Origin of the sequence: Bacillus sp. V5-8f, from assembly GCF_002863565.1 — a bacterium.
Classification (GTDB): Bacteria; Bacillota; Bacilli; order Bacillales; family DSM-1321; genus Peribacillus.
In genome coordinates this window covers 115,343-159,750 of sequence record NZ_PGUW01000017.1, presented here as the reverse complement: position 1 = coordinate 159,750, position 44,408 = coordinate 115,343, and the positions used below count along the sequence as shown (strand labels likewise).

At 41.5% G+C, this 44,408-nt stretch carries 45 protein-coding genes and 1 riboswitch; of the genes, 15 read left to right on the top strand and 30 right to left on the bottom strand.

Translation table 11 applies throughout. From position 1 onward, the window contains the following. Positions 1 to 331 precede the first annotated feature (331 nt). Positions 332 to 1,204 carry a nucleotidyltransferase-like protein gene (locus CUU64_RS16490; RefSeq protein ID WP_101634722.1) on the bottom strand — a complete coding sequence of 291 codons (873 nt, stop codon included), beginning with the start codon at positions 1,202 to 1,204 and terminating at the stop codon, positions 332 to 334. Positions 1,205 to 1,356: 152 nt separating this feature from the next. On the opposite strand from CUU64_RS16490, the gene CUU64_RS16485 reads away from it, so the two are divergent. Next, on the top strand, positions 1,357 to 1,704 hold the full coding sequence (locus CUU64_RS16485; protein WP_101634721.1) for a YgzB family protein: 348 nt from the start codon (positions 1,357 to 1,359) through the stop codon (positions 1,702 to 1,704). A gap of 62 nt (positions 1,705 to 1,766) precedes the next feature. On the opposite strand, the gene perR is transcribed toward CUU64_RS16485, so the two are convergent. The 5 genes from perR to CUU64_RS16460 all read right to left on the bottom strand — a co-directional run bounded on the left by perR (position 1,767) and on the right by CUU64_RS16460 (position 5,191). After that, the gene (gene perR, locus CUU64_RS16480; protein ID WP_101634720.1) at positions 1,767 to 2,210 is read right to left on the bottom strand and encodes a peroxide-responsive transcriptional repressor PerR; all 444 of its coding nucleotides are present in this window, start codon (positions 2,208 to 2,210) and stop codon (positions 1,767 to 1,769) included. A gap of 129 nt (positions 2,211 to 2,339) precedes the next feature. After that, a complete protein-coding gene (locus CUU64_RS16475) occupies positions 2,340 to 2,888 on the bottom strand; it encodes a cob(I)yrinic acid a,c-diamide adenosyltransferase (RefSeq protein WP_101634719.1) in 549 nt (182 codons plus the stop codon). A gap of 2 nt (positions 2,889 to 2,890) precedes the next feature. Then, positions 2,891 to 3,841: a D-2-hydroxyacid dehydrogenase gene (locus CUU64_RS16470; protein WP_101634718.1), complete on the bottom strand. Its 951-nt coding sequence runs from the start codon at positions 3,839 to 3,841 to the stop codon at positions 2,891 to 2,893. Positions 3,842 to 4,243: 402 nt separating this feature from the next. Continuing rightward, positions 4,244 to 4,708 carry a thioredoxin-dependent thiol peroxidase gene (gene bcp / locus CUU64_RS16465; protein ID WP_101634717.1) on the bottom strand — a complete coding sequence of 155 codons (465 nt, stop codon included), beginning with the start codon at positions 4,706 to 4,708 and terminating at the stop codon, positions 4,244 to 4,246. Positions 4,709 to 4,771: 63 nt separating this feature from the next. Beyond that, a complete protein-coding gene (locus CUU64_RS16460) occupies positions 4,772 to 5,191 on the bottom strand; it encodes a potassium channel family protein (protein ID WP_101634716.1) in 420 nt (139 codons plus the stop codon). Between the two features lie 108 nt (positions 5,192 to 5,299). On the opposite strand from CUU64_RS16460, the gene CUU64_RS16455 reads away from it, so the two are divergent. After that, positions 5,300 to 5,521: a twin-arginine translocase TatA/TatE family subunit gene (locus CUU64_RS16455; protein WP_101634715.1), complete on the top strand. Its 222-nt coding sequence runs from the start codon at positions 5,300 to 5,302 to the stop codon at positions 5,519 to 5,521. Positions 5,522 to 5,591: 70 nt separating this feature from the next. Here CUU64_RS16455 and CUU64_RS16450 read toward each other — a convergent pair whose 3' ends face one another. The 5 genes from CUU64_RS16450 to CUU64_RS16430 form a co-directional block, all read right to left on the bottom strand. After that, the gene (locus CUU64_RS16450) at positions 5,592 to 5,906 is read right to left on the bottom strand and encodes a DMT family transporter (RefSeq protein WP_101634714.1); all 315 of its coding nucleotides are present in this window, start codon (positions 5,904 to 5,906) and stop codon (positions 5,592 to 5,594) included. After that, positions 5,906 to 6,250, bottom strand: a complete 345-nt coding sequence (locus CUU64_RS16445) for a DMT family transporter (protein WP_101634713.1) — start codon at positions 6,248 to 6,250, stop codon at positions 5,906 to 5,908. Before CUU64_RS16445 ends, CUU64_RS16450 begins: the two co-directional genes overlap by 1 nt. Before the next feature lie 254 nt (positions 6,251 to 6,504). Beyond that, positions 6,505 to 7,290 (bottom strand): ABC transporter permease, encoded by a 786-nt coding sequence (locus tag CUU64_RS16440; RefSeq protein WP_101634712.1) that lies wholly within the window; start codon positions 7,288 to 7,290, stop codon positions 6,505 to 6,507. Between the two features lie 4 nt (positions 7,291 to 7,294). Next, entirely contained in the window at positions 7,295 to 8,086 is a 792-nt protein-coding gene (locus CUU64_RS16435) for an ABC transporter permease (RefSeq protein WP_101634711.1), read from the bottom strand. Positions 8,087 to 8,193: 107 nt separating this feature from the next. Then, entirely contained in the window at positions 8,194 to 9,219 is a 1,026-nt protein-coding gene (locus tag CUU64_RS16430; RefSeq protein ID WP_101634710.1) for an ABC transporter ATP-binding protein, read from the bottom strand. 170 nt (positions 9,220 to 9,389) lie between these two features. On the opposite strand from CUU64_RS16430, the gene CUU64_RS16425 reads away from it, so the two are divergent. The 7 genes from CUU64_RS16425 (at position 9,390) to CUU64_RS16395 (ending at position 20,514) form a co-directional block, all read left to right on the top strand. Beyond that, on the top strand, positions 9,390 to 10,697 hold the full coding sequence (locus CUU64_RS16425; protein ID WP_101634728.1) for a glutamate-1-semialdehyde 2,1-aminomutase: 1,308 nt from the start codon (positions 9,390 to 9,392) through the stop codon (positions 10,695 to 10,697). Positions 10,698 to 11,031: 334 nt separating this feature from the next. Further along, a complete protein-coding gene (locus tag CUU64_RS16420) occupies positions 11,032 to 15,504 on the top strand; it encodes a glutamate synthase-related protein (protein ID WP_101634709.1) in 4,473 nt (1,490 codons plus the stop codon). 251 nt (positions 15,505 to 15,755) lie between these two features. Beyond that, complete coding sequence (locus CUU64_RS16415) at positions 15,756 to 16,829, top strand: FUSC family protein (protein ID WP_101634708.1); 1,074 nt, start codon at positions 15,756 to 15,758, stop codon at positions 16,827 to 16,829. Between the two features lie 374 nt (positions 16,830 to 17,203). Next, positions 17,204 to 17,842 carry an HlyD family efflux transporter periplasmic adaptor subunit gene (locus CUU64_RS16410; protein ID WP_101634707.1) on the top strand — a complete coding sequence of 213 codons (639 nt, stop codon included), beginning with the start codon at positions 17,204 to 17,206 and terminating at the stop codon, positions 17,840 to 17,842. 39 nt (positions 17,843 to 17,881) lie between these two features. Next, entirely contained in the window at positions 17,882 to 19,495 is a 1,614-nt protein-coding gene (locus tag CUU64_RS16405) for a DHA2 family efflux MFS transporter permease subunit (RefSeq protein ID WP_101634706.1), read from the top strand. 38 nt (positions 19,496 to 19,533) lie between these two features. Continuing rightward, positions 19,534 to 20,070, top strand: a complete 537-nt coding sequence (locus tag CUU64_RS16400) for an NAD(P)H-dependent oxidoreductase (RefSeq protein WP_101634705.1) — start codon at positions 19,534 to 19,536, stop codon at positions 20,068 to 20,070. Between the two features lie 9 nt (positions 20,071 to 20,079). Continuing rightward, positions 20,080 to 20,514: a hypothetical protein gene (locus CUU64_RS16395; protein WP_101634704.1), complete on the top strand. Its 435-nt coding sequence runs from the start codon at positions 20,080 to 20,082 to the stop codon at positions 20,512 to 20,514. A gap of 110 nt (positions 20,515 to 20,624) precedes the next feature. Here the strand turns inward: CUU64_RS16395 and CUU64_RS16390 are convergent, their stop codons facing one another. The 5 genes from CUU64_RS16390 to fabL all read right to left on the bottom strand — a co-directional run bounded on the left by CUU64_RS16390 (position 20,625) and on the right by fabL (position 25,292). Further along, positions 20,625 to 22,379, bottom strand: coding sequence for an ABC transporter ATP-binding protein (locus tag CUU64_RS16390; protein ID WP_101634702.1), 1,755 nt, complete (start codon positions 22,377 to 22,379; stop codon positions 20,625 to 20,627). Positions 22,380 to 22,554: 175 nt separating this feature from the next. Beyond that, complete coding sequence (gene ntdP, locus CUU64_RS16385; RefSeq protein ID WP_101634700.1) at positions 22,555 to 23,082, bottom strand: nucleoside tri-diphosphate phosphatase; 528 nt, start codon at positions 23,080 to 23,082, stop codon at positions 22,555 to 22,557. 254 nt (positions 23,083 to 23,336) lie between these two features. Beyond that, entirely contained in the window at positions 23,337 to 23,591 is a 255-nt protein-coding gene (locus tag CUU64_RS16380) for a YgaB family protein (RefSeq protein WP_101634698.1), read from the bottom strand. A gap of 325 nt (positions 23,592 to 23,916) precedes the next feature. Next, complete coding sequence (locus CUU64_RS16375; protein ID WP_101634697.1) at positions 23,917 to 24,477, bottom strand: gamma-type small acid-soluble spore protein; 561 nt, start codon at positions 24,475 to 24,477, stop codon at positions 23,917 to 23,919. A gap of 65 nt (positions 24,478 to 24,542) precedes the next feature. Next, positions 24,543 to 25,292, bottom strand: a complete 750-nt coding sequence (gene fabL / locus CUU64_RS16370; RefSeq protein WP_101634696.1) for an enoyl-[acyl-carrier-protein] reductase FabL — start codon at positions 25,290 to 25,292, stop codon at positions 24,543 to 24,545. An 83-nt stretch (positions 25,293 to 25,375) separates the two neighbouring features. Here fabL and CUU64_RS16365 point away from each other — a divergent pair, with 83 nt between their 5' ends. Beyond that, a complete protein-coding gene (locus CUU64_RS16365) occupies positions 25,376 to 25,600 on the top strand; it encodes a hypothetical protein (protein WP_101634695.1) in 225 nt (74 codons plus the stop codon). 51 nt (positions 25,601 to 25,651) lie between these two features. Here the strand turns inward: CUU64_RS16365 and mutY are convergent, their stop codons facing one another. Then, positions 25,652 to 26,767: an A/G-specific adenine glycosylase gene (gene mutY / locus CUU64_RS16360; protein ID WP_101634694.1), complete on the bottom strand. Its 1,116-nt coding sequence runs from the start codon at positions 26,765 to 26,767 to the stop codon at positions 25,652 to 25,654. 256 nt (positions 26,768 to 27,023) lie between these two features. Between mutY and CUU64_RS16355 the strand changes: the two genes are divergently transcribed. Continuing rightward, entirely contained in the window at positions 27,024 to 28,004 is a 981-nt protein-coding gene (locus CUU64_RS16355) for a metal-dependent hydrolase (RefSeq protein ID WP_101634693.1), read from the top strand. Positions 28,005 to 28,091: 87 nt separating this feature from the next. Here the strand turns inward: CUU64_RS16355 and CUU64_RS16350 are convergent, their stop codons facing one another. Continuing rightward, the gene (locus tag CUU64_RS16350; RefSeq protein WP_101634692.1) at positions 28,092 to 28,358 is read right to left on the bottom strand and encodes a YfhJ family protein; all 267 of its coding nucleotides are present in this window, start codon (positions 28,356 to 28,358) and stop codon (positions 28,092 to 28,094) included. Positions 28,359 to 28,476: 118 nt separating this feature from the next. Here CUU64_RS16350 and CUU64_RS16345 point away from each other — a divergent pair, with 118 nt between their 5' ends. Beyond that, positions 28,477 to 28,641: a small, acid-soluble spore protein K gene (locus CUU64_RS16345; RefSeq protein WP_101634691.1), complete on the top strand. Its 165-nt coding sequence runs from the start codon at positions 28,477 to 28,479 to the stop codon at positions 28,639 to 28,641. 185 nt (positions 28,642 to 28,826) lie between these two features. On the opposite strand, the gene CUU64_RS16340 is transcribed toward CUU64_RS16345, so the two are convergent. Together CUU64_RS16340 and recX are read right to left on the bottom strand one after the other, a co-directional pair. Beyond that, positions 28,827 to 29,147, bottom strand: coding sequence for a YfhH family protein (locus CUU64_RS16340; RefSeq protein WP_101634690.1), 321 nt, complete (start codon positions 29,145 to 29,147; stop codon positions 28,827 to 28,829). Between the two features lie 309 nt (positions 29,148 to 29,456). Next, complete coding sequence (gene recX / locus CUU64_RS16335; RefSeq protein WP_101634689.1) at positions 29,457 to 30,269, bottom strand: recombination regulator RecX; 813 nt, start codon at positions 30,267 to 30,269, stop codon at positions 29,457 to 29,459. Between the two features lie 90 nt (positions 30,270 to 30,359). On the opposite strand from recX, the gene CUU64_RS16330 reads away from it, so the two are divergent. The 3 genes from CUU64_RS16330 (at position 30,360) to CUU64_RS16320 (ending at position 31,793) form a co-directional block, all read left to right on the top strand. Next, on the top strand, positions 30,360 to 31,265 hold the full coding sequence (locus CUU64_RS16330) for a TIGR01777 family oxidoreductase (protein WP_101634688.1): 906 nt from the start codon (positions 30,360 to 30,362) through the stop codon (positions 31,263 to 31,265). 104 nt (positions 31,266 to 31,369) lie between these two features. Further along, the gene (locus tag CUU64_RS16325) at positions 31,370 to 31,504 is read left to right on the top strand and encodes a YfhE family protein (protein ID WP_101634687.1); all 135 of its coding nucleotides are present in this window, start codon (positions 31,370 to 31,372) and stop codon (positions 31,502 to 31,504) included. A 97-nt stretch (positions 31,505 to 31,601) separates the two neighbouring features. Further along, complete coding sequence (locus tag CUU64_RS16320; RefSeq protein WP_101634686.1) at positions 31,602 to 31,793, top strand: YfhD family protein; 192 nt, start codon at positions 31,602 to 31,604, stop codon at positions 31,791 to 31,793. Positions 31,794 to 32,313: 520 nt separating this feature from the next. On the opposite strand, the gene CUU64_RS16315 is transcribed toward CUU64_RS16320, so the two are convergent. The 10 genes from CUU64_RS16315 to CUU64_RS16265 form a co-directional block, all read right to left on the bottom strand. Then, positions 32,314 to 32,511, bottom strand: a complete 198-nt coding sequence (locus CUU64_RS16315) for a hypothetical protein (protein ID WP_101634685.1) — start codon at positions 32,509 to 32,511, stop codon at positions 32,314 to 32,316. 138 nt (positions 32,512 to 32,649) lie between these two features. After that, a complete protein-coding gene (locus tag CUU64_RS16310; protein WP_101634684.1) occupies positions 32,650 to 34,209 on the bottom strand; it encodes a fatty acid--CoA ligase in 1,560 nt (519 codons plus the stop codon). Between the two features lie 99 nt (positions 34,210 to 34,308). Next, positions 34,309 to 35,454 carry an acyl-CoA dehydrogenase family protein gene (locus CUU64_RS16305; protein ID WP_101634683.1) on the bottom strand — a complete coding sequence of 382 codons (1,146 nt, stop codon included), beginning with the start codon at positions 35,452 to 35,454 and terminating at the stop codon, positions 34,309 to 34,311. Between the two features lie 747 nt (positions 35,455 to 36,201). Then, on the bottom strand, positions 36,202 to 36,648 hold the full coding sequence (locus CUU64_RS16300; protein WP_101634682.1) for a DUF6376 family protein: 447 nt from the start codon (positions 36,646 to 36,648) through the stop codon (positions 36,202 to 36,204). Positions 36,649 to 36,678: 30 nt separating this feature from the next. Further along, positions 36,679 to 37,308, bottom strand: coding sequence for a serine/threonine protein kinase (locus CUU64_RS16295; protein ID WP_101634681.1), 630 nt, complete (start codon positions 37,306 to 37,308; stop codon positions 36,679 to 36,681). Positions 37,309 to 38,306: 998 nt separating this feature from the next. After that, complete coding sequence (locus CUU64_RS16285; protein WP_101634679.1) at positions 38,307 to 38,750, bottom strand: hypothetical protein; 444 nt, start codon at positions 38,748 to 38,750, stop codon at positions 38,307 to 38,309. A gap of 495 nt (positions 38,751 to 39,245) precedes the next feature. Continuing rightward, entirely contained in the window at positions 39,246 to 40,595 is a 1,350-nt protein-coding gene (locus tag CUU64_RS16280; protein WP_101634678.1) for an amino acid permease, read from the bottom strand. A gap of 171 nt (positions 40,596 to 40,766) precedes the next feature. Next, a riboswitch (glycine riboswitch) is annotated at positions 40,767 to 40,846 on the bottom strand. A gap of 413 nt (positions 40,847 to 41,259) precedes the next feature. Next, positions 41,260 to 42,447: an ABC transporter permease gene (locus CUU64_RS16275; protein ID WP_257985555.1), complete on the bottom strand. Its 1,188-nt coding sequence runs from the start codon at positions 42,445 to 42,447 to the stop codon at positions 41,260 to 41,262. Further along, on the bottom strand, positions 42,428 to 43,873 hold the full coding sequence (locus CUU64_RS16270) for an HlyD family secretion protein (RefSeq protein WP_101634677.1): 1,446 nt from the start codon (positions 43,871 to 43,873) through the stop codon (positions 42,428 to 42,430). Before CUU64_RS16270 ends, CUU64_RS16275 begins: the two co-directional genes overlap by 20 nt. 112 nt (positions 43,874 to 43,985) lie before the next feature. Next, entirely contained in the window at positions 43,986 to 44,354 is a 369-nt protein-coding gene (locus tag CUU64_RS16265; protein WP_180954641.1) for a MarR family winged helix-turn-helix transcriptional regulator, read from the bottom strand. Between the last annotated feature and the right edge of the window lie 54 nt (positions 44,355 to 44,408).

Below are 44,408 nucleotides of genomic sequence, written 5' to 3'. Positions count from 1 at the left end.
CTGAGCCAGGATCAAACTCTCCGAAGAAATGTTTGGATAGCTCATTTGCACATGGATGTGCTGGCATCAATGTTGTCACAGGACGTGACGAACTTAGTCGATGATTCCTTATTTTAAAGTGTTTGCTCACTATTAAAAACGTTGGCGCTTTGTTTTGTTCAGTTTTCAAAGAGCAATTTCTTTGCCACCTGTCTCACAAGCGACTTTTTAAACTTATCATATTACCAACTCAGTTGTCAATAAGTTTTTTAATGTTTTTACTGCGAAAACTAATGTCCCGCAGCGACGTTTATTAATATATCACCTTACTATTGAACAGTCAATGAGTTTTTTAATAATTTTTAACCTGATAAAAACGATGGTATATTTCACGACCTTTAGTTTCAACTTTCACCACGTCAATCACCTGTTTATCAATAAGGTATTCTAGTAAAACACCAAGATCAATGGAATAGTGGATGAGCTCAGGATGTTCCATAAGTTCAGCAATACTCCACTTATCACCTTTTGTATCCATTACCTCCAGCAGGTGCTGAGAGCCAAGGTTTGTCCTTGAGTAGATTAGGAATTCACTTGCTAGGAACAATAATTCAAGCCGTTGTTCCAATGATTCTTCACTGCAGACCAACTCTTCATACAGCTTATAGATCTCAGGTTCCATATGCCTTACTTGATTCCAGACCGTAACTTCCGGATGGAATCCCTGCTCAATAATTTCAAGGCGGGCAAGGTGATGCAAAGAATGGACTACATGATTATAGGCATCCAGATAGTGCCCGTTCTCGAAAAATGCCTTCCCATCCATGTATCTCCTAATTAATTTTGCAAATTCAATCCCCATTTTAATCTTTCTGCCGTAAAACGGAAATTCCCTAATTTCTGTTTTTAAGTTTGAAAGAAACTCGTTGCGGTCAAATAGAATCTTTCCACTTTGAATCCAATCGACAACCTTCCGATTAGTTCCCAAAAGAAGCCAGTCCTTCAACTGTTGTTCATGAACAACGTGCAACGCGGCTTTTTGATCTCGATATGTATAATGTTTCACAAATACAGCCTCATTAGCTTCATTCACAATTACAAAGAGAACATAATCAAAGGTATCCGTTATTGGGCTGTCATTTTGTCGTTTTTCTATTAATAAGATACCGAGCGTCGATTGCATGCTTGCCCGTTCTTGATAAATCGGACGAAGGATGTCCTCCATATTTAACTCCTCCAAACCCTCTATATGATTTTTATAGTTCGACAATCGCCACATCTTTCCCTGCTGAATCGGCTAAATAATCCGAATTTACTATATTAATGTTCATGCCGGAACTTATTTTATGATATAGTTATATTCCAGGAGGGACAACTATGGCGAAATATTCAAGCAAAATAAATAAGATCCGAACTTTCGCATTAAGCTTGATTTTTATTGGATTCATCGTCATGTATGGAGGAATATTTTTTAGAAACTCGCCGATTGTTATGACAATTTTTATGGTCCTGGGGCTTCTCTTCATCGTGGCTAGTACAGTGGTTTATTTTTGGATCGGCATGCTTTCTACAAAGACGATTCAAGTGAAATGCCCGAATTGCGGCAACCCGACAAAGATTCTTGGCCGGGTTGATATGTGCATGCATTGCAGCGAACCATTGACTTTGGATAAGAACCTAGAGGGGTTAGAATTTGACGAAAAGTATAATCGAAAACGGATATAACTTGGCCCTCTTCTAAATGTTGAACAAAGAAAAAAGTTCCTACCAGTATCGGCGGAACTTTTTTAATGTGCTTCTTTAGCAGAACATTCAGGACAATCACCGTAAATTTCCATACGATGATGGCTGATTTTAAAACCTGTAACATGGGAAGCTAAATGCTCCACTTCGTCCAATCCAGGGTAATGAAAATCAACGATCTTTCCACAATTTTGACAAATCACATGATAATGGTTTGTGGTAACAAAATCAAACCTGCTGGAAGAATCTCCGTAAGTCAACTCTTTTACCAATCCAACCTCGCGAAATACTCTCAGGTTATTATAAACCGTTGCCACACTCATGTTAGGGAATTTCCCTTCCAGCGCCTTATAAATATCATCGGCTGTAGGATGTGACATTGAGTTTATTAAATATTCCAGTATCGCATGACGTTGGGGAGTAATCCTGACTCCGGTATCCTTCAATGCATCCAATGCTTCTTTAAGCTGTGTTTCAGACACCGTCATCCACCTCTTTTTCTTAAATAAAAAAATTCTTACTTTATAATGTTTATAATTAGTGTACATTCCCGTTCTTCTGTTTGTCAATATATCTACTACGATTAAAGAATAAAAACACTGGTAATTTAATCCGTTTCACTGGTGCAGTGTCGGTTCTGTAGCCCCTAATTTCGAATTGACAAGTCTGGCAGCTACAAATAACAGATCTGATAAACGATTTAAATAAGCCAGCACGAGAGGGGAAACACTATCTCCTATTGATACGGCACAACGTTCTGATCTGCGTACGATTGTCCTGGCCATATGGAATGACGCACCTGCCGGATGCCCTCCTGGTAACACAAAATTCGATAACGCGGGAAGGGAAGCATCCCATCGGTCAATCGCTGCCTCGAGTGCAGCGATATCCTCATCCTTAAGCTTCCACTTGATTTCCTTTCCTACAGGAGTAGCAAGCTCGGCCCCAACATGGAATAAAGCTGTCTGGACTTTATGGAACACTTCTATTATATTCTCTTTACCTGCAAAACTTTCGTTATTTAGATAACTTAATGCAAGGCCAATCATGGAATTTGCCTCATCACAAGTACCATATGCCTCTACTCGGTTATCGTTTTTTGAAACACGGCTTCCATATATAAGCGAAGTCGTGCCTTTGTCTCCAGTTTTTGTATATATTTTCATGATTAATATCCCCTTTTCGGATCGATTACATTAATATACTTATTACCGCCATTCAAATATTCCTTAAAATTGTGCTCGAAAATTTCAAACGACCTTGGAAGATATTGTTTTGTTTTGCTTGAAAGATGCGGAGTCACTGTGACATTTTTCATGGACCAAAAAGGGTGTCCTGCTGGCAGAGGTTCGTGGCAAAATACATCCAGCACGGCATGGGCAATTGTTTGGGTGCGCAAGGCCGTTAACAAGGTGTCCTCATCATAAAGATCTCCACGTCCTATATTTACAAAAACAGCTTGTTTCTTCATTCTCGAGAAGTGTTCATCCTTTAACAATCCTTGTGTCTCTTTCGTGCTGGGGAGGACAGAAACGACATAGTCCGCTTGTGGAAGGATAGCAAGCAGCTCGGGTAAACTATGGATGAAATCAATATATTCTACCTGCTTCCCGCTCTTGTTGACACCAATTGTGTTCATATTAAAAGCTTTGGCAAGCCGGGCTATCTCGCTCCCTATTGCACCCGGACCGAGAATTAGCATTGTCTTTTCATGCAACTCCCCAACCCCTATTCTTCGGTCCCATTTTTCCAGGGCTTCATTTTCCGCAAGAAGTTTTTGTTGTTTTTCATATTGAAGAAGTACGCCGATTGTATATTCCGCCATTGGGGTCTTGTGAATTCCTCGCGCGTTGGTAACGAGGACATTTTTCTCCGCAATTATATGAAATGGCATCTTCTCAAGGCCTGCAGACATGACCATAATCCATTTAAGGTTTTGCGCCTTTTTTATATGGGCTTCCGTTAAATCTTCCCCATACGTAATCAGAATCTCAGCATTAATCAATCCTTCATCTTCTAGTGGCAATCCTTTTTGAAAATAGAATTGGTGAGAAGGAAATTTCTCCTGCATGTCCGCCTGAAGAAAATCCGGTGGAATTAGCGTTGATAGTACTTTCATAACATTTTCCCTCCAATGAGTTATGTAATTTCCTTAATGATATTTTACCATTTAACACGGCTGCAGGAATAAAGAAAACGCGCCGGTTAACGAGCCTTGGAAAGGCAGAGGTTGGATCGAGGTGCGGTCACACATACGTGACCAAGCACTAGCTGTAATTTACCAGTATTCTGCGTTGCTCCTAAATTGTCCGTTACGTCGCCTGATTATTGTAATTACTGATCCAAAATAAAAAAAGCGCAAGCATATAGCCTACGCGAAAGAATAACTTTGAGGAGGTATTCCCTTACTTAAAGCATATTCCTTTATATAAAAATTGCATGAGACAAATGCCTCTACCTGGAAAAAAAGGGCAAAAAAACTTGCCAGTCGTTTGATACACTAAATATCTAACTGGCGGGTTCAATGACCTTTCAGATACTCTAGTGCTTCCTCGACATGTCCTTTAACTTTTACATTCCGCCACTCTTTTACAAGAACGCCCTCTTTATCAATTAAAAATGTTGAGCGCTCTATACCCATGTATTCCTTGCCAAAGTTTTTCTTTAACTTCCAAACCCCATACTTCTCTGCGGCTTGATGTTCCACATCTGCCAGAAGAGTGAACGGCAATCCATGCTTTTCGATGAACTTAACATGTCTTTCAGCAGGATCCGGACTGATTCCGACAATCACCGCATCCAACTCCTCAAATTTTTCATGCTGATCCCGAAAATCACATGCTTCCGTTGTACAGCCAGGTGTCATATCCTTAGGATAAAAATAAAGCACAACATACTTCCCTCTAAAGTCCTGAAGTGAAACCTGTTCACCATCTGCTGATGGAAGTGTAAAGTTTGGTGCTATTTCTCCGGTTTTTGCTGACAATTAGCCCACCCCATTTCTATTCTTCAAGGTAAGCCTACCCAATAATGCCGGTAAAAACAACTTTCAAACATCCTTCCGCTCATGTTGTTCAAACTCTATCACAGTCCGAATTAAAAAGGCAGCGGGTAAGGTGTACCCAACAAATGCTTCTACCGCAGCAATAATCCTGCCGATCCCTATTGGGCTTACATCACCATATCCCACCGAAAACATCGTCATAGCACTGAAATAAAAGGAAGTTTCCAGCTGTTTGAAAAAATCTTCTTGGACTCTCATGCCGCTATCAAGAATTACTGCATAATGGTTCAACTCAAACAATAAATAAATCATTGCGAACCCAATTAAAATAGTTCCATATAAATTAGCAATCCATATAAGATTTTCTAACGAAAATTTCTTCTCACTCTTTTCTTCTACAAAGATAGTCCGAATGCTCATGACCATACAATAGACGATCAGGGACATTAATAGATAAAATGCCATTCTTCACCTTCTCCCAAAAGGCCTGTTTACCCCTATTTCTACTCCCCATCAAAAGCTAATATGCCAATATTAATTTAAAGGGGCTATAATACACTTATAATCCCAACAATGATAGGAGTTGAAAATGCGCTTCCAAATATTGGATTTCCTGGTTTAATCCTCATACTAATTGCAGCCTTGATCGTGATTGGACCCAGTAAATTGCCAGAAATAGGCCGGGCAGCAGGAAATTCTCTCCGTGAGTTTAAAAAGGCAGCTTCTGGTATTTCAAATGATATTTCGGATGAAATAGCAAAGGATATTGAAAAGGCGAAAAAGGAGAGTAAATAGGGTGTACGGCTGGCGCCTTACACTTTTCCACTCAAAAATTCTTAGAACTAGTCACCAATTTTTTAGGGCTTTAGGACACGATTTTTAAACCGACCGCAGCAGCTAGAATTACAACAATAAATAATATCCTTAGCCAATCTCTAGACTCACCATACAGGACCATGCCCAGAATGGCCGCACCCGAAGCTCCTATTCCAGTCCAAACGGCATACGCTGTTCCCATTGGCAAAGATTCCATCGCAAGTGAAAGAAACAAAAAACTAGCCCCGAACCCTGCGGATAAGAGCACTAGTGATTGCCAATTTTTCTCTTGATGGTACTTGCTTATCATGACAACTCCCAACATCTCGCATAAACCTGCCAAAATCAAAACAGCCCATTCCATCACCGACCAGCCCCTTCTTCTTTTTTGTCCTCTGTTGTTATAATTTTTAACCCAATCACTCCCGATAAAAGCAGCAATATCAACAGGACTTTGGAAAGTTTAAATGGCTCACCAAAGATGATCATTTCAGAGATAACGGTGCCTGCCGTCCCCAAACCGACAAATACTGCATAAACCGTCCCGGCGGGAAGTCGTTTTCCAGCCATGATCATTCCACCAAAACTTATAAGGATTGCAACTACAGTGCCAGTCCAGGACCAAAATCCATCGGCGTGCTTTAAACCACTTACCCAAATCACCTCAAATATAGCTGCCATAACAACCTTCAGCCATTCCGAATTCATGCTGATAACTCTCCTTCCCATTGTTACAAATAAAAATAGCCCGGGAGAATACTATTCTTCAGTACCTCTCCCAGGCTTTTATCCTTCCGTGTAACAGCTCTTAGCTACCGTTTTCTCTGAGACCAGTCCATGGAATAAACGCAGCGGATTCTAGAAAACTGTTTTTATTTTATTTACTCGCATTTCTGGCTAGTATGCACTTTTACTGAGCACTATGAATTTATAGATTTCCTATATCAAAATACATCGAGCTGTTAATTTCCTGCTCCCCTGTACCTTTTCACTCCTTGGTTCCATATTGCGACTGAAAACATGAAGAAAATTACGCCTATTATTGGAGTAGCAAATGAATACATATACCATTCTTCTTTTCCTAAAAAGTAGGCGGAGGGATATACACCCACAAAGGCAAACGGTAAAACCCAGGTCAGCACGAACCGGATTACCTTATTATAGATATCGACCGGATAGCGTCCATAGTTGCCAATATTGTACATCATCGGCATGATGGAATTTTTGGAATCCGACCAAAAACCAATGCTCGCAATCGCAATAAAGATGGCACCGTATGCTAAAGCACCGCCAATAGCAAATACAATAAACAAGAAGGGATCATACCATGCGATATCAAGCCCAAGCGCAGAGCCCGCATAAAAAATCACAACAAGGCCTGTAACCGCCCCAAATAAGGATTCCAACTCGATCCGTTCCAGTATGATTTGGAACAAGCTGTGAATCGGCCGCGTCAGAATCCGGTCCATTTCTCCCTTAACTATATAACGATCGTTAAAATCCCAAATGTTAAAAAACGAGGAAAAGATCGCATAAGGCACTAAGAAAAATCCATAAATAAAAATAATTTCATCTCTGCTCCATCCAGCAAGGAGCTGTGTATGTCCAAAAACCACCAGTATAAACACCAGATTGACAGCCTGGTTTAACAAATCGGACAATATTTCCAAAACAAGGTCGGCCCGATATTGGAGCCTGGTTTTCATATACTGGCCCATATATTGAAAAAACATCGATACATAAAACATGGCGTCAGCCTCCTTGAATAATGAGCTGCTTTTTAGCCACTATCCAAAGAAATTGGATCGGGATAAATAACACAAACACCCAGATGGCTTGCAGCAACAAGGCTTGTAAGATGTCTGCACGCTCGAATCCACCTGTAAAAATCATACTTGGAATATAGCTAATGCCTTGAAAGGGCAGATACTTCATAATCTCCTGTGCCCAAAAAGGGTAGAAGCTGATAGGTAAAAGCAAGCCAGAAAACAAGTCGATGACAACCCGCTTAGCTCTTATCAAGCCGGCATTATTATAGAAGAAAAATGTAGTGATGCCTGTCAGCAGGTTGATTTGTGTATTGATAATGAAGCTCAAAAGCAATGAAATACCAAAATAGCCCCATAAAGCCGGTTTACTCGGGATATCAACAGGAAAGATCAACGACACCAACAACATCCCTGGGATTGAGAAGAAGAAGAATCGGAAAATGCCCTCCCCAAGCCCTTGCATCGTTTTCATTCCTAGGTAGTTATAGGGCCTAATTAATTCGACAGCAACCTTGCCTTCCTTGATTTCAACCGCGATTTCCCGGTCAAGATTATTGAAGTAAAACGCCCGGGCCATCCACGCAATCGCAACATACGTCGTCATTTGCAAGATCGATAAACCTTCAAGCGAGCCCTTATCGCCATAAATGGCTTTCCACAGGAAATAGTAGGCCCCTATATTAATGCTATAGATTAAAATTCCTGTGTAGTAATCCGTCCGATACGCCAGCATCATTAGAAACCGGATGCGGATCATTTCAAGATATTTTCCCAAGGTCTTCTCTCCTTACCTACATATATAACAAAATCTTTTAGCAGAAAATTGTTGTTTAAGTGAAAAATTGAGCAATGAAATGAGACCTAACCCTCAGGTTCGGCTGTTTATACTCCACGCCCTGTAGAGGACATTCCCTGTTCATAAATATTCCGAACGATTTCTTCAATTGACGTTTCAAGTATGTTAACATCTTTAATTTTAAAATGAGACACAACCGCCGAAATCAACTGCGAAATATTATCTCTTTCTTCTTTTACATAGGCGATATAGGTTTGATTTTTCTCATCGTAATCCCAAATGGTTTCAAACTGGAGCGGTAATGACTTCAATTCCGATAACCCTACTTCTTCCAGGAATTGAAAATGGATCTCTTTTTCTTCGGCCCAATTGTTTTTCAGGCTCTGTAATCCGCCGTCGTAAATAATGTTTCCTTCGTCTAACATAACAACCCTGTCGCACACTGCCTCGATATCCGCAAGGTCATGTGTAGTCAACAGAATGGTTGTGTTATATTTTTGATTAATTTCCTTCAGAAACTGGCGGATTTTCACTTTAACCAGTACGTCAAGTCCTATTGTCGGTTCATCAAGAAACAAAAGAGGCGGATTGTGAATTAATGCTGCAGCAAGCTCACACCTCATCCTCTGACCGAGGGACAATTTACGGACAGGCTTATCAAGCAGCGGGCCGATAGCAAGGGTCTCGATAATATGGCCCATATGTTCCTCATATTGTTCATCCGGCACCTTATAAACCTTTTTCAATAAACGAAAAGACTCCTGGACGGCGATGTCCCACCACAGCTGTGAACGCTGACCAAACACCACACCGATCGTCCTGGCGAATTTCTCCCGTTCTCTGTGCGGATCCATTCCGTTAACCCTGACACTGCCGGAAGTAGGAGTGAGGATGCCTGTCAGCATTTTGATTGTAGTAGATTTCCCTGCCCCGTTTTCACCTATATAGGCAACCATTTCCCCCTGTTTAACGGTAAAATTTATATCGTTAACTGCCGGGACGATTTTATAGTTTCGTGTAAACAGATCACGAAACGCCCCCTTTAATCCGGCTCTGCTTGAAAATACTTTAAATTCTTTTCGCAGCTGCTTCACTTCGATCGCATTGCTCATTATTAGATTCCTCCATACGGTCAACTAACCCTAGGAAAATAGTTTATCCAATCATGGGCATGAAAACAATCCATTTGCATAGGTACCAATCACCCTTTACGGATTTTTTATTAAAAAGATGATAGAATGGAAGTTGGTGATTTTGCAGGAAAGATAGGAGGCAATCCATGATGAAATTTACGAATTCTGACAATTTACATAAGGAAGCTTTAGAACATATCGTTGGAGGAGTGAACAGCCCTTCCCGTTCTTACAAGGCAGTAGGCGGCGGTTCACCAGTAGTAATGGAACGCGCTGAAGGTGCCTACTTCTGGGATGTTGATGGAAATAAATATATTGATTTTTTGGCAGCTTACGGCCCAATTATTACTGGCCATGCACACCCCCATATTACAGAAGCAATCACGCGCGCGGCTCAAACCGGGGTGCTTTATGGTACCCCTACCCCGCACGAAGTAGAGTTTGCCAAGATGTTAAAAGGGGCCATGCCTTTCCTCGAAAAAGTCCGTTTTGTCAATTCGGGAACAGAGGCAGTCATGACAACAATCCGAGTTGCCAGGGCTTACACCGGACGGGACAAAGTGATCAAATTTGCCGGCTGCTACCACGGCCATTCTGATCTGGTTCTAGTTGCAGCAGGGTCAGGGCCTTCTACATTAGGCACACCGGATTCAGCAGGAGTACCGAAAAGCATTGCACAAGAAGTGATTACGGTTCCTTTTAATGATATCGAGCCGTTTAAGGACGCCCTCGCTAAATGGGGAGACCAAATTGCAGCTGTCCTGGTCGAACCTATAGTAGGGAACTTCGGAATTGTCGAGCCGAAACCAGGATTCCTTGAATCGGTTGTTGAACTAACTCACGAAGCTGGCGCACTGGTAATCTTCGACGAGGTCATCACCGCGTTTCGTTTTATGTATGGGGGAGCCCAGGATTTGCTCGGAATTCAGCCTGACTTAACAGCCCTCGGAAAAATTATTGGCGGTGGTCTTCCTATCGGGGCATACGGCGGTAAAAAGGAAATCATGGAAACTGTCGCTCCGCTTGGCCCCGCGTACCAGGCGGGAACGATGGCTGGAAATCCTGCTTCAATCCTCTCTGGCATTGCTTGTCTAGAGGTATTAAAGCAGGATGGTGTATATGAGGAAATGGACAGACTAGGCACTATCCTTGAAAAGGGGATCTTACAGGCAGCAGAACAATACGGTGTGTCTATCACCGTCAATCGCTTAAAAGGTGCCCTGACAATCTACTTCACTAATGAGAAAGTGGAAAACTACGAACAGGCGGAAAATACAGATGGTGAAATGTTTGCTAAATTCTTTAAACTCATGCTTCACCAAGGAATCAATCTCGCCCCTTCTAAATATGAAGCTTGGTTCCTCACCACCGCCCATACGGACGAGGATATTCTTAATACTCTAAACGCGGTTGAACATGCATTTAAAGAGTTAGGAAGCTCCTCCACGATCGCATAAAAATTCAGTGGATATACAAACCCGGGAGGTCTACTTTTTCCCGGGTATTTTTAAAATTATATTGAAAGCGTTTCCAATAAATATTTCAACAACTGTAAAACCACGTAATAACTTGTCTCTTCCTATCCAACTTTCTGTATAAATAATTGATTTAAGTATTCTAAAATGGTAATATATTGTTACTATTCAGAAAATTCTTTGTCTTTATTTATCTTAATAGAAGTCGCCCCGGAATCATCTAATCCATGTTCTTCATCATGTTCCCGGAAACTGCAACAACTTATAGGAGGTGGAGGCAGCAATAAGGGACCCCCTTATTAACCGCCGGATAAAAATGACACAACAATGGAGCCCAAGCTTATTTAAACAATTCCATAAACAGGAGCATGACGCATGCGGCATTGTGGCATGTATTGAAAAAAAGAAGATCCCTACAAGGGAAAATATTTTTGCCTGCATCGACGCCCTTGTCAGAATGAACCACCGTGCCGGTTTCATTAACGGTGAGGGTGATGGTGTGGGAATCCACATCGATATCCCTAGGGAACTTTGGAAAAAGAAGTTATCAGCTGAAGGTATTGACCCTGAAGAAGCCGAAAAGGAAACATTTATTGTAGGCCATTTATTCTTAAGCAGGAAAACGGATACAGAAACAATGATGAAAGAAGTAAGGGAAAAATTACTTCAGCAAGGGCTTTCCCTGCTTTTTGAAAGTGATAAAGCATACAATCCGTCAGCACTTGGACCGATTGCCCTCCAGGAAAATCCCATTTTCTGGCAATTTGCTTGTACAACTGAAATTGCTAACCAAAAGGAACTTTCGAAAGTCCTGTTTGAATTAACGCCTGCCATCGAAGAAAACGATAACATTCATGTAGCGTCTTTAAGCCAATATCATGTTGTTTATAAAGTAATGGGTGCCGGTGACATTCTTCCTAACTATTATCCTGACCTAGCGGATTCGCTCGCCGCATCTACCATGACTCTCGGGCATAACCGCTATTCAACCAACACCCTTTCAAGCTTTTTCCGTGTACAGCCATTCAGTGTCCTAGGGCATAATGGTGAAATCAACACGATCAGCAAACTCCGTGACGAGGCTAAAATGATAGGAGTGCCGCTTGTAAAAGACGGCAGTGATTCGCAGGATTTAAGCCGTACCATTGAAACGTTCATTGCAAGACATGGTTATTCCTTGTTTGAAGCAGTTGATCTATTATTCCCGCCTATTATTAACGAAATCAAAGTTTACCCAAAGCACCTGAAGAACCTATATACCTATTTGCGTGAAGCGTGGGGGCATTTTGCGCAGGGTCCGGCCGGAATTATTTCTCGTTACGGCAATGAAGCAGTATTTTCAGTAGATTCATTGGGTCTTCGCCCTTTATGGAACATAGAAACGGAAACCTCCTATTTATTTTCATCCGAACCAGGTATTATCCCATCTTCCGAATATACAGGCGATCCAAAACCGATTGGCCCCGGGGAAAAAATAGGACTAAAATGGGAAGGCAACTCTATCAAGGTATTTAATTATAAAAACTATCAAGACGAAGTGTATCAAAGATACAGCCAGCGCTTCATGCTATCAAACGACCGCGAGCGCCTGAATCCTCCAGTTTTTGAAAAGCCTGCGATCACAGAACAGCAGGCAGGGATCCATAATGGCCAGTATAAAGCATTCGGCTGGGAAAGAGACCATGTCCAGCTTGTAGAGCAAATGGCAGAAAAGGGAGTTGAACCGATCCGTTCCCTGGGTCATGATGCACCTCTTGCAGCCTTGAATCCGCAAAGAAAAAATATTGCTGACTATATTAAGGAAAGCGTTGCAGTTGTAACCAATCCGGCAATCGACCGCGACCGGGAAATGGAACACTTTTCTACACGGACTATCATCGGCAAGCGCCCTTCTTTATTCGCCAAAGAACAAGCGGGCAAGGTTTGCGAGCTTTTGACGCCAATACTGATCGAAGGTTCAATTGGTAGTGAATGTGCAAACGCTTTAACTCAGCCAAGCTATGAGCAACTTGTCTCATATTTCAGCGACCAGCGGCTGTCACATATCATATCAGCCACATTTACCGAAACGGAAAGTATGAAGGAAGCGTTGGATAGACTGGCAAAAGAAGCGATTTCTGCAGTGGATGACGGCAAAACGCTGATTATTCTTGACGATGCCAAAGCCCATCAAAATGGAAACCTATGGCTGGACCCGCATTTAGTAGTTTCCGCTATCGATCAGGCCCTTGTCCTGACTGGAAAGCGGCGGAACTGTTCTTTGCTATTGCGGTCCGCCGCCATCCGTTCTCTGCATGATATCGTAGTAGCTTATGGCCTAGGGGCAAATCTGATTAGCCCCTACTATATGTTCCTATCTCTCACCAATGAAACAGCAGCGCCGGCTACAAATTTATATAATGCATTAACGAAAGGCCTGGAAAAAGTCATTTCCACGATCGGGATCCATGAGTTAAGGGGTTACGGGCGCCTATTTTCAAGCATTGGGCTGAACGAGGAAATCGGAACGTACTTAAATGTGGTAAACTTCTTTGGTTCCAACGAATTAATGCATAATTTCAATCTGTTGAAAGAAGACGCAAAGCAGCGCGCCATCGACTATAACAACGATAAAGACCGGATCGGGAAGACATTCAATCTGTTCCCAAGAATCTGGAAAGCAATTGGCGATGTTGCTTCAAGCGGGGATTATACTGCCTATGGCGAGAAGATCACTGAACAAGAAGAAGCAAATCCTACTACCATCCGGCATTTAACAAGCCTAAAGAAAACGGACGCTCCCGCTCCTTTACATGAGGTAGATATTTCGGTCGGGGAACAAAATCTGCCGTTTGTTATTGCTTCCATGTCTTTTGGTTCCCAAAATGAAACAGCTTTCCGCGCATATGCCGAAGCTGCGGACCGCTTAAACATGGTCAGCATGAACGGTGAAGGCGGAGAAATTAAGGATATGCTGGGTAAATACCCGAGAACCCGCGGCCAGCAAATAGCTTCAGGACGCTTCGGTGTTAATGCAGAACTGCTGAACTCGTCCAACCTTTTAGAAATAAAGATTGGTCAGGGAGCAAAACCTGGAGAAGGAGGACATCTCCCAGGTTCGAAGGTTACAGCCAAAATTGCGGAAGCACGTAATGCGACAATCGGTTCTGATTTGATTTCACCATCCAATAACCATGATATTTACTCAATTGAAGATTTGGCACAGATGATCCACGAGCTAAAAACGGCTAACGACAAAGCGAAAGTAGCCGTTAAAGTTCCTGTAGTACCTAACATTGGCACAATTGCTGTCGGAATCGCCAAGGCCGGGGCTGATATCATCACTCTTTCTGGGTTTGATGGCGGTACAGGAGCTGCCCGTATACATGCTCTCCAGCACGTTGGGCTGCCAGTCGAAATTGGGGTAAAAGCAGCACACAACGCCCTTTTGGAAGCGGGTATCCGCCAAAACGTAGAAATTTGGGCAGATGGGGGTCTAAAGAGTGCTTTGGACGTAATAAAAGTGATGCTGCTTGGCGCCAACCGGGTCGGCTTCGGTACGCTTTCCATGATTGCCGTCGGCTGCACCACTTGTCGGGGCTGCCACCTCGATACATGCCATGTAGGCATTGCAACACAGATCGAAACCGAGGCACAGGCTAAGGAACACGGTTTACGCCGATTCGTTCCACGTCAATTAGACCTGGCTGTACAAGGCTTAATGAATATGTTCACCGCGTTTGGCAACGAATTGAAGGCTTTGACAGCTTCTCTTGGCTTCAAAAACTTGCAGGACATTGTTGGCCGTTCGGATTTGCTTATCCAAGATAAAGGGAAAGAATTGCTTGATTTGACCTACCTATTGAAAATGCTCGACATTGGCCAGTTTACTTACAAAGAAACAGCTGATTCCCTTTCTGAAGGAGCTCTTCAAGTGGCTGTAGGAGCAGAATATCTGGATTCTCGGGTCGATGATCTTCATGAGTCCCGCTCATATAGTTCCGTAACATCTGATCAGCGTGTTCTTGGAAGCAGGGTTTCCTGCCATCGTGTACGCGGAAGATTAGATGGGTCCTATAAGAAGCTCCCTCCGGTCCATCTTCAGTATAGGGATGGCTCCATTCCAGGAAATGGCCTGGGTGCATATAATACCGAAGGCATAGATATCAGTGTAAATGGAGGCGCACAAGACGGCGCTGGTAAAACCTCTATAGGAGGTAATATCTTGATCTTTAAGTCTCCTGGAAAAGACGGAAAGTTTTACAATGGATCAGTTGGGAAAGGATTCGGGTATGGAGCTCAGCATGGACTGTTAGTTGCGCAGGGAGATGCCGACGCCCGCGCCGGAATCCGGCTTTCCGGGGCTGATATGATTATTGGTGGCCAGCTGAAACATCCTCTGCCAGCACAAGAAGCAGGAAATTTAGCAATCCATTCAAACATCAAAGGTTTTGCATTTGAATACATGACTAATGGGAGAGGATTGGTTCTAGGGGATCCAGGGCCATGGATTTGTGCGGGGATGACAGGCGGTGTAGTTTATCTGCGGCATCAACCGGAAGCGGGATTGACTAAGGAGTCCATCCAAAGAAGAATTGCTAAAGGGGCAAAAGTTTCCATTGAGCCGCTTTCAGCCACTGGTTTAAAGGATGTTGGCGAGCTTCTTGGCAAATATGTTTCCTTATTAAAAGAACAGGGACAAAAAGAAGAAGCTCTGTCTTTGGAACAGCTCCTTTCCAATCCGGAACAGCATTTTCTACAAATCGTTCCTGTTAAAGAACAGGCGGATCCATCTGTTTCGACTGAATGATTAGACTATGTGAAAAGCTGGTACACGTTGGTGCCAGCTTTTTTATTCCCCGCAGAACATTTTTTTAGTTTAAAAATTCTTGAACTATCTATTTTCCACTTGAATCTGCCTTTCAAACCCTGTATATTACATTATTGTTTACTTTCGATTTTTTTAGTGTAAAGTACTCATAAACAGCATGCCAATACTGCATAAAACTTGTTGATTGTCAGCGTATAGATAACCTTGAGGAAGAAAGGATATTTTTTTATATGAAGTTAGGTGCCCGCATACTTAAAACGGGAATCGCAATTGTTCTTGCATTATACTTATCTGAACTGTTACAACTCCCCTCCCCTGTTTTTGCGGGGATTGCGGCTATTTTTGCTATACAGCCGACGATTTACCGCTCCTATTTATCCGTCATGGAACAAATACAAGGAAACCTGATAGGAGCTTTTGTTGCTGTATTATTTGTGCTATTGTTTGGCAATCATTATTTTATCATCGGATTAGCCACAATCATTGTCATTTCCATTAACTTAAAGCTTAATATGGAGAGAAGCCTAATCCTCTCTATAGTTACGGTAATCGCCATAATGGAAAGCCAGCAAGGGGATTTTTTGCAATTCGCGATGGTCCGCTTTTCGTCGATTTTGCTAGGAATCCTGTGTTCCTTTATCGTCAATCTGGTTTTTATACCGCCAAAGTATGAAACAAAGCTGTATAACCGAATTTCCGGTGTCACCGAGGATATTTTTAAATGGATCCGAATCAGCACCCGACATGCTTCTGAACATACTCTATTGAAAAAGGATATAAGCGTGATTAAAGATGAGCTTTTAAAACTGGAGCAAATCTATTCGATGTATAAAGAAGAACGTCCTTATTTTAAGAAGGAAACCCTGGGAAGATCAAGAAAACTGGTTGTTAACCGGCAAATGATCGTGACAACAAAGAAAGCTTATGAAACCTTGAAACGGATCCATAAGTTCGAAAATGAGATCTCATTGATGCCTGAGGATTTCCAGGCCCAAATCCAGCATCAGCTCGATTCTTTAATCCATCGCCATGAACAACTTCTATTAAAGTATATTGGAAAAATCAAGGCTGGAGGTTGTATAGAGGAATATGGCAGTCATTCTTTAAGCAGGCAGGATTTCCTTTCATTTTTCTTTACCAAGTTAAAAGACATGAAAAACGATGAAGAGGAAGAAGTTCCTACCCGGCTTGTCCCCTTGATTTCTGCCATTATTGAATATGAAGAACAACTGGAACATCTCGAAACACTCATCATCAGTTTCCAATCCTACCACAAAAATGAAAATGAGGTCTCTGTCCAGTAAGATGACTAATGCTGGACAGAAGATAGCAAAGGCAGTTCCGGCATCGGAACTGCCTTTATTTTTTGGGCGCGCATTTATTTTGCAGTCTGTAGAACATGGTCCCTTCCTCTCTCTCTAAACAGGGATGGAATTCTTGGCAATTTAATTACTTGAACTTTATTAATATTACTAGAAAAGTCGCATGTTTCATTGCAATAAATTTATGTTTAACTCAATTCACATAAGATATGATTGCACCCCCACCACCTCTCCACTCTTATTAAGAGTAATAATTTACACTTAAACATCAAACACTCTATAGAAGCAGCACCAATCATCAACAAAAGACATCATAAATAGTTATGGAACACATGACAAATGGAAAGGAGATCAATATGGGTAGAGGACGTTTAATTCTTGTGAATATTATCGGGATTATCATTATTTTTGGGTTGATCGCAGGAGGGGGCTACTATTATTACCAGAACACGAATTACGTAAATACTGATGATGCTCGGGTTGCAGGAGACATGGCTACAATTGTAGCACCTACAGCAGGTCATCTAACCGGCTGGAATATCCAGGAGGGAGATCAGGTTAGTAGAAATGCAACAATTGGAAGAATTTCCGGCGGAGATGGAGCCAGAAATATTTCTGCTGTTTCGGAAGGTACTGTTGTTCGTGAACAGGTAAACGAAAACCAATTAGTACAGGCTGGACAAGTGCTGGCCCAAACCATCGATATGAACAACATATACATTACAGCCAATATTGATGAAAACAATATTGAAGACATTGAAGAAGGAGACAGTGTCGACATTACGATTCAAGGGGATCCAAATACGGTATATGAAGGCACCCTTGAGAAAATTGGTTATGCAACAAATTCTGTCTTTTCATTAATGCCGCAGCAAAACGCTAGCGGAAACTATACGGAAGTAACACAAACCATTCCTGTCAGAATTTCCATCAATAGTCCATCCGATACTGTCCTTCCTGGAATGAACGCTGATGTGCGGATTTCCATTAAGTAATGGACATGTTATACGCAGTTCAGGAAAGGAGTTTGTCTAATGGCTTCCCCAACTGTTGATCAACAAGACCCTGGAATAAGGCAGCATATTCCGCTCCTTAGTATATTGATGCTTGGTCTATTTATTGTCTTTATGAACCAGACTGTTTTAAGTGTGGCAATGCCTAGAATGATGACAGATTTTAACGTAGGCGCCACTACGATTCAGTGGCTTTCAACCGGATTTATGCTCGTTAATGGCGCGCTGATCCCTTTATCTGCATTTCTAATTCAACGATATGGAACTCGCAAACTGTTCCTATTGGCAATGACACTTTTTACAATCGGTACATTTATCTGCGGAATCGCACCGAATTTTTCTGTCATTTTGATTGGCCGCTTAATCCAAGCTGCAGGAGGCGGGATTTTACAGCCGCTGGTCATGACAATCATTATGTTTATCTTTCCTCCCGAAATAAGGGGTAGGGGAATGGGGATTTTTGGTCTAGCTATGATGTTTGCCCCTGCGATAGGCCCGACGCTCGCAGGATGGGTAATAGAACATTATAGCTGGCGAGTTATGTTCTACGGTATGGTTCCTTTAAGTGTAATTGTCGTAATTCTGGCATTTTTCACATTAAAAAATGTATTGGAGCCTAAACCGGTAAAACTGGATTATTTAGGTGCCTCTTTATCCCTGTTGGGGGTTGCAGCACTATTGTATGGTGTCAGTGAAGCAGGAACTGAAGGCTGGACTGACCTTATCGTCCTTTCCACAATTTTGATCGGCGTTATTGCTCTTGTTGTTTTTGTGGTACAACAGCTACGTTCAGAAAGTCCGTTGCTGGATTTTAAAGTATTTAAATATGATATGTTCAGCTTATCCAATATGATTTCGGCCATTATTACAGTGTCCATGTTCACCGGGCTCTTCCTGCTTCCGATTTACCTGCAGAGCCTTCGCGGGTTTACGCCGCTTGAGTCAGGCATCTTGATGCTTCCCGGTGCCTTGATCATGGCAGTCATGTCCCCTGTTTCTGGTGTGTTATTTGACAAGCTGGGCCCTCGTCCGCTTGCAATAGTTGGCATGATTATAACGATCATGACAACGTATGAATTCACTACCTTAACTCCTGAAACAGGGTATTCAACGCTATTAGTCATTTATATGATCCGTTCGTTTGGCATGTCCCTGTTAATGATGCCCATTATGACAGCAGGGATGAATCAGCTTCCTGAGAACCTGAATGCCCATGGGACTGCCATGACAAATACGATACGCCAGGTTTCTGGTGCTATTGGTACAAGCTTGGTAACGACGATCTATTCTAATAGAACGTCGTTCCATGTATCTACTTTAGGAAATCAAATGAGTGCCACTGATCCGGTCTTTGTGCAAACATTCCAATCCTTTGTACAGTCCATTATCCAGTCTGCTCATCAAAATGCAGAACAAGCACAACAGACCGCTATGGCGATGCTATCCGGACAAATCCGGTTGCAGGCAAATGTGCTAGGCATAAATGATGCCTTTTTCTGGGCTACCGGATTCACCATTATAGGCCTTGTACTAAGCGTGTTTTTGCGTGATGTACGTAAAGATAAAAAAAGGGAAGAAGAAAAAAGAAATAAGGATATACGGCTGCTGCCTTCCCCTATTAACGAAACGAAATAAATCGACAATCACCATCAACCGACTGGGGGTATGTATAAATGAATATTTACGTGGTATATGACAGTGAGGGTGAACATACCAAGCTGTTGGCAGAATCGATTGCTGAAGGGGCTCGCAGGGTAGAAGGCGCGGAGGTTCTTATCGACCATGTTAGCACGGCAGATATTTATAAACTATCTGATATGGATGCCATTCTTTGGGGATGCCCTGGACACTTTGGAACGATCAGCGCGGGATTAAAGTCATGGATCGACAGGCTTGGGCATTTATGGGCCAAAGGAAAGCTAATCAATAAAATAGGAGCGGTTTTCTGTACAACCGCAACAGTCCACGGCGGAATTGAAGCAACAATGTTAAATTTGATAACGCCTATGCTTCACCAGGGAATGATATTGGTGGGCCTTCCTGGAAGTATACCGGAAAATGCTTTGTATGGTTCTTACTATGGAGTTGGCATCACCTGCCCTCCAGACAGCCCGGAAATCATCTCGGAAAACGGGCTTGAGTTGGGCCGGGCACTGGGTGAACGCGTAGCCAATGTGACTAATTCATTCATTAACGGCCGTCAGGGGTGATGATAAATTATGGCCATTCTTATATTTCTTATTATTGCTCTCCTCGTTGCTGCGGGGCTGATAGCACTGAATGTAAGGGCATCCACTCCCCGCAATCGGGATTCTGGCACTCTGGACCGTACTGAGCTTCCAGAATCGATAGTCATTGCTCGGGATGATGGCACAGAAGCTGGTGATGAACCCTCCAGACCCGCCGTCCAACTTGAAAGTGGGGAACCGGAAGTCCATGCTGAATCACAAGATGCCGATTCACCCAGAACTGTTACCCGGCTTCGTGATGATAATAAGATGAATGATTTCGATTATCGCCAGGCTTTGCAAAACATGAAAAGCCAGGTAGCCCAGGATGCAGAGCCTATTCGGAATATAAAATCAGAAGAAGTAATGAACGATAATGCTTTCCGTGATTCGCTGAAAGCTTTCAGCCAGAAAGAAAAAAAATGATTGTGGTAGCTGTCAAGCAACCGGGGCCGACCGTAAACTTCCACATTTTGATCTGAACGTTCGTTAAGATCAAAATGCAGAACATTGGTCAGCCCCATTTTTAAGTGACATCATGTTAAGGAATCAAGCTGCTGGACCATGAACAAATCATAATAATGGCCTTGCTTTTTCATTAATTCTTCATGTGTTCCCATTTCGGCGATTGCCCCATGCTCAATCAAAACGATCCGATCCGCATGGGTTATGGTTGATAACCGATGGGCAACTATAAAGGTCGTTCGGTCCCTAGCCAATGTATCAAGCGCTTCCTGAATCAGGTGTTCACTCTCAAGGTCAAGCGCTGAAGTCGCTTCATCCATTACAAGGATTGGAGGGTTTTTCAGGAACACACGAGCAATGGCCACGCGCTGTTTTTGCCCGCCTGAAAGCTTCACACCTCTTTCCCCGACTTTTGTATCATAGCCTTCTGGAAGATTCATAATAAAATCATGGGCGTTCGCTGCTTTCGCAGCCTTGATTACTTCTTCCTTCGAGGCTTCCGGATTCCCCATTAAAATATTTGACAATACCGATTCGCTAAACAAAATGTTGTCCTGAAGGACCATGCCGATTTTATCCCGCAGGCTCCGTACTTTGTAATCACGGATATCGGTGCCATCTAGCATGATGCGACCTTCATTCACATCATAAAAACGCGGCAAAAGGCTTATCAGTGAAGACTTTCCACCTCCGCTCATCCCTACAAGAGCAATGGTCTCGCCCTTTATGACGTCCAGGTAGATATTTTTCAATACCGCTTTTTCCTTTTCGTCATACGCGAACGTAACATTTTCAAACCGGATGTTACCTTCCACATCCATAAGTTCCTTAGCACCCGGTTTATCATCTATATCATATTTCTCATCAATAAACTCGAATACCCGGTCCATCGAAGCCAAGGTCTGGGTCATTGTGGTCGACGAGTTGACCAGCCTGCGCAACGGATTATATAACCGATCGATAAACCCAATAAAAGCTACCATCGTCCCTAATGTAAGATTTTCATGAATGACCTGGTACCCCGCATAGCCAATTACAATCAACGGAGAGATGTCCGTAATAGTGTTTACTACTGCAAAGGATTTTGCATTCCAGCTTGTATGCTGGAGCGCCTTATCAAGAAAATTTTTATTTTGCTTATCAAACTTCTCCTGTTCATAATCTTCATTCGCGAAACTCTTAATCACAGGCATCCCCTGCACACGCTCGTGCAGGTGGCTCTGAAGATCAGCCAGTGCTTGGGAACGGACCCTTGTGATTCCCCTCAATTTCCCAAAGAAGTGCTTTACTGATAACGCATAAAATGGAAGCAAAATCAGTGATACTATTGTTAGGGTAATATCCATTGTAAACATAATGGCAATTGCAATGATGATTGTGGCAATATCAAGCCAGAGGTTCATCAAACCGGTAATCACAAAGTTTTTTGTTTGTTCTACATCATTGATCACCCTGGAAATGACCTCTCCAGCCCGAGTATTTGAGTAATATTTAAAGCTTAGCTTTTGAATATGGGTAAACAGCTGGTTTCGAATATCATATAATATTCTTGTTCCTGTCCATTGGGCAAAATATTGCCGGTAATATTCAATCGGCGGACGGAGTATTACAAAAATCGCGAGCATAATCCCCATAATCCAAAATAGCTTATCTGTTTTCATTGAGTTTGAAAGGCTGTTATTCCCTACGATATCATCTACCACATACTTTATTAAAATAGGAATTAAAAGAGGGATGGCAAATTTAATCAATCCAATAATAATTGTTCCAATGATTTGCCATTTATACGGTTTTACAAATTGCAGGTATCTCTTTACGCTGTCCACATAATTCCCCCGATTTAACAATTTTATGCTGCTCTACACTTATCAGGCCTGAGATGGGCACGCCTTTTCCAAAGGCGAATGGCAGATCAGCCAAGGATTTTTCAATTATACAAACTAAAGCCAGCTGCTAAATAAAAACCTGTTGCGAGTCTCAACAGGCCTGTTCTTTTCCATATTATCGATAGGTTAAAAAACGCTCATACCAAGAATCAATGAATTCTGCAGAAAAAGGTCCCTTCCGCTGGCGGATCAAATAAATTAAATGGTCCACGTTCCGTTTCAAAATCTGGTCAATCACATCCGGGTAGTTCATTTCCCTGCGATGCCGTTCATATTCATCCTCATCCAATAAATGAAAAGTCATATCCGGAAACACCTTAATATCCAGGTCATAATCAATATACTTTAGCGCCTCATTATCATAGATGAATGGTGAACTGAGATTGCAATAATAATAAACGCCATCCTCCCTCAACATTCCAATGACGTTGAACCAATATTTGGAATGGAAATAGCAGATAGCGGGCTCTCTGGTTATCCACGTCCTTCCATCCGATTCCGTTACCATTGTCCGATCATTTGCCGCTATAACAAGATTCTGTGTCCCTTTTAATACGGTGGTTTCTTCCCAGACTCGGTGGATATGCCCGTCATGCTTATAGCTGTGGATTTGGATTTTTCCTCCTTCATTGGGAATCCCCATGTCTTTTTTCCCCTACTTTCTCTGTACAACTGCATAGATAGATGAGCCATTCACAACTTGTCCAATGTTAATTTTTACTTATATTCCTTTATTATAGCGATTTACAGGAAAATTTAAAACAAAAGAGAGCTAACCTGCCAGTGAAAATTACTTCCGTCCCGGAAATTCGCAGATATCCCCCTCGAAAAGAAGGATGCCTACATATCAGGCTGGTAAGCTACACTGTCTGGTTAGCTCTTTATTATCAATATTTACTAAGTAAGTGCCGTATGGCTCTCCTGGTAAAAGCGGATTACTTCTTCCGTTTGCTGCTCAAACATATCCTGGATGCCGGAAAGCTCTTGCTTCATCCTTATTATTTCATCATTTATTGAATCCAATTCCGTTTGCTCCTGCAAATCCCTCAACTGCTGTTCAATCTCCTGGCATCTCTCTATTTCAGACTGTAAAAACAAAAGCTTCTCCATTGTTTTCAACTGTTCATTAATTAAACGATCGAACTCCTTCATATTCTGCACCTCACGATTCTGTTATTTCATCATCTCTTGAGTTATGTATTCTTTTTAAGGGCAATTTATCCTTTGACTTTTATTGTTGATGAGGTGGAGGTTTTGTCGAATGTGTTGAAGGGGAAATAAATTCACCTAACAAGTTTTAAAATAATTTTGTTTTTCTTAAAAGATAAAGAATTATTTGTATATACTGTTCATATAAGTCGTGTGTAAATTTAAACAATTCCTTGCTTATCATCTATAATTCATTCAAATGCTTGATAAATATAAAAATACCTGCTGTATTAAATAAATAAGGCACCCAATCGGGTGCCCGTCATAATCATCGATTATTTTGTTGATTTTGTTGTCGTACCTGAGAAGCAGAATTTTCTCTGCCAAATTCTGTGCCAAATCGACCCTGACCAGCTTGCTGGTTGCTACCTGCGGATGCTAGCTGGTTTTGGTTTCTTACTTCCTGAGCATTCGTCTGGCTAGCAAACTCCGTGCCAAATTGGTTTTGGTTGATTTGACTCATACCCCCACCTTGTTGGTTTTGCTGTCTTAGCTGTGCAGCGATATTCTGGCTTCCGAACTCTGTGCCGAATTCACTCTGCCCAGCCCGGCTTCTGCCGGCCGATGCTTGTTGATTCTGCTGCCTTAGTTGTGCAGCTGGATTCTGGCTTGCGAACTCTGTGCTAAATTCACCTGGGCCAGCTTGGTTCCTGCCGGCGGACACTTGTTGATTCTGCTGCCTTAGCTCTGCAGCTGGACTCTGACTTCCAAACTCTGTGCCGAATTCACCCTGGCCCGCTTGGATCGTTCCTGTGGTTGCTTGTTGGTTTTGCTGGCTTACACGCTGGATATTAGTACCTGCTAGTGTTTGGTTATTGTTATTTTCCATTGTAAGACACCCCCAGACTATTAAGGTAACCTAATGGTGCGGAGGGTATTTAAGTTAATAAAAGGTTATAGAGTAAGGGAACGTCCGCCATCGACAATGATTGTCTGGCCCCGGATCATGCTTGATTGTTCAGAGATTAAAAACATGATTGCATTCACCATATCTTCCATTTCCACAATCCGGCCGGCTGGTGTTTCTTTTGCCGCATCTGCTAATATCTCTTCACGGTTTGGAAAATGAGTCAGCGCCTCCGTGTCAATGGCTCCACCGGATACGGCATTGACACAGATATTCTTAGGCGATAATTCAACCGCTAGATATCTGGTCAACGCCTCTAACGCTGCCTTGGAAACTCCGACAGAGGTGTAATTTTCAAGCACACGGATCGAACCAAGGGAACTGATGCTAACCATTTTCCCTCCTCCGTTCTTTTCCATCAATTTTGCGGCTTCTTGGGCGCAAAAAAGAAATGCCTTACTGTTAATGTCCATTGTCCAGTTCCAATGAGTTTCCTGTAGTTCCATAGCTGGACGCAGCACTCCGGATGCTGCATTATTAATAAATACATCCAGCCTCCCATAGAATTCTTCAATTTGTTCAAACATCGACTTAATCTTCGTTACATCCCCTACATTTGCCTTTACAACAAGTACCTTTCTTCCGATGGCTTCAATTTCTTCAGCAACCTCCATCGCTTTTGACTTGCTACGGGCATAATTAATGACGAGGTCATAGCCTTCTTTTGCAAGACGCATAGCTGTCTGTTTTCCAATGCCACGACTTGAACCTGTTACTAACGCTACTTTCTGGGTCACGTTTACTCATCCTTTCATAGTGGGAATACATGCATAAAGAACAACATTTCTAGAAAAATAAATAAAAAAGGAGTGTGCTAATTATGTATGTGGGCCGGGATATGACCGAATTATCAATGCTTCCAATGTCAGAATGGAAAGAAAGCGAGCTAGCTTTTTTCCATCACTCCCTGCAACAAATGGTACCTTATTTAAACCAGGAAGGACAGACAAAGCACCGCGAAATCATACAGGAAATAGAAAAGCGCGGGGGGCTTGGCAGGCACGAAGCCGATTACACGCATGGAACCGAGATAACTTATGATTAATTGCCGGGTTCATGGGGAGAGAGCACTCTCTTCCCCTAGAAGCCTGACATATTATTTCCCGTCCCCAGACCGATACGCGGCAAACATTTTTTGGTGAGAGACTGGAAAAGCATAATCCTCGATTTCCTTCTTGCTTACCCATCTTAAATTATGTTTTTCCATTAATAGCTGGTCAATTGGTTCCTCAAGTGTCCCTGCAAAAGTATCAACATTCCAGACAAGGTGAGAAAAAACATGGTCAATCTTCGTAATCATGTCTCCAATCTCTGGCTTAACGCCATATTGGTCAAAAAATTGCTGCTGAAAAATCTCACGCTTTGGCGAAAGCTGATTGTGAATTTCAAAGTTAGGGAATTCCCAAAGATTTGCGAGCAGCCCATTTTCGGGACGTTTATGGATCAAGAACTGTCCCTTACTATTCGTTAAAATAACAGCCGCCAGCTGAACATCCCGGCTTTTTTTCGTTTTCGTTTTCACAGGCAATGCTACCTGCATCCCTTCCCTAAAAGCAACACAGTGTTCCCGCACGGGACATAGTAAACAAGCAGGTACTCCAGGGGTGCAAATTAAAGCACCCAGCTCCATGAGTGCTTGGTTGAAAAAAGACGGGTTACTGTGATCAATTAGTTCTCTCACAGCTTCTTCAAAAATCTTTCGGGTTTTGGGCTTAGCAATATCTTCTTGGATTAGAAGTATTCGGGACAGGACTCGCATCACGTTTCCATCCACCGCTGGTTCCGGCTTTCCATAGGCAATGCTCAAAATGGCTCCAGCTGTATAAGGACCTACTCCCTTCAGTTTAGAAATCTCCTCCGAGGTTTCAGGTACGATTCCATTATAATTTTCCCGCACTTCTTTTATTGCACTATGCAAATTCCTCACCCTGGAATAGTACCCCAATCCTTCCCATGCCTTCAGGATCTTCTCCTCATCTGCCTCTGCAAATTCCTCCATGGTAGGGAACCATTCAATAAACCTGTTGAAATATGGGATTACCGTTTCCACCCTGGTTTGCTGTAGCATAATTTCGGACACCCAGACTTTATACGGGTCCTTGTTCTTCCTCCATGGCAAGTCCCTCTGCTCCCTCTCAAACCAAGATATTAAATCATTTGTGAATTCGGCTTTATTTATTTTTGATAAGCTTTTGATTTCATATTTTTTCACATTTGTGGCCTCCGCGATGTTAAAATCGTTGCCGAGAAGGGAATATACTAATAACCTATTGTTCCATTAATAAAAAGCTGCTGACACGATAAGGATAATATCGAACACCTTACGTTTTTCCTTCTCATAATATACTCTGTCAGACAACATTCAAAAAATTAAATTGGACAGCTTTTAACTTGAATAATACGATATGATTACACAAATGATCTATGGTTTTGCACCTGGCAATATGGTGCAGAGGAGGTAAGGCTCTTTGGATACTGGTACTCACTTTGTCATGGGAATCGCACTCGGCGGACTTGCCACTTTAGATCCCGTTATAGCAGGCAGTCCTATTACGGCGTCAGCTGTAATGGTGGGTACAATTCTTGGTTCCCAGGCTCCCGATGTAGATACAGTTTTAAAATTAAGAAACAATGCCGTTTATATCCGTAATCACCGCGGACTTACCCATTCGATACCCGCAGTTTTAGTTTGGCCGATATTGGTTGCCGGTGTGATTTTCCTTTTCTTTCCGGAATGCAATTTTCTTCATCTTTGGCTTTGGACCTTTTTAGCCGTATTCCTGCATGTATTCGTGGACATTTTCAATGCTTACGGTACTCAGGCAATCCGCCCGATTTCGTCTAAATGGGTAGCCCTGGGGATCATCAACACTTTTGACCCATTCATTTTTGGCATCCATATTGCCTGCCTCATTCTATGGGGCTTCGGTTTCCCACCCGGATACACTTTCCTATCCATGTATGGGATTTTGTTTATTTACTACCTTGCACGGTTCAGGGAACAGCGAATTATAAAAAACGCGGTAAGAGTCCAAATTCCTGAAGCAAAAAAAATTATAATGTCACCAACAATGAGGTATCACAGTTGGAAGGTAGCTGTCATCACCGACAAGCATTTTTATGTAGCAAGGGCGAATAATGGCTATGTGACAATTTTGGATAAATTTGAACGCATACCTTTACCTAAGAGTGAAATTTTAAATGCGGCAAAGCATGACAAAAACCTTGCCGCTTTCCTTTCATTTTCTCCGGTATATCGCTGGGAGATTGAAAGCAAGGACAATTATCACGAGGTTCGGTTCATAGACCTTAGGTACAGGAGCAACGCATACTACCCGTTTGTTGCGGTAGTCCATCTTGACCGAGATTTAAATATTACAAATTCTTATACCGGCTGGATTTTTAGTGAAGCAAAGCTTCGGAAAAAATTAAACATATTACCGAGTTAAAGTCAGTATGGTTTTGCTATATGATCAAAAAATCAGCTGGCCCTGCTAGTCCTTCCGTAATGGAGGGAAAGCGAGGGGCCAGCTTTTTTAATGAAGATTATCTTCTTTTTCTAAAAGATGACGGTACTTTGGATTGTTGGTAAAGAAATCATGCAGCCGTTCACCATGGTTTTCCACCAATTTCCTGACCATACGTGCTGTCATTTCCGGGCCTGCATACTCATGGCCAGCCTTCGCATAGGTGGCTTCAAAATCTTCCCACAACAGCTCAATCCATGTACGGGCCTGCTCAAAGCTGATTTCACGATTTTTTACTAAAAGCAAATCTGTCAGCATTTCCTGATGCTCCTTCATTTTCAATCACCTCTCTGCCATTTTTTGAAGATGCTGCTCATATTATATTTCTTATCCTTTTACCCATACTAATAACGCGCGGAAACGCGTTATACTCAGCTTCGCAGGAGGGAAACACATGAGGAATAAAGCAAAGGATTTCCCTGATTTAAACAACAGATTGGAAGGAGAACCGCGTGCCAAAGCAGAATACGCTTCTAAACGCGCGGATGGCACGATAAACACCCACCCCCAAGAACGAATGAAGGCATCTAACCAACGAGTTTCCGACACAATCCGATAACTAGGCTGGTTATACGACGTGGCGAATCCTTTTTCCCTACGCTTTAGAGCATTTTTGTGCTGGGGGTATCTCCCCCGGCGCTAAAAATGTGTTACCGTACCGGGAGAATGCCTTCCAATGCTGACCCATACGCCCAACGTGTTAGAATGCAGAGTTAGACCTTATTAGTATTTGTTTTTTTATTTTTATTTCACTTCCGCAAGCATGGAAATGGGAAGTGCTTCTTCCTGTCCATTTCCGTTTAAGCGGAAGCCCCAAGCAAATACTCCATTAAGATATTCCACTTTAAAGTACGCCCCCGGATCTCCTGAAATCTGGTAAACTTCCCCCGGTTTAAAGTTTTCCGGCTTCACTAAATAAGCCTGTGCCATGACGGCTTTGCGTTCAAGTACGGCAAATTCGTTAATCATGCCAAGTTGTTCCGCTTTGCGCGCCTTTTCCTTAAGGGCAGCAATTTCCTGGGTTAGTTCATGCTGTGTCATCTGGCTATATCTTTTTTCATTCATTTATAGTAGCACCTCTCCAGTTCTTATTATAGCAAACGCTTTTGGAGGAATTAAATTTGTTCAGTTATCCTAATCAAACTGTTTCCGGCCAACGGGTTCGCAGGGCTTAAAACATGATATTTTTCGAAAGGGTCCGGAAATTGCAGGCGTCCCAAAAACAACACCGCCTCTCACATTTCCTTTCCATAGTTCCTAAAATTTGAACTTGAAAGAAAGGGATGCTCGGTAACGGGTGCATTCGACCTGAACCTGTTTTTTCCCACTTTTTGAAAAAGCAAAAAATGAAGAAGAAATTTATCGTTTAATTATTTAAGCAAAGTCTTCTTGTTCAGATAAATAGCGTTCGATCAAATCAATCGGGAATCCTTTGCGGAAAAGGGCTTGCTTCAGTCGATGTTCATATTCATAGCCTGTATACTTTTGTAGACGGCGGCGGGTTTTCGCAGCGTGATGGCATAGAGATTCCCATTCTTCTTCACTATCTCTCTCGAAGTTCATGTTTAACAGGGCTTCCGTGATGACATCTGTTGAAAAACCTTTGCGCATCAATGTTTGTTCAATCTTTTGTTTTAATGCACGTGTTGAAATATGTTTTTCTTTGCCCATCGATTTTTCGGCAATCATTCGTGCATGTTCTTCCTGAAGGTCAATTGAATACAGCCGAAGCGCCTCTTCAATTTTCTTGTCCTCAATTCCTTTTTCCTTTAACTCCATCCGAATGGTGACCGGCCCTTTTTGACCACCGTTAATCTGTGTTCTTACAAATGCTTTTGCAAATTCTAGATCATCCAAGTAGTTGTAATGATACAGCTTGTGAATAGCTTCCTGTATGATCGGTTCATCTATTTGTTTTTTCTTAAGATAAGCACGAACCTCCGACTCGGATCTCATTCGATACGATAAAAAATTTAGTGCCATTGAAACTGCTTTTTGTATATCATCGAAATATCGGATATCATCGAGGTCAACATCACCAATGTCTTGTCCTTTTTTCAGCTGAAATTTTAATAGGACTTCTTCGTCAACACTAAATGCATATTCCTCCCCTTTTCCGTAATCGATGAAAATATTATAGCGGTCTTTACGCTGTTTTTGGGTCGTTATTTTTGTAATTTGCGGCATGAAGGATCACCTCTGTTAATACTGTATCACATCCGGGTAAAAGGATTTATCAAAAAAGAACAGAAATTATTGTATAGAGGAGGGCTGACTATGAAAATTGCTATTTCAGGTGGAAGCGGCTTTGTTGGCACTGAATTGACAGAAGAACTGATGAATCAAAATCATGAGCTTTTTATCCTGACACGAAACCCTGATAGGAAAAGTTCAAGTAATTCGCTCCAATACGTACACTGGCTTGCCGATGGCACAAAGCCGGAAGAAATACTGGAGGGGATTGATGTTTTTATTAATTTAGCAGGCGAATCCTTAAACAGCGGAAGATGGACCGATGAAAGAAAACAAGGAATTATTGAAAGCCGTGTACAATCTGTAAAAGAAATGGGCCGCATTCTTTCCGTTGTCGATAAAAAGCCTGAAATTGTTATTAATGCCAGTGCAATCGGTTTCTATGGGACTTCTGAATCGATGGAATTCACTGAGAATTCAGCTTCTATCGGTAATGATTTTTTGGCACGCACGGTGACACGCTGGGAGCAGGAAGCGAATATGTTAAAGCCCTTTACATCAAGGCTCGTATTAGCTCGTTTCGGTGTGATTCTGGGTAAAAAAGAGGGGGCACTACCACGAATTGCCATGCCATATAAGCTTTTTGCAGGCGGAAAAATAGGGAGCGGCAGACAATGGATGTCCTGGATCCATATTGAGGATGTTGTCAGGGCCCTTTTATTCTGCATCCATCAAAATGAAATACATGGTCCAGTAAATTTTGTTGCGCCAACCCCTATACAAATGGACTGCTTTGGTAAAACCGTTGCGCAGGTTCTCCAAAGACCACACTGGTTTCCGGTGCCATCATTTATTTTAAAAATGGTTCTTGGAGAAATGAGTATGTTGATATTGGAAGGACAAAAGGTTCTGCCGGAAAAATTGATTAGCCAAGGTTTTACTTTTTCATATCCTAACTTAAAACCAGCTTTACAAGATCTGTTGCAATAACCAAAAGTTAGGCAGTAAATGTTCCTTTTTCTTCCTTCCACCCGTTTGGAACTCGCACAGAATGGGAAAAAAGGAAATAGAAAGAAACAAAGGAGTGATTCAAGATGGATAATAAGAAAAAAGATAAGACAAAAAGCACACTTACCAGCACACAGGAAGTTTTGTACTCACGTGAATTCAAGATGGCGGATCGTGCTGCCGGCTATACAGAAAAAGGAAGCAGAACCCGCCTGACTTAATGATTCCCATACATATTGCCAATTCCCATTGCTAAAAATAAAGCTGTAATGGCCAGAGTTAATTGGTCATTCAAATTTTCCTGGGAGGCGGCTGACTATGGGCAGGAATAGCATTCACCATAATCGTGATAAAAACAAGCAAAGACTTCCACAAGTGCCAAAGAATTTAAAAAGGGACGGGCTGGATGTTGAATATTCAAGTGAGCTTGCCGATCATGAGGATATTGAAGCGCAAGCCCGTTCTAGAGCTGCCGACGAGCGTGCAAGAAATAGACAAAGAAACAGATAAAATAGGAACAGGGAGAATTCTCCCTGTTCTTCCGGTGTTTTAATGAACTGCTGCCTTACGATGCGGTCTGTGTATCCCTTTTCGATTGCCAAAATTTCTTTTTGAAAAAAGGGACTGCAAATCTGTCCACACCGTAGTAATAAACACCGGGCCGTTTTTAATTGTGAATAATTTCACTATTTTTTACACTCTTACCATACTCGTGTCATAATGGAATAGCAAGAAATTTCATAATTTTTCCACGAAATAGCATCACGATCATACTTTTTCTTTATCCAGAATGCTCAAGATATCCACAAGGGTGTGAATAATGGGGATAAGGCTCCTAAACCCTTTCAAAACAGAAGTTTAACTTGCTTTAGTTATCCACAGAATAATAACCCGAATTCTGGATAACCCTGTGGATACTGTGTATAACTTAACGAAAAGCTTCCAAAATTGGTCTTGGAGATTGTGGATAAAATATAAAAACGCAGCCTCTGTACAGGTTCCTAAAATACCCTGTACCAGGCTGCACCAATTATGATTCACTAGTTATCAGCTCGTGCAATGAAAAAATACGTATAAGATTCGGTTTTAATTTATATTCATACGCCTTTTCCATCACTAGTTTTTGAGCGGCATCTGTCTCATTCTCTGCTTTAATCAGGCTTCTGCCTTCAAAAAGTTCCTCGTTTTCCACAAAAGTATACCATGAAATCCGATATTGTTTTTCCATATGATATATTGCCCCCTGGCTTAAACTTCGAATGCTGTCATTCATCTATACATGATGTCAAAAGGGCCCAACGCCAAGCCTTCTCTATTTATATCGGATGGAAAACTAGAAACTATACGTGCGCACAGATATAAAAACCTACATAGAATACATATCCCCAAATTGCTTGCGCAACAGGAACTTTTGGATCTTGCCGCTTGCATTTCTTGGGAGCTCCCTTACAAAGATATATCTTCTTGGGCGCTTGTAGTTTGCCAGGGTCTTGCTGTTTTTGCACCATTCTTCAAGTTCACCTTCAGTCAATGAGGGATCTTTTGCAACAATGAAAGCTGTAACAGTTTCTCCCCAATGGTCATCCGGTTGTCCGAGTACAGCACAATCCAACACACCATTGTGCTCGTAGAGTGTATCTTCCACTTCTCTCGGATATATGTTTTCGCCGCCGCTAATAATCATGTCATCTACCCGATCCTTTACCCAAAGGTAACCTTCTTCGTCAAGGAAACCAATATCCCCTGTATGGTACCAGCCTTTGTATAATGCCATTTCATTCGCTTCTTCCCTCCCGTAATAACCACTCATCATACAAGGGCCCTTGACGAGGATTTCACCGTTCTGTCCGGTTGGCATGAGATCGTCAGGGTCAGAAGGTCCGTTTTCCCTAGGCCGTGCGATCACGATTTCATGGTTAAGACATGGTTGTCCGGCAGACCCTGCTTTTTTGATTTGGTCTTCCTCAGACAGAAGGGTAATTGCCGGGCCCATTTCCGTCATACCGTACGCCTGAACAAGCGCAATGCCCAATTTTTCCTGACAGGCTTTTACAAGCGCAGGTGCCATTGGGGCAGCTCCATACAGTCCTAGCTTAAGGCTGTTAACATTATAATCCTCCAGGTTTTCCTGGAGGAGCATATTCCACATTGTTGGGGCAGCAAAAAATTTGGTTATCTCCTCCGATTCGATTACTTTAAGTACTTTTTTAGGATTAAATTGATGGAGAATTACATTTTTTGCACCTACATGGACCCGCGGCAGGAATGTACAATGCAATTCAGCACAATGGAACATCGGAGCCGTGATTAACCCTACGTCTAAGCTGTTCCATTTACAGCCATTTACCAACAGCATGCTTTGTTCTACCATATCCCGATGCTTATGCATAATTCCTTTAGGCCTGCCTGTGGTGCCGCTTGTATACATGATTGCATAAAGGTCTGACTCCTTGATATCTTCGTTAATTTCCAATTGGGGTGCGGCAGCTGTTTTTTCGTGGTAATTTGCAGCAAAAGATGGGGTGTTTTTATCAATAAACCAAAAAGCGATCTCAGGAAAATGCGTTTCAATATCAGCGACTATTGACTTCAGCGCCTCTTCGAATAGGACTACCTTAGGCTTCGCGTCGCTCAATATGTAGGCAAGTTCTTCAGCCATTAAACGGAAGTTAATCGGATTGAATACAGCCCCTATTTTGGCACAGGCAAAAAACGCAGTCGCAAGCTCTTCATTGTTGTATAAATAGGTCGATACCCGATCTCCTTTCTTCACTCCTTCTGCCAATAAGGCATTTGCCAGGGAATGGACCCTTTCACTCCATTGGTAGAACGAATAGCGGGCATTTCTCCGTTCGTCATAAAGCGCTTCTTTGTTGGGGAAATTTTTTACCGTCAAATCAAATATCCTGCCAATTGTCGTTGACATGTATAGTTCCCTCCTAAAACGTTTATTTATATTGAAGCAAAGCAGTCCTTAAACGGTTATGATTTAACGCAGAAATCTTCCGTCTGTTTTCCTGGATTCTTATAGCCCGAGGTTTTTTGCAATGATGGTTTTCATAATTTCATTTGTGCCCGCATAGATGCTTGCCACAGGGATATCCCGGTATCTCCTTGCAATTTTGTATTCTTCCATATAGCCGTATCCCCCGTGCAGCTGCATGCACTGTGCCGCAACTTCCCTTGCCATCTCAGTCAGCTTCCATTTGGCCATCGATACCTTGGTCACGATATCCTCCCCTGCAATATGACTGGCAATGAGTTGATCAAGGAACGCTCTTCCCATCTCAATTTCTGTGGCCATTTCGGCTATTTTAAATTGAGTATTTTGGAAATTGCCAATCGGTTTGCCAAAAGCTTCCCTCGACTTTACATAATCGAGTGTGATTTCAAACATATCTTCTGCGGCTACTTGGGCTGCAATCGCTACTATTAAACGCTCCTGCTGCAGCTTTTCCATAAGGTATATAAAACCTTTTCCTTCTGCCCCAATCAAGTTTTCCTTTGGCACACGACAATCTTCAAAAATTAATTCTGCTGTATCTTGGCAATGCAACCCTACCTTATCCAGCTTCCGGCCCCTTGAAAAGCCAGGTGTATCCCTTTCGATCGCAATCAGGCTTACTCCCTTATGTTTTGGAACCGCATTTGGATTTGTTTTACAGGCTACAATGATTAAATCCGACAGGATCCCGTTTGTAATGAAGGTTTTTTGACCGTTTAAAACATAGTGATCCCCATCTAGAATTGCTGTCGTTTTTATATTGGCCAGGTCTGAACCTGTACCCGGTTCCGTCATTGCGATTGCTGTAATGATTTCACCGGTCGCGCACTTGGGAAGCCATCGCTGTTTTTGCTCTTCTGTTCCATACGCTGTGATATATGGAACGACAATATCACTGTGCAGGCCTACACCCACCAGGCCTGATCCTACACGCTCCAATTCTTCATTAATGACGACAGCAAATCCCCAATCGACACCGGATCCGCCATATTGTTCGTCGATATCCGGACAAAGAAATCTTTGCTCACCAAGTTTACTCCAAAAGGACCGTGGAATCATCCTGTCTTTTTCCCATTGATCATAATATGGATATGCTTCTTTATCGAGAAACTTCCTCAATGATTTACGAAAGATATCATGTTCTTCAGTTAAATATAAGTGTCTCATTATTGATTCTCCTCATCATTCGGTTGTATACCATTCATTTCAGCTGCGTTTCAGCACAATTGTAACGGTCTTAGTTGAACCGAATTTGTGCATCGTCGAGGTTTAGGCGTTTTATACAATTGTTTATTTGTTACATCAGCCTTAACAAGTTAACACTGACCTACCCCCTTTTTTGAAAGCGCTTCCTTTTTTGCTCATATATATCCGTTGTAAAAGCTTTTCTATCTTTCAAATTTCTGACTACCCCTAACCAGGATGAAATACCGGTGATAACGGCAATAGAAACGCAATTTACAACTTTTTCCATTATTATCGAAAATTTAATATCTAAATTTTCTGAATACACAATATTATATCAAAGAAAATAAAAGATACATAGATTAAAACCATTTAAAAATTTATGAAATTGAAACACAAAGAAGAAGCGTAAAATCGGACTCTTAAACTACTAGGCTCTTGAAGGTCTTTTCGTTGATCCCAATACAGAAGGTTTGGTTACCTTATAAAGAAAAATGAAGGTAAGGGCGGTTATACATGTTATGACTATACATCGCCTTATGTTGTACCAAGTAATCGGGTTGATCCCTCATTCAGTCCTAAAGGTCTCATCACCGCAAACTTTTGGGCTTATTCTTAATATGAAAAAGGATATCTACTTTTTTCTGATTCCTATTTCCAATATGAAATCAAGAGTTCCTTAATTTTAAAAAAATCACCTCCTAAAAAGAAAGTGATTCTGTGCACGTGTTATAATCCTAAGTTTTCAACCTTATCAATAAGGCTTGAGAGTTCATTTACTGTCTTCATAATTTCGGAATCCTGCAGGATGGCGGGATCCCACTTGCCGTTTTCAATGTTTTTCAAATACGAATCGATTCCGTTATTTAGTTTTCCATTATACTCGATTATTTGGTTGTGAATGTCTTCAGCGATAGTCGGGGCTTTCGTTTCATTGAAGTTTTTGATTTCTTCTTTCATGGAGATAAGTTCGTTCTCCAGAGATTTCCTGGCTTCCTGGTTTGTAACGGCATCCTGTGCCATCTGAGGCACATCCTCAGCAAATTGGCTTGCCTTATCAAGATAATTAGTTGCTTTCTCTGCATAATCCAATGAATTGTTGGCCTCCTCGAGTAACGAGCATCCGCCTAATAGGAGCATTGACAACAATCCAAGCGTGGTGATGATCCTTTTCATCAAGACTTACCCCCAATTGATTGTATTTTGTTACTTCGAATTTCCAAGAGCAACATTTGAAATCAGGCTCTTCTTATAAAGAGCAGCAATAAAATTCAGGATAGAAGCAGGTATTTTCTTAGGAAAAAACGGTTTTACATACGCTTTGTAAAAAGCGGATTTAAGATCTTTCCATTGCCTGCATTGTTTGGTCTGCCTGAACCTAGCCACATCGATAACTTTGATTTCTTGGTCTGAGGTAATGAGAATATTCCGCAAATGTATATCTGACGGATTAAGGCCTTCTTTTCGTGCTAAGTGCAAGGCATGGTCAATTTCGTTGACTTGTTCCTGGCTGACTTGAATCCCGTGAACCAAACATTCAAACAAGGTTTTTCCTTCTATAAAGTCGATCACTAAGTAATTTTCCCCTGAATCATATAAGGTTGGATAATAAGGAATGCCCTTGAGAATTTTATAGATTTCCGCTTCTTCCCGTGCCACATGAATATGGTCCGGAAAAAACACTTTTAAGGCTTTATTGGTTGACCGAATTCTGAAAACGTAAGCGCTCCTGCCCTCTCCGATTAACTCCAAAGACTCATCAAACTGCAACAGTATAGCCCTGTTTTTCTCTATGCCTATCTGTACACTTTCTGCAAGACTGCTATATCCTGGCATATTTCTCAGCTCCTTTCAGTAGGAATTCCTTTTTCAGATAAAACAAAAAGAGACGTTATAACCGTTTCCCTGGCCATAACGTCTCTAAACAAATAAAAGACCTAGCCAAATAAACGGCAAGGTCTCGCTAACAACGTGAGTTGCCAACAAAGCCGAGGATATGATATCCCGGACTGACGACTTTGCTGTATCCAGCTACTCCCCTTAAATGAAAAATTCATATTATAACTTGATTATATGGTATAGAACTGTCGCCGTCAAACGAAGCGGCTTGTTAATTATGTGACACAATATATTATATGCTTGTGCACTAAAAGAATACCTGTACGGGAGGAAAAATATTTTACACAGTGCGACAAAAAAGACTTTAAATACAAGGAAATTTTTTATGTAATATCGTACTTATAAGATATGAAGTTATCAATATAGTAAAAATGAGGTGAAGGATCATGCTGCAAACGAATTACGAGGAAAAAATAGCGGAATTAAGGAAAAAAGGAGAGCTAGAAATCCCTGTTACTGATTGTGACCTGCAGTTCTTTATCGAGGATACCTTGGAAAGTTTGAATCTAAAATATCAAAAGCTGGTTCCACCAAGAAAAACAAAAAGATCTGGAAAGTTGCTAAGGTTTAAAATTTTAGACTGAATAGGTGATATGTGTAAATGGATCTTCAAGGCTGGAGATCCTTTTTTATTTATTCCCATTTGGGATGATCATCATTGGAAGAAAAGATAAAACAGACAATCAACTCAGTTCCTGAAAGAATTCGTTCCTTACAGCGACCAAAATCATCCGGTCATCTATATTATGTATGATAAACCCTACTTTGAATCGACCTTCCGAAACGCTCGGAACTGCCAGATTGTCTCTTTGAAACCTGGATGCTAGACATTCACGAAGGGTCCGGAGTTCCGGTTCGAAACCTGGTTGTGAAACATTCGGAGGGACGCAAATGCACGATATTGGAACTCTACAAAATTTTTTCCGATTAAATGATCAATGCTTGCGACGGAGTTCGAGTATTATTTTAGATCCAGCGCTATTTAATAAAATCACTTTGGAACCATTTATTACGGGGTCATCTAAGAACTGCTCCCTTACCGTAAGGGCATATTTTTCTGCCTCCATATCGTAACCGTCCCCTCGTGAACGGAGAATGACGATCCTTTCACCATCTTCTTCCAATACCCCGCTTTTCGTTACACTATTATACCAACTGGCTTCATAATCAATGACTCCTCCTCCAAATGACTGATACATCAGCTCATCAAGTGCTCGCTTCGCGTTTGTATCAAGTTCCAATGTACTTGATTCCTCTGAAGAATCCATTGTTTTTTGTGGTGAAAAACCCATCGGAGGGGAATCTATGTTTAGTCCCACCACCACTCCGGCTATAATAACAAGAATTACAACCCACCCATTTAATCCGGCATCTCTCACTTTCTTCTCCCCCAGACGAATGAACATCTTCCTAATTCATTATGCATTTCATGGGTAAAATCCTTCATAAAACGAGCAGGAATCCTGCCTGGATGAAATTCTTACAAAAAGTTCTCAAAAAAAGAGCCAATCACGTAATTACATTCTGTACTAAAAACATCATTGAAATTCAACTTATATGAGGCTTTCACTAAGCCATTTTATATCCTCCTCGATGTAATAAGGTAATTGTGTTTATGCTTTTGAAGAATATGTCACATGGCCATAACCTATTCACTAAAGTTTATATCCGGGTTTGAGCAAGCAACGTTTCTATTAAGTCTAATCACTTCAAAAAAAAAGGAGAAACAGGATTTTCCCATTTCTCACATTAACTTATGCACTTTAATCTAGACCTGATCATAAATCCAAATTAATCAGGGTAATGTTTAAAGAAATAATAAAATGATAATTTTTTTAAAGGTTGTCGAACTTTAAATCCGATTTGAAATGAAATTATGCTTTTTTCTTGTTCCTTCTGAAAAAATACAACAGGAACAAAAGCGCAAACCATAAAGGTGTCAGCATCACGGATAAACGGGTTGCTTCAGCAAATAACATAATGATTAAAATAAAGGCAAATAGCGCTAATACAACATAATTTATAAATGGCGTAAATGGTGCTTTAAACGTTGATTTTTCGTGTAAATCCGGACGTAATTTGGTATATCGAATATGGGATATTAAGATAATGCCCCAAACCCATATGAAACAAATTGCACTAATGGTCGTCACAATGCTAAAAGCTTGTTCAGGAAGAAGATAACTTAAAAGAGCTCCAATGGAAACGACAACCGCTGAAGTAAGCAAAGCGTTACTAGGCACATGGTTTTTATTTAATCTGGCTAGCCGGGCTGGTCCCTGTTTAATGCTGCTTAAGTTATATAAAATCCTGCTCGTTGAAAATAACCCACTATTGCAGGCTGAAGCTGCTGATGTCAAGACGACAAAATTTATGATTCCTGCTGCAACTGGAATACCAACCAAACTGAACACCTGAACAAACGGGCTGCTGGATGCATTTAATTGGTCCCAAGGATTGATGGTTAAGATGATGAAAAGGGCCCCCACATAGAAAAATAGAATTCTCATAGGAATTTTATTAATTGCAGATGGAATGTTTTTTTGTGGATTCGCTGTTTCCGCTGCAGAAACCCCAACTAATTCGACACCGACATATGCAAACACAACCATTTGGAAGGCAAGCAAGAAACCAGATACCCCATTCGGAAATATACCGCCATGTTCCCAAAGGTTTTTTACAGAAACAGTTCCAGTATCTGTTTGGAACCCAATGACTAGCAAAATGATCCCGATAGCGATCAAAGCAAGAATCGTGATCACTTTAATTATGGCGAACCAAAACTCTAACTCTCCAAAAAGCTTAACTGTAAGCAAATTTAAACCAAGTAAAATGATTAAACAGATTAAAGCCGGTATCCATTGCGGGATATCCAACCAATATTGAACGTATAGGCCAACAGCTATAATATCAGCCATAGCTACCATTATCCAGCAAAACCAATACGTCCATCCGGTCACAAAACCCGCCCATGGCCCAATATAATCTGCAGCAAAGTCCGTAAATGATTGATAACCCGAATTTGATAAAAGTAGTTCTCCTAATGCCCTCATGACAAAAAACACTGCCATTCCCACGATTAAATAAGCCAGCAGGATGGATGGACCTGCTAATTGTATCGCCTTACCTGAACCTAAAAATAAACCTGTGCCAATCGTTCCGCCAATTGCTATTAATTGCACGTGTCTATTTTTCAAATCCCTTTTTAACTCTTGGTGTGCCACGATAAATTCCCCCATGCTGTATTGTAAAAGCTAGTATTTATCCAAAAAATTATACCTACTCCTTTTTTGGGTAAAAAAAAAGAGATTGGAGCTCTCCAATCTCTTAGGCTTCAGAATATAAAAAATACACTGTATTATCCTCGTGAATCAATAGAATAATAAATAATATTTTATTATACTTCTGTCCTTTTGCCTGAGATTGTGAACCCTTCGGCGTCGCAAAGATTTGCGATCTCTCCAGAAACTGCTCCTGCTAAAGTTTGACCCCTAGCATTCATCGCTTGTTTAGTATTAAATTGTATACATTGAATAATTCGACGTCGGCATCTTATTCTTACATGGTATTATACAATAATATAATGCAAATTAAAACAGAAAGAATATTGGTAAAATTCACTGCTGCCTAATTACAAACAAAACTAGCTAGCAGAGAAAAAATCCAAATATATTATATTAATAAATTTGTTATATTAATAATTAAACAAGTAGTTTTCTATCCTTTTAATACATGCAAAAAAACAGCTAAGTGGAAATCTTATCATCTTCCACTTAGCTCCTTTTTTGAACCCCTATTGTTCAACCTTATTTTCGTCACAGCCTTCACATAGCTTGAATAGTCAATTTTGCCTTCCTGCATTAGACAAAAAAGCGAATAGATTTAAGTTCACCGAGCAGCAGATTCCTTCATTAAATCAGGCATCAGATCGAGTTCTTCTTCAGCGGCAAACGACTCCAGTTTTTTCTTTTCTTTTAAAATTAGGAGAAAAATACCTATTAACAGTCCGACAATTAAAAGAGAAATTCCGCCAAGTTCAGGGATGAAGTAACGTAAATCGCCACCGCGTAATCCTACTCCACGAATAAATTTAAAGTGCCACGTTATAGGAAGGAGATTACTTATCCGCTGTAATGGGTCAGGCAGCATCATAACAGGGGATTGCACTCCCCCCAACAGAAATGCTGGCAATATAACTAACATCCCTCTCCCGCCTGCTTTTGCCGAGGTAGGAGCCGTCCATCCAAGCAACATTGCGAATAAACTTGCACTAATGGTGAATAACAGAAATGGGATAGACACTTGAGCGACATTTCCTTCAAAACGTAATCCCCCGAAATGCTTCAACAATCCGGTACTTAAATATAAAGCCGCACAGGCAATAACAGCGTAAGGAAGTACTCGGGAGATAATTCCTATCGGGTTATCTAAGGCATTTTTCAGTCTCTCTTCTTCTCGTAAACGAGGGACAATGGTTAAAACAGCTCCCGATAATAGTGATAGCATAATAGTATTTACAAAACCAATGACAGAGCTGCTCATTGTGTCATTCGTTGGATTGTATAAGAGGCGTTGCTGAATAGCCATGTTTGAAATGGTTCCGCTTGCCTGACTATCGCTTAAACCGGTTGCTTTAATTCTTCCCAGTGCGTAGGCCGAATTTTCTGCACTAAGAACCTCTGTCACACCGGAACGAACATTTCCCGTAGCTGCCGGGAGAGCCATATCTACATAAAAGCCTACATTCGTCTGTTTTCCCTGCAAACGTGAGGTCTCTAACCCTTCCGGAAGATATAGAACACCTACATACTTTTCATTGTAAAGCAACTTATTTGGATCGATAGAATTATGATAAATGCCCGACACATCAATATATTGGGACGCGTTCAATTTATTGATTAGCTGAAGACTGTATGCACTATTATCCATATCTACTATTGCAATAGGTGCTTCATTAATCTGGCCATTCTTAAAGACATATCCAAATACAACGGATATTATCAAGGGAACCGTTAGCATGAGCCATATAAACTTGCCATTAATAATATGGTTCCATTCATCTCTTAGCTGGCTCACCCAGTTTCACCTCCACAGTCATGCCCGGCAGCAATTGCGCAGTACGTTTCACATCTACCCGGACGAGAAAAGAACTGATATCAGGCTCCCCTTTTTCACCACTCATACGAATACTCGCATATTGCGGAGCAGGGCTAATATAGCGAACCTTACCTTGAATGTCTTTATTTAAGGAAATTATATGGGAAGGGATATTTCCTCCTGCTTTCAACTTTGAGATTTGAGTTTCATCTACATAAACCTCGAAATATAGTTGATTAGTTTCTAGCATAGCAACAGGTGATCCGGGGGCTACATTTTCTCCCACTTTAGGAACAACGCGCGTCACTTTTCCATCAATCGGCGCTCTTAACACCAACCTGTCCTTTTGGACCTGCAGTGCTTTTAATTGAACTTCCAGCGATTGCTTCTGCTTTGCAAGAAAGTCTATATTATATGCATTATTTTCAACATCCTGCCCGGCCTGCTGGGCTTTTGTTAAACCTACTTCCGCTTTTTCAGTTGTAACTTTTGCCTGCTCGCGTTCCTCTGATGTAGGACCTGCCTCCATTTTCTCTAGAACCGTTTGTTGTTGCGATACAGTATTTTTCGCTATGGCTACTTGTTTTTCGGCTGCCTCAGTCTGATTTCTTGCAGCCTCGATCTGAGCTTTTGCTGTTTCTACCTGAGTTTTCATTGCATCCACCTGGTTTTTTGCTGTCTCTAACCGGCTTTTAGCATTATCGACTTCATTTTTTGCTTTATCTAAATCAGCTTGTGAAATTAATCCTTCGTTAAATAGCTTTTGCATTCTATCATAATTGGTTTCAGCAAAGTCCAGTGATTGTTGAGACGATTTCTGTGATTCCAGCGCAGACTTAACCGATTGCTGGGCCGCTTTTTCAGACTGCTGTACTACTTTTTCGGATTTTTGTGAGGATTCCACGGCTTCCTGTGCCACTCCAACAGATTGCTGAGCTGATTGTACAGCCAGCTCCTGCTTTTTCAAATCTTCAGAACGTGTTCCCGAATTAAGCAAGCTTTCCGCTGCCTGAGCCGATTCAATCCCTAAACGCGCTTCCTGTTCCTGGGTGGTTACTTTGTCGTTCCCCATCTGTACACCATCTTTTGCCTGCTGAATTTTCACATCCATTTGGGAAATATCGAGCTTTAGTTTTTCAATTTGCAAATCAATATCTTTGGAATCCAGCGTCATTAAGACGCTCCCTTTTTTTACCTTTTGTTCTTCTGTGACCTGAATTGAAGCAACCCTCCCGCCTACCTGCTGAAAAGAAGCAGTGACTACATCAGCCGTCAATATTCCGCCTTTTTCTTGGGCCGCTACAGACACAGCATCCTTCCCATCCATAGCCATTAAGTAGCCGCCTCCCCCTAAAGCGCCTATTAAAGCTAGTAGAGCCACCGAGGAAACCATACGTTTTTTCATAATTTTTCTCTCTCCCATTTAAGTTTATACGTACATTTTTCATTAAATAGTTCGGAACCGTACTATTGCGGCGTAATGGATTTGTATAACATGGCATAACACTAATAAATTACTATTCTTTTATACGATTGAGGCCAATCCTAACTTTTTTTAATAAAGCTTGCAAAGATTTGTGGTCTTCCTTCGTCAATTCAGACATTAAATCGGCATTATGCGCAGCGTAAAATGGAAGCAATCGATTAATGATATCTATTCCAGCTTCTGTTAAATGGATAGCCGTCATTCTACCATCCTCATGGGATCCTCGCCTAATAAATCCATCTCCTTCAAGACCATTAATAAGACCTGTCATCGTAGAGCGTGTAACCTTTGCGTACGCCGCCAGTTCTGAAGGCTTGAGTGGAGATGGGAAACGGTAAAGGACCAATAGAATTTTAAATTTCCCCTGTGAAAGCCCAAAGTCTGATAACTTAGAACTCATCTCATTGCGAACTTCATGAGAAGTCTGTATCAAAGAAATGAGAGTTCTTAGAGC

Coding starts and splice junctions, on each gene's coding strand:
- CUU64_RS16490 (WP_101634722.1), bottom strand. CDS start 1,204: ATGGAGGACATCCTTCGTCCGATTTATCAAGAACGGGCAAGCATGCAA.
- CUU64_RS16485 (WP_101634721.1), top strand. CDS start 1,357: ATGGCGAAATATTCAAGCAAAATAAATAAGATCCGAACTTTCGCATTA.
- perR (WP_101634720.1), bottom strand. CDS start 2,210: ATGACGGTGTCTGAAACACAGCTTAAAGAAGCATTGGATGCATTGAAG.
- CUU64_RS16475 (WP_101634719.1), bottom strand. CDS start 2,888: ATGAAAATATATACAAAAACTGGAGACAAAGGCACGACTTCGCTTATA.
- CUU64_RS16470 (WP_101634718.1), bottom strand. CDS start 3,841: ATGAAAGTACTATCAACGCTAATTCCACCGGATTTTCTTCAGGCGGAC.
- CUU64_RS16460 (WP_101634716.1), bottom strand. CDS start 5,191: ATGGCATTTTATCTATTAATGTCCCTGATCGTCTATTGTATGGTCATG.
- CUU64_RS16455 (WP_101634715.1), top strand. CDS start 5,300: ATGATAGGAGTTGAAAATGCGCTTCCAAATATTGGATTTCCTGGTTTA.
- CUU64_RS16450 (WP_101634714.1), bottom strand. CDS start 5,906: ATGGAATGGGCTGTTTTGATTTTGGCAGGTTTATGCGAGATGTTGGGA.
- CUU64_RS16445 (WP_101634713.1), bottom strand. CDS start 6,250: ATGAATTCGGAATGGCTGAAGGTTGTTATGGCAGCTATATTTGAGGTG.
- CUU64_RS16440 (WP_101634712.1), bottom strand. CDS start 7,290: ATGTTTTATGTATCGATGTTTTTTCAATATATGGGCCAGTATATGAAA.
- CUU64_RS16430 (WP_101634710.1), bottom strand. CDS start 9,219: ATGAGCAATGCGATCGAAGTGAAGCAGCTGCGAAAAGAATTTAAAGTA.
- CUU64_RS16425 (WP_101634728.1), top strand. CDS start 9,390: ATGAAATTTACGAATTCTGACAATTTACATAAGGAAGCTTTAGAACAT.
- CUU64_RS16420 (WP_101634709.1), top strand. CDS start 11,032: ATGACACAACAATGGAGCCCAAGCTTATTTAAACAATTCCATAAACAG.
- CUU64_RS16415 (WP_101634708.1), top strand. CDS start 15,756: ATGAAGTTAGGTGCCCGCATACTTAAAACGGGAATCGCAATTGTTCTT.
- CUU64_RS16410 (WP_101634707.1), top strand. CDS start 17,204: ATGGGTAGAGGACGTTTAATTCTTGTGAATATTATCGGGATTATCATT.
- CUU64_RS16405 (WP_101634706.1), top strand. CDS start 17,882: ATGGCTTCCCCAACTGTTGATCAACAAGACCCTGGAATAAGGCAGCAT.
- CUU64_RS16400 (WP_101634705.1), top strand. CDS start 19,534: ATGAATATTTACGTGGTATATGACAGTGAGGGTGAACATACCAAGCTG.
- CUU64_RS16395 (WP_101634704.1), top strand. CDS start 20,080: ATGGCCATTCTTATATTTCTTATTATTGCTCTCCTCGTTGCTGCGGGG.
- ntdP (WP_101634700.1), bottom strand. CDS start 23,082: ATGGGGATTCCCAATGAAGGAGGAAAAATCCAAATCCACAGCTATAAG.
- CUU64_RS16380 (WP_101634698.1), bottom strand. CDS start 23,591: ATGAAGGAGTTCGATCGTTTAATTAATGAACAGTTGAAAACAATGGAG.
- CUU64_RS16375 (WP_101634697.1), bottom strand. CDS start 24,477: ATGGAAAATAACAATAACCAAACACTAGCAGGTACTAATATCCAGCGT.
- CUU64_RS16365 (WP_101634695.1), top strand. CDS start 25,376: ATGTATGTGGGCCGGGATATGACCGAATTATCAATGCTTCCAATGTCA.
- CUU64_RS16350 (WP_101634692.1), bottom strand. CDS start 28,358: ATGAAGGAGCATCAGGAAATGCTGACAGATTTGCTTTTAGTAAAAAAT.
- CUU64_RS16345 (WP_101634691.1), top strand. CDS start 28,477: ATGAGGAATAAAGCAAAGGATTTCCCTGATTTAAACAACAGATTGGAA.
- CUU64_RS16340 (WP_101634690.1), bottom strand. CDS start 29,147: ATGAATGAAAAAAGATATAGCCAGATGACACAGCATGAACTAACCCAG.
- recX (WP_101634689.1), bottom strand. CDS start 30,269: ATGCCGCAAATTACAAAAATAACGACCCAAAAACAGCGTAAAGACCGC.
- CUU64_RS16330 (WP_101634688.1), top strand. CDS start 30,360: ATGAAAATTGCTATTTCAGGTGGAAGCGGCTTTGTTGGCACTGAATTG.
- CUU64_RS16325 (WP_101634687.1), top strand. CDS start 31,370: ATGGATAATAAGAAAAAAGATAAGACAAAAAGCACACTTACCAGCACA.
- CUU64_RS16320 (WP_101634686.1), top strand. CDS start 31,602: ATGGGCAGGAATAGCATTCACCATAATCGTGATAAAAACAAGCAAAGA.
- CUU64_RS16315 (WP_101634685.1), bottom strand. CDS start 32,511: ATGGAAAAACAATATCGGATTTCATGGTATACTTTTGTGGAAAACGAG.
- CUU64_RS16310 (WP_101634684.1), bottom strand. CDS start 34,209: ATGTCAACGACAATTGGCAGGATATTTGATTTGACGGTAAAAAATTTC.
- CUU64_RS16305 (WP_101634683.1), bottom strand. CDS start 35,454: ATGAGACACTTATATTTAACTGAAGAACATGATATCTTTCGTAAATCA.
- CUU64_RS16300 (WP_101634682.1), bottom strand. CDS start 36,648: ATGAAAAGGATCATCACCACGCTTGGATTGTTGTCAATGCTCCTATTA.
- CUU64_RS16295 (WP_101634681.1), bottom strand. CDS start 37,308: ATGCCAGGATATAGCAGTCTTGCAGAAAGTGTACAGATAGGCATAGAG.
- CUU64_RS16270 (WP_101634677.1), bottom strand. CDS start 43,873: ATGAAAAAACGTATGGTTTCCTCGGTGGCTCTACTAGCTTTAATAGGC.
- CUU64_RS16265 (WP_180954641.1), bottom strand. CDS start 44,354: ATGAGTTCTAAGTTATCAGACTTTGGGCTTTCACAGGGGAAATTTAAA.